Source organism: Streptobacillus canis, assembly GCF_009733925.1.
Lineage (GTDB): Bacteria > Fusobacteriota > Fusobacteriia > Fusobacteriales > Leptotrichiaceae > Streptobacillus > Streptobacillus canis.
Window position 1 is genome coordinate 1 of sequence record NZ_WOEI01000015.1, and the last position, 41,813, is coordinate 41,813.

Consider the following 41,813-nt stretch of genomic DNA (forward strand, 5'->3'; position numbering starts at 1 on the left):
TTTTTACTTCTTTGTTTTCTTATCTCAAAGTTATTGTCTTTACCTTAAATTGACTTCTTGTCTTTCTTGTTTGCTTTATTTATTCCTTTTCTTTCCATTGTCCTCGTCCTTATTGGACATTAATAATCTTACCATAATAAGACCATTTATGTCAAGAACTTTTTTTATTTTTTTATATACTACAATATATAGTTTACTCAACCTAATTTTACCACAATATTTCGTTAGTTATTTTACACTAAAACATTTTTAATCTCCATTCTCTACCTATATGTATAGGTATATTTTTATACTATATATGTTGTAATAACATATTAAAAATGGTATAATTGGTATATATTGATTTTAAGTAGGTGATTTTGTGATTTCAATTATTCTTGCTGCAGGTAAAGGTACAAGAATGAAGTCAAACATCTCTAAACTAATGCATAAAGTAAATGGAGAACCTATGATAGTTAAACTTGTTAGAACTCTAGATGAAGCTGGAATTAACAAGAACATATTAATATTAGGTTACTTAAAAGAACAAATACTTAAAGTACTTAATTTAGAACATGTTGTTCAAGAACAACAGTTAGGTACTGCTCATGCAGTTATGATCGCAAAAGATAAAATATTAGAAAATGATGATGATATTTTAATTTGTAATGGAGATGGACCTTTATTAACTGTAGAAACAATTAATAGAATGAAAGAAAAATTTGAAAAAGATTCATTAGATGGTCTAATTCTATCTTGTGTTGTAAATGATCCTTTTGGTTATGGTAGAATAATCAAAGAAAATGGAAGAGTTACTGACATAATAGAAGAGATAGATACAACTGTGGAACAAAAAAACATTAAAGAAATAAATGCAGGTGTCTACTTATTTAAGAGAACTCCTCTTCTATCTATACTAGATAAGTTTAGTAATGATAACAAAAAAGGTGAATACTATTTAACTGATGCTGTTAAATTATTAAACGCTGAAGGATTAAAGGTAGATAGTTTAGTTCTTGAAGATGAGAGAGAAATGTTAGGAGTTAATTCTAAGTCTCAACTTGCAATGGTTTCTAAAATATTAAGAGACAGAAAAAACGAAAAACTTATGGACGATGGGGTAATACTTATAGATCCTAATGCTACATATATAGAAGAAGATGTAGAAATAGGCCAAGACACAGTTATATACCCTAATGTATACATAGAAAAAGGGACAAGAATAGGAAATAACTGTACTATTTATTCTGGGTCAAGAATAAAAGGCTCAACTATAGGTAATAATGTAAGTATAGATAATAGTGTAATAGAACAATCTATAATAGAGGATAATGTAAGTGTAGGACCATTTGCACACATTAGACCTAATTCATTATTAAAAGAAAAATCAAAAGTAGGAAATTTTGTTGAAATTAAAAAATCTATATTACACCCTGGTGTAAAATGTGGACATCTAACATATATAGGTGATAGTGAAGTTGGAGAAAACACTAATATTGGTGCTGGAACTATTACATGTAATTATGATGGTGTTAAAAAGCACAAGACTAATATAGGTAAAGATTGCTTCATCGGAAGTAATAGTATATTAGTATCTCCAGTAAATATAGGAGATAACGTACTAACTGCAGCTGGTTCAGTAATAACTAAAGATGTTCCTGAAGATAGCATTGCATTTGGTAGAGCAAGACAAGTCAATAAAATTGGAATAAATAAAAAATAAGAGAAAGTGTGGGATTTCGAAATGTACAACAATCATGAGATTAAAGTTTACGCTGGAACTTCAAGTACAAAATTAGCTGCTAAAATAGCAGAAAAACTTGGAATTAAACTTGGAGATAGAACCATTATTAGATTCGCAGATGGAGAAACATTTGCTAAATCTAACGAAACTGTTAGAGGATGTAAGGTATTCGTAATACAATCTACATCTAAACCTGTTAACGAAAGTATCATGGAATTATTAATTTTCATCGATTCATTAAAGAGAGCATCTGCAACTGAAATTATAGCAGTTATTCCTTACTACGGTTATGCTAGACAAGATAGAAAAGCATACCCAAGAGAGCCAATTACATCTAAATTAGTGGCTAACTTATTAACTACTGCTGGAGCAACAAGAGTAGTTACTATGGATTTACACGCAAGACAAATTCAAGGATTCTTTGATATACCAGTTGATCATATGGAAGCTTTACCGTTATTTGCTAAATACTTCTTAGATAAAGGATTTAATTCAGATAACACAGTAATAGTATCTCCAGATGTTGGTGGAGTTAAAAGAGCTAGAGCATTAGCAAAATGGTTAAACGTACCTTTAGCTATAATAGATAAAAGACGTGAAAAAGCTAATGTATCAGAAGTTATGAACCTTATAGGAGAAGTTAAAGGTAAAAAAGCTATCTTAATAGATGATATTATAGATACAGCTGGAACAATATGTAACGCTGCTGCTGCACTTAAAAATGAAGGTGCATTAGAAATTTATGCATGTGCTGTTCACGCAGTATTCTCAGGTCCTGCAATAGAAAGATTAAAAAATTCAGAATTCAATAAAGTTATAGTTACAGATACTATAGAATTACCAGAAGAATCTAAATTTGAAAAATTATCTATAGTTTCTACAGCAAGTATGTTTGCTGAAACTATAAACAGAATCTTTATTGAAGAAGCAATAAGTGACTTATTTGAAATACCTAAAAACTTAGACGTGGAAGGGTAAAATGAATAATACTGTTATCCTTTTTCCAACTGATACAGTCTATGGATTAGGATGTCTTCCTCAAAAGGAAGCTTTAGATAGGATATTCAAGATAAAAAATAGAGATAAGAATAAGAAAATTATTGCACTAGTTTCGAAAAAAGAAACTATAAATAAGATTATAGAAACCAATCAATTAATTGATAAAATCACAGATAGGTTCTTTCCAGGACCTATCACTGTGATTGCAAAGTCAACTCCATTTATTAAAGAACTTCTAGGTTATGAAGATATAGGGATAAGAATGCCTAATAATGAATTAGCTTTAGAAATAATTGAAAAATATGGAGGTATTTTAATGACCACTTCTGCTAATATTAGCGGTAAAGATGCTCCAAAATTATCTTCAGAAATAGATGAAGAAATATTAAAAGCTGCTGATCATACATATATAGATGATAGTAATCTAAGCGGGATTTCTTCAAGTATATTTAAAATAAATGGCGAAGACATCACTATATTAAGAAAAGGAACTATTCCCTTAATAGAATTAGTAAAACTTAAGGAGGAACAATTTGAAAGGTAAATTAGTAAACCCTAATAACATCTCAGATATGGATGTTATGAACGCAAAAAGCCAAGCAACTATGGCTGCTTTACTTCAAAAAATAGGTAAAGGAAAAAGAAAAAAAGAAGTAACATTAAGTAAAGGTTCTCAAAAATATTTAGAGCAAATGATAGGTGAAATGAAAAAACAAATGGTTATGTATGAAAAACACTTACCAAATCTATTTTCATTCTTTAGCTATGTAGAAAAACAATTACATGTAGGTAAAAAAGAAAAAAGACCTAAAGAAAAAGTGTTAGCTCTATCTTTTGAAGAATATGATTTAATAGTTAAACAAATGAAAGATGTTATTAAAGGATTAGCTTTAGAAAAATCTAAATTAAAATGGTATAACATCATCAAAAAAACTATGTTTAATATGATGACTAAACAAACAGAAGAGTTATTAAAAGAAATGAAATAATAAACAGGGGTGTTAAATGGGGGATAATAACAAATATGAAGCAACTACCTCAAGTATAAGTTGCTTTTTATTTAATTTAGAAAATATTTTAGACTTAGCTATTTCAAAAAATGCTACAGATATACATATTAGAGAATATGATAATAGATGTAAGCTTGAATTTAGAATTAATGGTATTGTTAATAATATAGATAACGTTGATAAATTAAATGTTAGAGAGATAATTGCAAAGATAAAGATAATGTCTAAATTAAATGTAGCTGAAAAAAGACTTCCACAAGATGGTGCTTTTACTTATACATTTAATAATAGAAAGTATGATATGCGTGTTTCTACATTACCTAGTAACAAAGGAGAAAATGTAGTTTTACGTATTTTAAATTCTACTCTCAATGACATTAGCTTAGAAGCTTTAGGATTTGATAATTCTACAATAGAGATACTTAAAAACTCATGTACTAAATCACATGGATTAATATTAATTACAGGTCCAACTGGCAGTGGTAAATCTACTACTCTACTTTCATTAATACATATATTAATGAAAAGTAAAAGGAAAATAATTAGTATAGAAGATCCAATAGAAAACAAGCTTGAAGATATAGTACAAATACAAGTTAAAGAAGAAATAGGACTTAGTTTCGAAAAAATATTAAGAACTGTTTTAAGATCTGATCCTGATATCATAATAATAAGTGAAATTAGAGATGAAATTACGGCTCAAATTGCAATTAGATCTGCACTTACAGGGCATCTAGTCCTTGCAACATTACATACCAACGATAGTATTTCTACTATAAATAGATTAATAGATATGAATATACCTAAATATTTAATACTTGATTCACTACATTGCATATTATCACAAAGGCTAGTTTTCAATGGAACTAAAAGAGTTTGTGTATCTGAAATACTTGAAATAGATGATGAAATAAAGAAAATACTAAATATAAATACTGATAAGGTTAATATAGAAGAAATACTAAAAAATAGAGGGTTTGTAACTCTAAAAGAAAAACTAGAAAAGAGGTGTGAACTTGAAGGATATTATTGTTTATGATTTTGATAAAACTATTTATGGTGGTGAAACATCAACTGACTTTATGAAGTTTTTTCTTAAAAGAAATCCAAAATATCTTTTAAGAATATATAAGGCACTTCATTCTTTATTTTACTATAATTCGGATTTAAAGAGATCTAAAGAAATATTTTTTGAAATATTAAATGGAGCTCCTATTGAATTTCTAAAAAATGAAATAAATGAATTTTGGAAAATACATAAATCAAAAATATTTCCATGGATATATGAAGAAATTAGAAATAACAAGAAAGAAGCAGAAGAATTAATTTTAATTTCTGCTACTCCAGAACTTTTTTTAGAAGAAATATCTAAAGAATTAGGTTTTGATAAATTGATAGGTACTACTTTTACTAAACAAGATAAATTCTTTGTAAGTAAAATTGATGGAAAAAACTGTAAACATCAAGAAAAAGTAGTTAGATTAAAAGAATATTTGCCTGATTTTAATATACTAGCCTTCTACTCTGATAGTATGTCAGATAAACCTTTATTTGATCTAACAGATAGAAAGTATTTTATACATAAAGGGGTTAAAAAGGTAGGTCTTCCTAATGAATAATATCAAAATAGTTTATCAATATGATGGAAGTAATTTCTATGGTTCACAAAGACAAAAAGACAAAATTACTGTTCAAGGTACTATAGAAGAAATACTAAAAAATTCATTTAATGAAGAAGTTAATATGATAAGCTCTGGAAGAACAGATAAGTATGTGCATGCAAAAATGCAAATATCTAATTTTATACTTACCAAAGATATTAATTTAGATATCGTGAAAAAGAAAATAGAAAAATATTCTGATTATTCTATTAAAATTCTATCTATAGAAAAAGTTAATATTGAATACAATTCTAGATATGACAGTACTGAAAGAACCTATGAATATATTTTATCTAATCAAAAGAATATTACTCCTTTTGAAAGAAAATATATAGCTGGTATTAATTATGATATTGATATAGATAAAATAAATGATATTTTAAAACTATTTATAGGGACACACAATTTTTCTAGTTTTTCTAAAAAAGATAATAAAGCAGAGAAAAATCCAATAAGAGAAATATATGAATGTTACGCTATAAAAAAAAATAATAATATCCATATATATATTAAAGGTAATAGTTTTTTAAAAACTATGGTAAGAATAATAGTAGGAACAACTCTAGCTATTTATGAAGGAAAAATTGAAAAAGAATATATACAAAACAGATTTGATTTTCCTAATCCTGATGCTAAAAAATATATAGCGCCAGGAAATGGCCTTTATCTATACCACGTAAAATAAGGAGAAGAAATGAAAATAACTATACAACAATGTATATTTTTAATATCAAATTTAACAAAAAAACAAAACAGAATTTTATTAAACTTAAATTCTTATTCTAATATACCTTTAAAGGTAAATGGTAAAGATGTTTTTGATAAAACACAAGCTAAAGAAATGTTAGCTGTTTATGCTGAACTTGAAACAATTAATGAAGATTTAGCTACATTAAAAACAGCATTAAACAATGCTAATGCAACTAACAAAATAGATGGAAAACCACTATTTTTCCATTTAGAAGACGTTAAAAACAAGAGATCTTTAATTACTTTCTTAGAAAGAGTTTTATCTTCTAACACATCTACTGTAGAAAACGGAGTTGGAGTAGTAAACTATGGTGTATTAAATGAAAAGACTTTAAGAGAAGATTTAGAAAAATTAGAAAAAGAGGTTAACTCTATGTCAGAAAAAATAGATTTAGAAAATTCTAAACTAACAATAGAAGTTAACCTAAAAGGTAAATATTAATTTTATTTTGGTAGTAATTCTTTTTTATTTCAATAATAAGATTCGAACGGTATTTTTTACAATTTATTTTATTTTACGATTTATATTTCCGAACGATTAGACCTTATATTTAACAACCAAAAAAGAATTTACGATGGAGTTTACTCAAAAACTTTTTTAGGACAAGTTTTGCCTTTAGCGTCCTATATTAATTCAAACATTTCAAGCATTTTAACAAACCCATCATTATCTATACTATCTGTAACATATTTAGCATGAGATTTAACAAGATCAGTTGCATTACCCATAGCAACAGAATATTCTACTACTTTAAACATAGAGATATCATTATTTCCATCTCCTATAGCTATGGCTTCACTTGGATCTATATTTAATTCTTCCATAAATGCTTTTAAACCATTACCTTTACTTGCATTTTTATTAAGTATTTCTATGCTTATAGGGATAGTTCTTACGTGATAAAATCTTTCAAGGAACTTTTTATCATGATTTTTTTCAAATTCATCTAATTTTTCTTTAGGCCCCATGATATTTACTCTGGAAATTTCAATATTTTCATCTTCTTCAAATTTACCCATTTCTTGTAATAATACATCATTATCTTCTACTATTTCTGGGAATATTTTATCAACATAATATAGCTTTTCTGGTGTATATACACTTAAATCATAACCTTGTTCAATATTTTCCCTTATATATCTATAATCATCTAATGTTAAAGAAAAATGCTTAATTATTTCTCTAGTATCTATATGTTGTACTACAGCTCCTGTTGTAAGTATTGCATAATTACCTTTTCCAGATAACTTTAGTAAATCAAACATTTCATATAGACTATCAATACTTCTTCCAGTATTTACAACTAACATTATCCCACTATCTTCAAGTTTATGAAATGCTTTAATTACACCCTCGGATAGTTTTGAATTTTTAAGTATAGTTCCGTCTAAATCAAAAGATATTAATCTTATTTTACTCATCATTATCCTTTCTATAAAAGAAAAACACTTAAATACTAAGATAAAATCCATTCTTTAAGTGTTATATATTTTAATTTTTATTATCTTTTTTTAGAAGCTTCGAATTTTTCCCAAATTCCTGCTTTAGTTAAGATAGATTTTACAGTTTCTGTAGGTTGTGCTCCATTTGATAATAATTTTAAAATTTCTTCTTCTTTTAAAACTACTTGGTTTTCAGAAACTAATGGGTTGTATGTTCCAACATAAGCTACTGCTTTTCCATCTCTTTTTCCTAATGCTTCCATTGCTGCTATTCTATAGAAAGGTGCTTTTTTTCTACCTAATCTAGTTAATCTTAATTTTAACATTTATTATTCCTCCAATTATTTATTACAACACATTTTACAATATTAATTGAACATTGTCAAGTATTTTTTATTGACAAAACAAATTTTATTTTTCATCTTCTAAATACATATTACGTGCTGCATCAACAATCTCGTTATATGATAAATCTCCCGGTTTTATTTGTCCTAAAACTTTAACTCCTAATTTCTTAGGTTTAGGGAATTTGTCATATCTTGAATAAGCTTCAAAAGCTCCATCTATTTTCAAGCAAGTTACTGGTACATTAAGTTCTTTAGAAAGTATTGCAAATACCTTCTTGAATGGCCCAAGTTTACCATCTTTAGTTCTTGTTCCTTCAGGGAAAATAAATATATTTTTTCCTTGCTTTAAAGCTGATGCGACACTCTCAATAGTTCCTTTAATATTCTTATCTATATCAAGTAATAGTATATTACTATGTTTAGCAAAAAAATTCATAAAAGCATTTTTAAAATACCAATTTATAGCTAAAGTATATGTTTTTTCTGATATTTCTTTAGGTATTAACAAACTTAAAGCTAATCCATCAATGAAACTTTCATGATTTGCAATAAAAATTTGTTGTTCGTTTTTAATTTTATCTGAATTTTTAATATCTATTCTAAAGTATAGTTTGAATAATAAGAACACTAAAGGCTTTATTAATGATATTAACCAACCATCTTTAAAATCTGTTTTTGGGGCATTTTGAACAACTTCTTTCCATTGATCTGTAGTTTCAATAAATCCATTTGATTTTTCTGATATATATTTTGATAATCCTAATAAACTTAAATTATCTTTAAAATCATTTTCTGACATTTTTATTCCAAAGCTATTTTCTATAAATGTTAATAATTCAACTTGATCTAACGAATCTAATCCAAATTCTACTTCTAAATTTTTATCTACTTCAGGATAAGCTCCTTTCATTTTGTAGATATATTCTTTAAGTATTTTATATTCTTCACTATCAGGTTCATTTACTGGTGCTTTTTTCTCTACTTTAGCTTCTCCTGAATAAACATCTTTTAGCATAAATCTTCTTACTTTACCTATTCTTGTCTTAGGTAATTCTTCCTCAGTTACTTTATATTCTAATAATTTCTCATAGTTATGTACTAAACTATTATAAATTTCTACAGCATCTTTAATATGAGCATTAATATTTGAAACATTTAATCTCTTAGCTTCATTTCTATCTACTACAATTAATGCTGCTAACTTATCATTATGCCCTAAAATTCCAATCTCCTTAATTATTGGATTAGTTGAAGACATGAATTTAATTTCTAATGTTTCAGGGTCTACATTTTTACCATTAGATAATACTATCATTGCATTTTTACGTCCTACTATAGTAATATATCCTTCATCATCTACATCTACCATATCCCCTGTTTTAAACCATCCATCCTCAGTTAATACTTCAGCTGTTTTTTCAGGTTTATTATAATAGCCCATCATTACTATAGGCCCTCTTACCCATATTTCTCCATCTACTACTTTTATTTCTACATTATCTACGTGAAGACCCACTGTTCCTGCTTTATAACCATGATTAGGTGTATTTCCAGCAAAAACTGGTGACGTTTCTGTAAGTCCATAACCTTCACAGTAATCAAATCCTAAGACATTAAAAAAATTAATAATTTCAATATCAGATTTAGCTCCTCCCGCTATTAAACTTCTTAATTTCCCACCAAATTTATCATGTACTTTTTTAAATACAAATTTTGAAAATTGCTTATTTTTTAATTTCTTAGCTAATGAATATATTACTCTAGTTATCCATTTTGAATCTATAGTATCTTTTATTGATTTATAAAATAGTTTATACACTCTTGGAACCATAGAAAGCATTGTTACATCATTTGCAGCTAATGCTTTTAATATATCTTGACTAGATAATTTCTCTACTAATACAACTGAATATTGATGTTCATGATACATATAATAAATATTAGTTGCCATAAGAGGTAAGATATGATGAAAAGGTAAAACTGCTAAAGTTTGTTCATCATCCCATGTAATATTTAAGCCTCTTATTGCTTGTATTTCGTGATATAAGTTACCAAAAGATAACATTACTCCTTTAGGTGAGCCTGTGGTTCCTGAAGTATACAACATCACAGCTATTTCATCCATATTAGGATGATTTAATATTCTTTCATCTTTTTCTATATCTGAAAATAATACTTTATCTATTACTACATCATCAACATTAAATATTTGAACATCTCTACCTATTGATTCAACAGCTGCTTTCGCAACCTCTATAGTGTTATTAGAAACATATATACATGTCGCTTGTGAATCATTTAAGAAGTATTCCAATTCTTCTTTACTTGATAGTGCATCTACTGTAACAGGTACTAAATCTCTATCCCATAAAGAATAGAAGGCATAAAACCACTGAGTTCTATTTTCCATCATAATAATACTAAAACTCTTAGGTTCCCTATCTGTAATAACATATTTTGAATAATACTTTATAGTATTAACTAATTCTGTATGACTTATTCTTGTGCCATCAAAATCTACTATAGCCAATCTTTCTGATTTATTTAAAAACATTTTTTATCCTTTCTTCCTCTTAATTTTTAACCCCCAATATATATATAACTAGTTATACATATCTCTTGCTTTTCTTACTATCTCATCATAACTTAATTCTTTTGGATTTACCTCTCCTAAATAACTTACTGTTATTTTCTTAGGTTTAGGATATTTATCATATCTTGAATATGCTTCAAAGGCCCCATCAATCTTTAAACAAGTAACTTTTACATTCATTTCTTTAGCAATAATTGCAAAAGTTTTCTTAAACGGAGATAAATTTCCATCTTTAGTTCTTGTTCCTTCAGGGAAGATAAATACGTTCTTACCTTGTTTTAAAATAGAAGCAATTTGTTCTATCGATTCTTTAATATTTCCATCTATATCTAATAAAACAACATTTGTTTCTTTTGCAAATCTCTTCATTATCTTATTTTTAAAGTACCAATCTATGGCAAGTGAGTAAGTTTTATTTGCAACTTTTCTTGGAAGTAATAAATTAAGTGCTAATGCATCTATAAAGCTTGCATGATTTGCAATAAATATTTGAGTGTTTTCTTCATCTATTTTTTCTTTACCCTTAATACTTAATCTAAAGTAAAGTTTAAATATTATCCATCCTAATGGTCTTAAGATACTAAATCCATGACCTGTTTCAAGCTCCCTAATAGGTGCATTTTCTATAATTTCTTTCCATTGTTCTTTAGTTTCAACAAATTTTTCAGATTTGCTTTTAACTAATTCAGATAATTTAATTAAGTTTATATTATCTTTAAACTCTTCATCTGTTAATTTTAATCCAAAACTCCTTTCAATAAATGAAAGTAGTTCTACTTGATCTAGTGAATCTAAACCAAATTCTAATTCTAAATTCATATCCGGATCTGGATATTCATTTTTTAAATTATATATGTATTCTTTTAATACCTTGTATTCTAGTGTATCTGGTTCTTCAACCTTAGGTTTTTTCTCATCAGTTACATGTCCTAGATATATATCATTTAACATGAATCTTTTTACCTTACCTATTCTAGTTTTAGGTAGTTCATTTTCACTCATTTTAAATTCTAATATTTTTTCATAACCATGTGATGCTGCGTTATAGAAAGCAACAGTATCTTCTATATATGATTTAACATTAGATATATTCTTTTCTTTTACCTTCTTCATATCTACAACTATTAAAGCAGCAAGTTTATCTCCTTTTGCAAATATTCCAACTTCTTTAATTATATCGTATGAATGTTCTAATAATCTATTTTCAAGTTTCTCAGGATCTATATTTTTTCCATTAGACAATACTATCATAGTATTTTTTCTACCTTTAATATTAATATATCCTTCTTCATCCATTTCAGCTATATCTCCTGTTTTAAACCATCCATCTTCAGTTATTACTTTAGCTGTTTCTTCAGGTTTGTTATAGTAACCTTTCATAACTATAGGCCCTTTAACCCATAATTCTTCATCCACTATCTTAACTTCAATATTATCAACTTTTCTTCCAACTGTACCATTTTTCTTACCATGTTTAGTTGTTGAACATGCTATTACAGGTGAAGTTTCACTTAATCCATAACCTTCAAAATATTCTATTCCTATAGCATCAAAAAAGTCTGCGATTTCTTTGTCTGTTTTTGCACCACCTGATATTACTCTAGTAAGCTTACCTCCAAAAATCTCATGTATCTTTTTAAAGACTGCTTTTGAAAACTTAACATTATTTGCTCTTTGAACTAATTTAAATAAGTTTTTAGTGGTAATTTTTGAATCTATTTTACTCTTAATAGAGCTATAGAATAACTTATATACCCTTGGAACCATAGATAGTATTGTTACATCATTATCTTGCAATGCTTTTAAAATATCCTGACTTGATAATTTATCTATGAATACCATAGAAAATTGATTGCTATGGTGCATAAATAGTAAGTTTGTAGTCATTAATGGTAGTATGTGATGGAAAGGTAGTCCTGCTAATACTTGCTCATTTTCTTCTGTAATCATTAATGATTTAATAGATTCTATCTGAGCTTCTATATTGTTAAATGTAAGCATTACACCTTTAGGATTCCCTGTAGTTCCTGAAGTATATAGCATAACAGCTAATTCTTCTCCTTCAGGATGTGAAAGTATTCTTTCATCTTTTGAAAATTCTTCTAATTTTTCTCCATCTATTTCTATTTCATCTATATTTATTACTTTAATATCTTTTTCTAATTCTTCTATAGCTTTTTTAACTACTTCATAACTTCTATTTGAAACATATATACTCACCGCATCAGAATCTTTTAAGAAATACATTACTTCCTCTACTGTTGATTCTGCATCTATTACTAGTGGTATATTTTTCTTATCCCAAATTGCATAGAAAAGATATACCCATTCTTTTCTATTTTCAAACATTATAATATTAAATTTTTGCTTTTCTTCTGTTTCTGTTATTATATATTTTGAAAAGTATTTAACATTATCAACCAATTTACTATGACTTACTTTATTTCCTTTAGTATCGACCAAAGCCAATCTTTCTGATTTTTGTAAGAACATATATAACTCCTCCTGTATAGTATAAACTACACCTAATGGTGTAGCCTATCTTTTTCTTCCTATTTGTCCAAACCCAGGTATATTTCCTGAATTAAACATCTTCATCATTTGTTTCATTTGTTCAAATTGTTTTAATAATTTATTTACTTGAGTAACATCTACTCCTGATCCTTTAGCAATTCTAATTTTTCTGCTTCCAACTTTTAATAGGTTAGGATTTCTTCTTTCTTCTACTGTCATAGAATAGATTATTGCTTCAACTCTCTTCATTTCTTTTTCAGCACCAGTTAAATCTATATCTCCTATTGCACCCATACCCGGTAACATTTTAAGTATTCCTCCAAGAGAACCCATTCTCTTGATCATCTTAAATTGTTTTAGGAAATCTTCAAAATCAAATTGATTTTTTCTAAATTTAGCTTCCATTTCACGTGCTTCTTTTTCATCTATTGCATCTTTAGCTTTTTCAACTAATGATACAACGTCTCCCATTCCAAGTATTCTACTTGCAAGTCTTTCTGGATGGAAAACTGAAATATCATCTAATTTTTCACCTTCAGAAATATATTTAATAGGTTTACCTGAAATTTCTTTAATTGAAAGTGCTGCCCCTCCACGAGTGTCTCCATCAAGTTTTGTAACAACTACTCCTGTAATATCTAATGTATCATTAAACGTTTTTGCAACATTTACTGCATCTTGTCCTGTCATACCATCTACAACAAGTAAGATTTCTGTTGGATTTACACTATCTTTAACATCTTTTAATTCATTCATTAGATTTTCATCTATATGTAATCTTCCGGCAGTATCTATTAATACATAATCTGCCCCTTCTTTTTTTGCTTCAGCTAACCCATTATTAACTATTTCTAATACATTTTGACTTTCTTCTATAGTATAAAATGGAACTCCTATTTGGTTAGCTAATACCATTAATTGTTTCTTAGCAGCTGGTCTATATACGTCAGCTCCAATTAAGAATGGTTTTGCTTTTTCTTTCTTTAGAAGTTTTGAAAGTTTTCCTGAAAATGTAGTTTTCCCTGCCCCTTGTAACCCTACTAACATGATAATAGTTGGTTTTGAGCTAGCTTTATTTAATGCAGTATTTTGTCCTCCTAAGACTTCTACTAATTCATCATTTATTATTTTAATAAATTGTTGTCTTGGATTTACTCCTTTTATTACTTCTTGCCCTTGTGCTTTTTCTTTAATTCTTGCAACAAAATTTTTAACTACAGTGTAGTTAACGTCTGCTTCAAGTAGAGCAAGTCTTACTTCTCTTAATGCTTCAGTAATATTACTTTCAGTAATTTTACTTTGCCCAGATAACTTTTTAAAAGTTTCCTGTAATTTATCGCTTAAGCCTTTAAACATTAATTTACTCCCTCTTCATATTCCATGATTATTTTGTCTAGATTTTCTTCACTAAAATTATCTTTTAACCATTTTAAATTCATTATTATATTCTCTTCTCTTTCCATAATTCCAAGTGAACTTTCATACTTATCTAGCTGTTTACATCCTCTTTTAATGTTATCAAAGACAGCCTGTCTACTTACATTAAAAGCTTCTGCTATTTCTGTTAATGAATTATCCTCCTCTAAATACGCAGATAAATATTTTTTCTGTTTATCAGAAAATAGTTCCTTGTAATATATGAATAATATTGAGTATTTTATATATTCTTCTATTTCTTTCATATACATATTTTACACTATTTGCCCTATTTTTACAACTATTAAAAATGCTAGTATTATGGTATAATAGAATAAGATTATGAAAGGGAAGTGATATAGATGAAAAAAATATTATTAACTTTTGCATTACTTGCAAGTTTAACATCATATAGTGCATATATAGCAGGACCAAGAATAAAAGTTGAAGGTGGAGTTGGAATAGGTAAAGCTGACTTTGTGGTATTACCATTAAACGTAGCAGTATTGCCTGAATGGAGAACAGATATTAGACATGATATCAATGTTGCATTTGGACCAAAATTAACTGTAGTTGCAGGACCACAATTTAAATCTTCTACATTTAATGGTGCTAAAGTAAGAGCATTAATAGGTGCTGAAGCTCACGTTAACTTTAAAATTACTGATAAAATATCTGCATTTGTTGGTGCAGAAGCAGCAATAGGTGGAGGTTCTGATATTAAAGCAGATGCTACAAAAACTGCAGTATTTGATGGGTTAGGATTAATTTCTGGTGGAGTTAAAGTAAATGAAAGATACAACATAGGAGCTTATGTTGGATATGGAAAAGGAAATTTTGGAATACAAGCAGGATATACATTTTAAGTAAAAAAGTTCCTTCTCTTTTTAGTAAAGAACTTTAAATCTATTTAGGGCTTTGATCCTTTTATGTGTCCTAATTGCAGTATTAAGCTTGAAGTTTATGAACTTTTTGTTTCTTCTGCTATTGGCCGACCTATTCATAAATTCTATAACCCTAATGGCCTATTATTTAAATAGGTATTTTTGTATTACTCAAATTTACTTATTAATTTTTTTATAAACTGTGATTATTTTTTACATTAATCAATAAAATTATACACATCTTATTAGAATTCTAATTTCCTATATAATAAAAAACTGTAGATTTCTACAGTTTTATCCTAAAATTTATATAAAAGACCTAATTCTACACCATGAGTTCTATATTTTTTTTCAGTAAATTGATGTAATATATTTCCCCATAATGTTAAATTATCATTTATTTCTATTTCTTTTAGGCCCCATTTTATTTCCATTACATCTTTATTACCATCATAATAATATTTATCTTCTCCTAATTTTAATCCTACTAAATTAATTCCATAGCTCCAATTAAATTCTATAAAAGGTTTTAAATATTTATTTTTTGTATAAAATATTAAATTGGTTCCTAATTTTGATGTTAAATTGTGATTTCCTATATATTCTATTTCTTCTCCTTCTAATACTTTAATTTTCGGATTTGTTACATAACTATATGTTAATTGTAAATGATGATTTGCATGTAATCTACCTAAATTACCTATATTCATATCTCCATTAATTCCAAATTCTGTTGAAGTTCTTAATGAATGCAATCCATAATTTATAGGTGTTTCTATATTAATTCTATTTTGTAAATATGTATAATTTATCCATCCATCTACATAAAAATCTTTTTTCTTCCAAGTTCCATAAATTCCTGCACCTAAAATACCTGAAATTGATGATATTTCAGATTCCATTGATTTTGAGCTATTCACTCCAAGATTACCAAATATTCCTAATTTTTTTTCTTCATCATTTTTACTATTTTTTAATAAATCATATCCCATAATAGTTGTAGTTGTATTACTCTTAATTGGTATACTTATATCTTTCCTATTTGATAATTTATTATAGTTATTCATATTTGAAGTTTTTATCCAGAAATTATTATTTTTTTCTATTATATATTTACTATGCTCTAAAAAATTAAAATTAAAATGTTGTTGCCCTAAATACATTGAATTTATTATTAACCCAAAATCGTCTGTTGGACCAGCAAATTCCTGAATTAAATACCAATTTTTCTTATTTCCTTCCTCTTTAGAAAATAATTTATATATATAATTACTATGTTCTGGATTTAGTAATGTAAATGTATCATATTCCGATGTGTTTGTTTCTATTATTTTTACTTTTTCTTTCATTTTTTGTGCTAAAGTTGATCCTGGATTTGAAATTTCAATATTTGTATTTCCACTTGCATTTCCATTTATTATTAATTTATCAGTTAATTTTGGTGAATCTTCTACTTTTACACGTAATAATATTTTACCGTTTTCTCCACTATAATCCCCATTAATATTTAAAATCGAATAATTTATTGGATTATTTTCAAATATTATATTTCCTTTATTTATTAAATTTCCATTAATAGTTGTTTCTTTAGATACTTTTAAGTTTGAATCATTTTCATTATTTAATATAGTTGTAGATATTACTCCTCCATCTAACGTTAAATTTGAATTTTCAACTAACAATTCATTTTTAGCTTCTATATTTAAATCTTTAAACTTCCAATCTGCATCTTTTAAATGTATTTTTTCAAAACCTAAGAATTTTTCTGAATCTGATAATGTATCTTTTCCTAATAATATTAATGTTTCATTAAATCTATTCCTTGCATCAAATTTTTTCAGAAATATCTCTAACCTCATTTATACTAACAATTATTTCATTTCCTTTGTATTTACCGCCTGATATTGTTTCATCAAAATCAATATCAATTCCTCCATTTAATATACCATCTTCTAAATGTATTTCAAACGGTTTTATATCTATTACATTATTATCGATTTTTTCTTCAAATCTAATCGACCCATCTATTATATTTTCATTAACAAATCTTCCAAGATAATGTTTTATATTAATTTTACCTAATGATTTTTGATATCTACTCATTACTTCATCTTTTAAATCTTCTTTTTTTATTATTGCATCTTTAGAATAAAAAATTCTCCCTTTATTTACAAAATCTAATTCTGGTGAATCTATTTCAAAAGAAAATCTGCTATTTAAAAATTCCAAAAGACCATTTTCATTATTAATAAACTTAGTTTTTAATATTCTTTTTTTCCCATAACCATAATATGGTTGATACGTAAAATTATTTTTTGAAATTGATAAACGCCCTGTTATTTTACCACTATTTTCAAAATCAATAGATTCATTTGCGTGAAGAGATGTATTTTCTGTTATTTTACCTTCATTTTTTAATCTAATCTTTTCCTCAACAATTATACCTACTTTATCTATACTTCCATGTTTTCTATTAATTAAGTTATTCTCTTTCCCTAAAATTAATGTCCCCTTTATAATTTCTCCTGCATTATCAACAACTGAAAACTTAGATGCTTCTATATCCAATGGTTTATATATTTCCCCATACAATCTAGAACCTCTTTCCCCTTTATAATATACATATGGAGCATAAAGTGTTAAAGCATTTGCATTATTTGCTGTTCCATTTATAATCCCATTATTTGTAAAATGGATTAAATTCCTATAATCATGATTATGTCTACTTGTAAATACTTCAGCATAACTTTCTAATTTTCCATTATTTACTAATTTAATTGAATCTGGTTTTGAATTTGAAAAAATAACATAACTTCCTGCAGCATCATAATCTACATTATATACTACTGATACTTTCTCTCCATCTCCTACTGATATACTCTGAGCTTTATCATTAACAATCTCTCTATCATATACTACTTTTTTTTCAATTTCATTTATTTTCTCTAACCCCATATCTAATTTTTCATCTACAGACCCATTAGCTAATAGGTTCGCTGATAGCATAAAAAAAGATAATACTAACAATCTATTTTTTAACATTCTTCCTCCTCTTTAAAATGCTCTACATTTTATTTTACAAATTACAATAAAAGGTAAAAAAGTAATAAAATCGTATCATAAATAAAATTAAATTACTAGTCTTTTTTCAGATATTTTAAATTCCTAAATTAAAATAGTAACTGTCCAAAAGTTTAATTAAGCTAGATTTAATAGACACTCATAAACTTGATTAGATGTTAAAGCATTGAAAATTTTTCCATAAATTTAATCCTCATATTCATGCTATCGTTTCTCTTGGGGGATTAAACAAAAATTTTATCTTTAAAAAACTTAATTATTTTCATGTTAATTCTATTGCTAATCAATGGAGATATGTCGTATGTAGAGCCTTAAGTCAAGCTAATTATCCTAATGGCCTATTATTTAAATAGGTATTTTTGTATTACTCAAATTTACTTATTAATTTTATTTTCAGAATCTAAACACAATGGCTATAAAATAGATACGACTTTAGCTTATGATCAAGATTTCAACTTTAAGCCATATACTAAAGGATGGACAATTTCTATAGGATTTATGCCTGAGTGGAAACAAGAAATTAATACTACTCAAGATATAACTTTTGGTGTTAAAACTTCAGCAACTTTAGGACTTGCTGTAAAAAATTTTGGAAAAAGTGTTATAACTGAAGCCCTTTTTTGTGAAGAGGAAGAAAATGAAGAAAAAAGAAAAGAATATGAAATTAAAGAGAAAAAAATAATAGAGGAAGCAACTGCTAAAGCAAGTTCATATATTGAATATTACCCACATAGTTCTATTAATTTAACAGGTATTGTTGATTTTAATTATTTAATAAATGATAAAATGAAAGGTTATATAGGAATTGAAGCTGGAATAGGAATTAATTTTTTAAGTACTCAAGAAAGAACTCACATTCTAGAAGTATCTGCTTCTTTAAGTGAAGATAATGAAGACTCTGATGATTCTGGTTATGTTGGTCGTAGAGAAACTAAAATTCATACTGAAGTTGCTTTTGAGTTAGGACCTATAATAAAAGGTTCATTAGGTGTTAAAATAAATGATAAATATAACATAGGAATATTTGGTGGATACGGTAACAAAGGATTAGCTGGAATTGAAATGGGATATAAATTTTAAATAATTAAATACGAAATGATTCTAATTTTTTAGAGTCATTTTTTTATTGCATTTTTTAGATATTTTAAAGTATACTATAAATATAAAACTAAAAGAAAGGAGATGTATAATATATTATAAATAATAAAATATATTATACAAAAAAAATGAAGAAAAAATATTGGTTATTTTTATTTTTAATAAATACCTTTTTATTAAATGCAGCACAAAAACATGTAAGTACTCCAGAACAATTTATGGAAGCAGTTAAAAATTCAAATTCTAATGATGAAATTATTTTAGATAATGACATTAGAATTCTTACAGAAAATAGTGAAACTTCATATAAATTCAATGAATCTGTAGTTAATAGATATAGTTCATTATATTTTAATGGAAGTACAATAAATGGTAATAATCATACTTTAGAAGTTTTAGGGTGGAATTTTTCTTTAATAAATTCAACAACATTTAAAAATATAAATTTAGAATTAACTCCTGTTAATGCGACAACTCCAAGTATAGAAGCAAATGATTTAACAAAAAGTAGTATAATTTTTGCTAATGGGTATGATTTAACATTTGAAAATGTTTCTACAAATCATTCACCTTCAAATCCAGCATCTAAAAATAATAAACCAGTAATAATTATGGGGAATGCTAAAGTGTTAGAAAATATTAATCCAGATTCTGATGAATCAAATACATTAAATATAATTGGGGATAAAAAAATTGAATTTAAAACAATTATTGCAGGGTCTGAGTCTGGAGAAAAAAAAGGTAAAACAACATTAAATATATCTTCAAACACCAATATAACAAGTAATAAAGGTACTATTTTATTAAAAAATTTTGATAATACTGGAAAAATAGATATAGAATTAAATAATAAAGGTAATTCAAATATAAAAACATATGATATTAGCAATAATGATAATGGTAATGTAATAATAAATATTAATGATGCTAACTATAATGAAACTAATGGCGTTACAGAATTTAAAGGTAAAGTAGATGAATTAAATTTAAGTGGAAGTACTAAATTATTTATAGATAAATCTTTAGAAGTTGAAAATTTAAATTTAAAATCAGGAACACCTGCTCTTAAAATATTAAAATCAGATGGACTGGATGATGATTATATTATTGTACCTGCCAAAGAAGGTTCTTTATCAGCAACAACAATTAATTCTGAAAACCCAGAAGCTAAAATTGAAATTTCAGATAATAGAGTAAATAAATCTCCAGATGTAATAACAGCTAAAAATGTTACCGGAAAATTCATTTTTACAAATAATGGAAATAAAAATGCCTTTCCAAATTATACAAATGATAATAATCCTAGTAGTTCAAGTTCTACAGATACAACAACTAATAATGATTTAATAGAAGATAAAAATAGAATTAAAGAAGAACTAAAAACTAAGACTTCATTAACAAATGAACAAGTAGGTAAATTTAAAGAAAAAATAGATTCAGCTTTAAATCAAGAAGAATTAACAAGAATATCAAATGATATAAATAATTTAAATCAATTAATGCAAGAAGTATTAACTGATAAAGTTACAGTATTAGCAAATAAAGAAAATAAAAATTACAATCAAATATCTGAAAATTTAAAAACTAAATTAGAAGATTTAGTTATTAAAGTAAATGAAGCAATAACAGATACGAATATTGAAAAATTAGAAAATTTATCATCTGAAATGAAATATATAGATTCAAAGGTCAAAGAAGAAATTAAAAAAATTGAAGATAAAAAAATAGATGAAGAAGAAAAAGTTAATTTATCTCAATATACCGAAAATGCAAGAGCTTTTATATTTAATGATATTGATATTGCTAAATCTTTTGAGGAAAAATCATACTTTAATTTAGGTGTTGGAAAAGGTGTAACAAATAATTTAGGTTTAATAGCTAAAGTAAATGCAGGATTTAATATCGATGTTATAAAAGATATTAAAGTTGGTGGTTTCTTAGAATATAATAAGGATATAGCTCATCATTTTTCAATTGGAACTAACTTTAAACATAAAGATGGATTATCATTTATTAGATATAGATTAGCTATTTACAATAAAATGTTTAATCATAATATAGATATTTATGGAAAATATATGAAAGAAATTAATATTTTAAAAGACTTAACAGTAACACCTTCTATTGGACTATATTTATCATATTCTAACAAAGTAGAACTTGATAAAAAAGTTATGTTAAATCAAAGATTTATAGCTTTAGGAGATTTAGAAGCAAAATTAAATTATCATATATATGGAATTGATTTTTATATTTCTCCTTTATTAAAATTTGGATATAATGGAGCTATTCTTTTAGAGAAAGCAAATCAAAAAAATAAATTAAATATTGGAAGAGATTACTTTGTTTATGGTTTAAATGCAGGATTAAATAAATCATTTGATAATGGAGTTGTTTTGAAATTTAATTTAGGAGCAAATTCTAATGAAAAATTAGATGTTAAATTAAAATCAGATTTAGGTATAGCTTATAATTGGTAGAATAATAATTATGGATTTTTTGAGAGTATTGAAATAAGTCTGTAAATTCATTCAAATTTACTTTTATTCAAAGACTCTTATGATATTTAATTTGTAAATAACTCAATATATTATAACTGTATTTTACAGCGTGTCAATACAGAGGGTAAGGTTTTTTAGAACATGTACCTCCAAACTTTTCACATTTTTGTGTCTAGTTTATTGGTATATGTTCTTTTTTATTTATTTCAAGTTCCATATCAACATGTAATACATTTAGTATAGTATATTCTTCACTAATCTGTACAAATCCTAGTTTTTCATACATAGATTTAATATAGCTTTGAGAACTAATTTTTATCTTTTCATAACCTTTGTCTTCACAATATTTTATTGCTACTCTCATAATATCTGAACCTATACCACAACCTCTTTTTAGTGATATGACTCTACCTATTTTACAATTCTTTTCATCTATGGGTATTACTCTTAAATAAGCTATCATAATTCCATTTTCTCTATAATATATATGTGTAGATATCTTATCATAATTATCAGGATCTTCATAAACTATACCTTGTTCAACTATAAATACCCTTCCCCTAACAGCATATATTTCCCATAATTCTTCTAAATTTAAATCATTAAATTCCTTAATAACAACTTCCATATCTACGCCTCCTTTTTTTATATATTAACAAATTGAGTACATTAGTGTCAAATTTTATGGTATACTTAATATAGGAGTGAGAAAAATGATTAAAACTAATGCAATGAGAATAATAGAAAAAGAGAAAATACCATATACTATGCATACTTATCCTGTTACTGAAGACCATATTGAAGGATATGTAGTTGCATCTCATATAAATAAAGCTGTATATGAAGTATTTAAAACACTAGTAACTAAAGGTAGTCGTGACTACTTTGTATTCGTTGTTCCTATGGATGAAGTTTTAGATTTAAAAAAAGCAGCTAAATCTGTAGGAGAAAAAAGTATTGAAATGATAGCTGTAAAAGATATTAATAAAGTCACGGGATATATTAGAGGAGGATGTTCTCCTGTAGGTATGAAAAAGCTATATAAAACAGTGATACATGAAAGTGCTAAAGATTTAAAAACCTTAGTTGTAAGTGCAGGTAAAAGAGGATATCAAATAGAAATTAATCCTTTCGATCTTGCAAAAATAGTTAATGCTAATTTTGAAAATATAGTACAGAATGGGTGATATTTATGAATAATATGGATAAAGCTATAGACTGGATATTAAATGCAAAACGTCTTGTTTTCTTTGGAGGCGCTGGAGTATCAACTGCTTCTGGTATACCTGATTTTAGAAGTTCTGATGGTATTTTTAATATAAAGTATAAATATAGTCCTGAAGAAATATTATCAAGAACATTTTTTAATAGAAAACCTGAAGTTTTCTATGATTTCTATAAATCAAAAATGATATTTCCTCATATTTTACCAAATATAACTCACAAAGTATTGGTAAAACTTGAAGAAAAAGGAATATTAAGTTCTATAGTTACTCAAAATATTGATAATTTACATCAAAAAGCAGGATCTAAAAATGTAATAGAACTACATGGAAATTCATATCGAAATAAGTGTATGAAATGTAAAGAATCCTATGGTATAGAATATATTATAAATTCAGAAAGTATTCCTAAATGTCCAAATTGTGGAGGTATAATTAAGCCTGAAGTAATACTTTATGAAGAACCATTAAATCAAAATGTTATAGAAAATGCATTAGATGAAATATCTCATGCTGATGTAATAGTTGTTGCCGGTACATCACTTAAAGTATATCCTGCAGCATCTTTTCTAGGGTATTATAGAGGATCAAAGCTTATCATCATAAATGATAGTAAAACTGAAGGTGATGAATGGGCAGATATTAAGGTAGAAATGAGACTTGAAGAATTCTTTAAAAAGGTAGATGAACTATTATGATAGAAAAAATACGTGATTTAAGAAAAAAATTAAATGAAAATCCTGAAATTTCAAATAAAGAATATGTAACTCGTGAAATATTAAAAGACTTTCTTAAACAAAATTCTAATATTAACATTGTAGACATGAATACATATTTCTATGCTGAAAGAATAATAGATTCTAATTTAGAAACTATAGTTATTAGAGCTGATCATGATGCAATAACTAATTCTAAAGGTCAAGTTTATCATGGTTGTGGACATGATGGACATTCTTCTATACTTGCTGGAACTATACTTGCAACAGAAGGTATAAAATTAAATAAAAATGTAATTTTCCTATTCCAAGCTGCAGAAGAAAATGGTAGTGGAGCTAAACTTACAGACGAACTATTTAAAAAATATAAGATTGATAAAATCTATGGATTACATAACATGCCTATGTTAGAAAAAAATGTAGTTGGATACAAAAAAGGAACTATGATGTGTGCTTCTTGCGGATATACTTTTAAAATTACAGGAAAACAATCTCATGCTTCTCTTCCAGAAAATGCTAAAAATCCAGCATTTGTTATCTCTAAAGTTATTGAAATGTTAGAACCTCTATCTAAATTTAATGGTTTTAAAGCCATAACTTTTGAAAATCATGATTTTAAAGACTTAATTATGGCAACAATAATTAATGTTAAAATAGGTGAGAAAAACTTTGGAATTTCACCAGCTAATGGTGAAATATCTATGACACTAAGAAGTGCAAAAGAAGATGAATTAAACATATTATTTACTATGATATATAACAAAATTAAAGAACTTTGTGGTAGTGAATATATCTTCTCTTATGAAGAATTTGATGCATTCCCAGAAACAAATAACGATGATAAACTAACTGAAGAAACTATAAAAATATTTAAAGAAAAAGGGTTTAAAGTAATAGAAAACAAAGAACCTTTTAGAGCAAGTGAAGATTTTGGATACTATAAAAAATTTGCACCTAGTCTATTCTTTTTCTTAGGTAATGGAGATAGTGCTCCTCTTCATGATGATATGTACAAATTTAATGATGACATATTGGAAACTGGTATTGCTCTATTTAAAACAATAATAGAAAGTGAGAATAATTAATGGAATTACTTAAAGAAATGTATGAAAACACTTACGAATATCCTAAATACTGTACTAATTATGTTAAAAGAGAATTAGTAAGGCTAATAGAATTTTTTGAAAGTGGAGAAACTAGAAAAACATATATAGAAGAATATATAGAAGAAATGGTTTATGAACTAAATGACATACAAGAAATATTCTGGAATGGTGAAAGTGATATAGATGATTTCGCTAGTAAATGCATATTAAATGAAATAACTAATATTATACAAAAATATAGAGATGATATTAATATTGAACAAGTTTTAAGACACAGAAGATGGTAAAATATGATATAATAGAATTAAGAAAAATTAGAAAGGTTGGTAATTATGAAAATAAGTGAAATGATAAAATCAGAAAATATCTCTTTAGACTTACAAGGAAATACAAAAAAAGAAATTTTATCAGAATTAGCAACATTAGTAAAATCTGGTGGAATAATAAACGAAGAGGAATTTCTTAAAGATCTAATAAATAGAGAAAACGCAGGATCTACAGCACTAGAACATGGACTTGCTATACCACATGTTAGAACTAAAAATATAGAACATTTTGCTATAGCTTTAGGAATTAAAAAAGATGGTATAGACTTTGAATCAGTAGATGGTGAGAAAACAAAATTATTTGTTCTAATTGCAACTCCAGAAAAATATAACAACTGGCACTTAGAAGCTCTTGTTAAAATTTCAAAAATGTTCTATAACCCAATAAATGTTACTGTTTTAGCTAATGCTAAATCAAAAGAAGGAGTTAAAAAATTAATAGAACAATTAGAAGGGATGAATTAATGAGTAAACTAGATATATTAACTATGAATGAGTTTAAATACTTATCAAATATAAAATCAAATAAAAGCCAAGATAAATTTTTATACATCTTATCTAAACCTAATTTAGATAAAAATAACTATGATAAAGAAATATATATGTATGATGGAAATGAGCATACTTTCCTTGCTAAAGAAGAAAATTTTGACTTTTTAGAAGATAACTTAATATATTTCATTGCAAAAAGAAATGAAGAGGAGAAAAAAGAAGAAGTAAGTACTAATATCTATACTTTAAGATTAGATAAAGCTGGAGAAGCTAAAAAATTATTCTCTTTTGACTTTCCAGTAAATTCTATAGAAAAAATAACTGATGACCTATATATCCTTTCAGTTGGTTATTCTTTATACAATCCAGAATTCTACAAACTTCCTAAAGAAGAAAAAGAAAAATATTTAAAAGAAGTTAAAGATAAAAACTTTAGACAAGTTGTAGATGAAATACCTTTCTGGCATGATAATGGAACATATATAGATAAAAATCGTTCAGCTATATTTAAATATATTCCTTCAACTAATGAAATTAAACCTTTAACTAAACTTGATGGAAGTAATGCATATATAACTTCAGTTGATAGAGAAAACAAAAAAGTTTTATTCGTAGAAGAACTATTTATCAATAAATCTGGTAAATATAACATGTTAAAAGAAATAAATCTTGAAAACGATGAAATTACTACTTTAATTGAAGAAAATAAATATGGAATATCTACTGCTAAATATGCTAAAAACAACATATATTTACTAGCTAGTGATATGAAAGTTTTAGGCATAAATGAAAATAATAGAATGTTTAAAATAGATAGAAATACTAAAGAATTAACTATGTATTTAAGCGATGATATTAGTTATGGAAATGCTACTGGTAGTGATGCAAGACTTGGTGGAAATGAATACTTTAAAGTTGATTACGATACAGAAGAAATAACTTTCATTGCAACTACTGAATATATGGCAGAACTATTTAGAGTAAAAGATGGAAAATTAGAAACTTTATCAAATAAATTAGGATCAGTTGATGGATATACTATACTTAATAATGAACTATATGTTCTAGGGTATCTTGGTTCAAAATTATGTGAAATATATAGAGAAAGTGACTTAAAACAAATTACTGAATATAACGAAGAAGTAATGAAAGATAAATATGTTGCAGATCCAATAACTATAGAGTTTAACTCAAACGGTGATGACATAAAAGGATTTGTCCTTTTACCTGAAAACTTTGATGAAAACAAAAAATACCCTGCTATACTTGATATACATGGTGGTCCAAAAACTGTATATGGAACTATATACTATCATGAAATGCAAGTATGGGCTAACAGAGGATATGTAGTAATGTTTACTAACCCTCATGGTTCAAGTGGTAGAGGAGATGCATTCAGTGACATACGTGGAAAATATGGAAGTATAGATTATCAAGATTTAATGACTTTTGTTGATGTAGTATTAGAAAAATATACTAATATAGATAAAGAAAATCTTGCAGTTACAGGAGGATCTTATGGAGGATTCATGACTAACTGGATTACTAGCCATACTGATAGATTTAAAGTTGCTGCAACTCAAAGATCTATATCTAACTGGATATCTATGTATGGGGTAAGTGATATAGGATATTACTTCTCAGATGATCAAAATGCTGCAATATTACCAAATAAAGAAGGATTTGAAAAAATCTGGGATCATTCTCCATTAAAATATGTAGAAAATGTTGTTACTCCTACATTAATAATACATTCTGATGCAGATTATAGATGTCCTATAGATCAAGGATATCAATGGTTAACAGCTCTTAAAGATAGAGGAATAGATAGTAGAATGGTTGTATTTAAAGGAGAATCTCATGGACTTTCTAGAGGAGGAAAACCTAAAGCTAGAATAGAAAGATTAACTGAAATTACAGAATGGATAGAAAAATATACTAAATAAAAGAAAATCTGGATATTAATCCAGATTTTTTTTAGTTTTAACAAATATATTTAATAAGATATATACAATTAATGTCGGTATAGCCCATGAGAAATTAACATCATAGAATGGTAATTTCTCTAATAAAGCATTTAATACAGGTATCTTAAATATCATAGTATTAATAACTATTAAAGTGTTTAATATTAAAGCAAAGCACATAGTTCCTTGATATACTAACTTATCATTAGTTCTAAGCAATTCAAGGAATATTATTAATACCATAGGTGGATATGACATTAATAATACAGGTATAGAAATTTTTAATATACCATCTAAACTTAAACTTGCAAGTAATAATGAAAGTATTAAGAAAAATCTCATCCACTTTTTATACGCTATTTCAGGGAAGGCTTGATAATTAAATTCACTAGTAAAAGTAAGTATTGAAATACATACTGTTAAACATGCTACAAAGAATATTGATGTTAATATAAATATTCCAAAATTACCAAATAATAATTTTATTATCTCTCTTAATATTACCGCTCCATTAGTTGCTTCTAAATAATTTTTAGAAAGTCCCGCTCCTATTATTGCTAATATGAAGTATATTGAAAACATTAATAAACCTGCTACTGTAGATCCTACTTTACCATATTTAAGTAATTCTTGATTAGTTAAATTAGCATAATTTTTCTTAACTATATTTACCACTGTAATCCCTACTATTATACCTCCTAGAGTATCCATAGTATTGTATCCTTCAAAGAACCCTTTAAATATAGGGGCAGTTGCAAAACTTGCACTTGGTTCTAAAAAAGTAATTTCTTGTGTTAAAAAAGTATATACTGTAACTATAAATATTAATAATAATAACACTGGTGTTAAAAACTTACCTATAACACTTAATATAGAACTTTGGTTATATGAAAGATAATATACTAAACTAAAGAATAATACTATATATATTAATCTAAATATTGTTACCATTTTAAGATCTGTCACAATTTCTGAAATTATCATGTCAAATGGCATTATTGCCGCACGGGGTACTCCAACTACGGCTATGGTACAACATGAGGCTATAAACAGCAATTTTGTGAATTTAGCACCTAATTTAGAGTAAATCTTCTGCATAATATTTTCCTTAAATCCTATATACACACCTAACATAGTAGCTAGTGTACTAGTTACTCCAAATCCAAGCATAGCTGTAAATACTGAACTTCCTGCTTCCTTTCCTACAAATGGTGGGAATATTAAATTCCCTGCTCCAAAAAACATACCAAATATTAATAAACTAATATATATGTATTCTCTTTTTCTTTTCATAAATCACCTACTAAATTTTTTTTATCATTATACACTTTTTTAGAGTAAAATACAATAAAACATCCTATATATATTATTTATTTATCTATATTAAAAATATATGGAGTGAAAATTCACTCCATATATTTAACTTTCTATACTTGCTTTAAGTGTTTTTATGTCTTTTAATAATTGATTATTAGGATCTTCTGTTTCCATTAAACGTATTTTATCTATAGCTTTTACTACTGATGTATGATCTGAACCAAACATTTTACCAATTTCACCTAAAGTGATTTTTAGTATAAAGTTTAATAAGTATCTTGATGCATCTCTTGCTCTAACTATCTCAACTTTTCTACTCTTACCTAAAATTTCTTCCTTTTTAATATTGTAATAAGTTGAAACTGCATCTAATATCTTATCAGATGTAATAGCTTGCTTCTTCTTAAGTATTTTCTTATTTAATTCCTGAGTAACTAATTCTTTATTAGGTATTTCATTCATTAAGTTAACTCTTGCAACTATAGTTCTAACAAATCCTTCTAACTCTCTAATATTAGTTTCTAATTCATCAGCTATAAAATACATTACATCTTGATCCATCTTAACATTTTCTTTATCTAAAATTGTTTTGATTATCGTAATTCTTGATGTTTTATCTGGCATTTTTAATTCTACTAAAGCCCCAGATACTAGTCTTGATATTAATCTTTCTTCTACACTAATTAATTCTTCTGGATATTTATCAGATATTAATATTATTGGCTTATTAGCCATATGTAATGTATTGAAGGCATTATAGAATTCTTTTTGTGTTTTGTCATCTCCTTTACCAAAGATATTTTCAAAAAATTGTATATCATCTACTATTAACATATCTAAATCTCTATATTTATCTTTAAAAGATATAGTTGATCTTTCACTAAAACTTTTAATTAATTCATTTGAGAATTCAGTAGATGTAGTATATAGTACCTTACTTTCAGGATTTTTTTGTAACATTTCATTACCTATAGCTTGAGCTAAGTGAGTTTTACCTAATCCTGAATCTCCATATATCATTAAAGGACTATTTGATAGTTTTCCATCTAATATTGCCATCCCCAACTTGTATGCAAAAAGGTTGTTGTCTCCTACTATATAGTTATCAAAAGTAAATTTTTCATTTAAATTAGTTACAAACTTTTCTTTTTTAATAAAGTTACTTGAACTAGTAAAATCTCTAAAATTCTTTTGTAATTCTATAGTTATATCACCAAGTAAAGCTCCATATTGTTGGGTTGCTTTTTTTTCAATTTCACTTTTAATGTTATTTATCTCGTTATATGATTTGAAATCATCAATTTCTAAAACTAATACTGAATTCTTAAATTCTATAGCTCTTACACTGTCTTTAATGTAATCAGATAAAATGATTTGATTATCTTCAAGTGCTTTTTTTAAAGCTTCCCATATTTTACTTGGCTCTAACATATCTATACACCCTTTGGAACGAATCCATTCCTTTCTATTTTTTCTAATACATATTAGCACAAAAAACTCAGTATTTCAACTTTAAAAAATCTAGCAACTTTAACAGTTTTTCACATATGCACTAAGATAATCACGTACGTATTTACTAGCTTTTAAATAGTTTGGCACAAAAAAGTGCTGAATTGTGAATAACCTCTAACCCTCTATTTTACAATATCAAAATTTTTTATTCACAAGTTTATTTTCCTTAATTTTTTTCATTTTCTTTGTCTTTTATGCTTGTTTGTATGAGAAAATAAGTGGAAAGTAGCATAAAATAAAAGTTATACACTTTTTCACAAAGTTACGCACATTAAAGAAGCTTGTATTTAATAGCTCTTTGAGTTTTTTAATATAAATACTCACCTAAGGTACCAGTTAGTATTTTAAATAAAGTCACCAACTTACTCACAAAAAATAGTTAGTTCTGAATAACTAAAGAATAAGATGTGATAAAAATTTATTCACAAAACTCTCAAAATTAATCACTTAAAAAAATAGAATCAAATACGGATAAATAAAGACAATTCACAAATTCAATATACTAATAATAATAAGTAAATAAGAATATATATAAATATATATTAATATATTAAATATTTGATTTTCTAAATGAACTTTTACTTCTAGTAACTTCTCTTAAATATTTTAAATATGCTCTCTCAGCTAAATACATGTCAAATTCATCTTCCATCCTTTTATATATCATTTTTTTTAAAACTAGTTCTAATGATAAAGAATTATCTCTAGCATATTTAATCAAATTTTCCTTTTCTTTTTCACTTAATTTAACCATAATCTCCATAAAATCTCCTCCTAATACATTGTTACCTTGAAATTACTAAAAGTCAAATACAAAATGTAAAAATTTCTAAAAAATACATAGAAAAATATTAGAAAAAATGTTAAAATTAAGTAACAAATTAAAAAGAAAGAGGTATTACGTGAAATTAATAGTTGGATTAGGTAACCCAGGTAGTGAATACGAAAAAAATAGACACAATATTGGTTTTATCTTCTTAGACAAATACTTAAAATCTAACAACATTTTTAACTTAAAAGAAAGATACAAAAGCCTATATACTAAAGAAATTATTAAAGATGAAACAATTTTTTTTCAAAAACCTCAAACATATATGAATCTTAGTGGTGAAGCAATACAAGAATTAATATCTTTCTATAAAATAGATCCCAAAAAAGACTTATTAGTCATTTATGATGATATGGATTTAAAAATAGGAGAAATAAAAATAAAGAATAATGGAAGATCTGGTGGACATAATGGTATTAAATCAATAATATCTCATATTGAAGAAGAATTCATTAGACTTAAAGTTGGTATTGGTAAACCTAATAATAAGAGTGTGATTTCTCACGTTTTAGGTAATTTTACTGAAGAAGAAAGAAATATTTTAGATGATTTAGATAAACATGTATTTAAAATTATTAATGACTTTATTAGCAGTAATGATGTTGAAAAATTAATGTCTAAATATAATATAAAACAAAAAGAAAAGAAAAATAATAAATTTAAACTTAGAAAAGCAAAATATTCTGATATGGAACAAATACTTGAGATTAAAGATTTAGCTTTAGAATTCCAAAAAGAATTGGGATTAGAACAATGGTCTAATAATTATCCACTTGAATCGGATTTTAAAAATGACATAGATTTAGAAAGAGGCTATGTTTATGAAAAAGATGGGAAAATATATGCGTATGCTTCATTAAACTATGGTATAGATCCAATGTATGTCAAAACTTATGATGGATATATTAATAATGAAATTAATTATTCATCTATACATAGAGTAATTGTAGATAAAAAGGAAATGAAACAAGGTATAGGAAAAGAATTTTTAGAAAAATTAATCAGAATATCTATTAAAGATTCAAGATTTATAGTAAGAATAGATACACATAAAGACAATATAGCAATGATGAAATTGATTAACAAATTAAATTTTAAATATATAGCAAGAGTTCACGCAAGTGACGAGACTGATAGAGATGTATTCGAATATACTTTAGGAGGTAATTAATGACGGAAGTAATAAATTACAGAGAAATGTTATTTTCTTTTTTAGGAGGATTAGGACTATTCCTTTTCTGTATTAAATATATGGGAGAAGGATTACAATTAATGGCTGGAGAAAAGTTAAGATATATTTTAGATAAATATACTACTTCACCATTTTTAGGAGTTTTAGTAGGAATCTTTGTTACAGCACTTATACAATCAAGTTCTGGAACATCAGTAATAACTATAGGACTTGTTGGAGCTGGACTTCTTACTCTTAGACAAGCTATAGGAATAATAATGGGAGCAAATATTGGAACAACATTAACAACAGTAATTATAGGTTTTAATATTACTCACTATGCTATGCCTATCTTATTCATAGGAGTAGCTTTACTAACATTTACTAATAGAAAAAGTATAAATAACGTAGGTAGAATATTATTTGGATTTGGTGGAATATTCTTTGCATTAACATTAATGTCTAAAGCAATGTATCCATTAAGAACTTTACCTGAATTTAGAGAATTAACAATAAGTTTAAGTAATAATTCACTATTAGGTGTATTTATAGGAACAGGTATAACTATGCTAGTTCAAGCATCATCTGCAACAATAAGTATACTACAAAATATTTACCAAGATAATTTAATTACATTAAGAGCCGCATTACCAGTACTATTTGGAGATAATATAGGAACAACAATCACAGCTATTATAGCTGTAATAGGAGCAAGTTCTGCTGCAAAAAGAATTGCTCTTTCACACGTATTATTCAATGTAATAGGTACAGCAATATTTATGGTATTTTTAACACCATTTACATTATTAATAGAAAAAATGAGTTCATTCTTACACTTAACACCAAAATTAACTATAGCTTTTGCACATGGAACATTTAATATTTTAAATACAATAATATTATTCCCTTTCATAGGAACTTTAGCATTTATAGTTACTAAAATAATTAAAGAAGATAAAGAAGAAGGAGAATACACTGTTAAATACTTAGATAGAGCACTTATACAAACACCATCTATAGCTTTAGGACAAGTTAGACAAGAGATGATACTAATGACAGAAGTTGCTTTAGAAAATCTTAAAAAATCAGTTGAATTCTTCCATACTCATGATGAAAAACTTGCAGAAGAAATCAAAAAAAGAGAAGATGGAATTAATATATTAGATAGAGAAATTACTAAATATTTAGCAGACCTTTCTAGAGAAAATTTAAGTATTAAAGAAGGGGAAGAATTAGGAATATATCTAGATATGTGTAGAGACGTTGAAAGAATAGGAGATCACGCTGCTGGTATATTAACTGATGTTGAATATGAAATTAGAAAAAATCTAAAATTCTCTGAATATGCACATAATGAAATAAATAATATATTACAAATATCAGTAGAAATGATAGAGTGTTCATTAGATGCTATTAAAAATGGAGATAAAGAAAAAGTATTTGATGCACTAGATTTACATAATAAAGTTTATGTTTATGAGAAAAAAGTAAGAAAAAATCATATCAAGAGATTAAATGCAGGAGAATGTGAAATTCATGCTGGACTTTCATATATAGATTTAATTTCTCACTTTACAAGAGTATGTGATCATGCAAGAAACTTAGTAGAAAAAATATAGAAAGAGGATAGAAAATGAAATACAATGTAGGATTAGAAAATGTAAAAAATGGATTAGAAGCAGTACTAGTTTATGAAAATGAAAAAGTAGAAAATGCTGTTTTTAACAAAATGAATGAATTAGGACTTTTCTCAGGAAAAGAAGGAGAAGTTGTAATTTATAGAGACTTAGAAGATAAAGAAAAAGTTGCATTAGTAGGACTTGGAAAAAAAGAAAATATCTCTATAGAAAAAGTAAGAAGAATTTTTTATAAATTAGCAAAAGAAATGCAAGCTAAAAAAGAAGAAGAAATAAAGGTATATATTCCAAAATTAAATGATTTATGTACTAGAAGAACTTATGCTGCAGCTTTAGAAGGAATGACTCATGCAGAATATGTATTTGATAGATATAAATCAGAAAAAGTAAATAATAAAGAAATTACAGTAAACTTCTTTATAGATCCTGAAAAACAAGAAAGAGTAAGTGCATATATAGCTAAAATGGCTAATACTATGGAAGGTGTATTCTTTACTAGAGATTTAGTAAATATGCCATCTCAAGACCTATATCCTGAAACTTTAGCTAAATTTGCTAAAGAAAAATTAGAAACAGTAGGAGTTAAAGTTACTGTACTTGAAGAAGAAGAAATAGAAAAAATAGGAATGAAAGCATTCTTATCAGTTGCTAGAGGATCTGCAAATAGACCTAGATTTATAGTAATGGAATACTTAAATGATAGTGATAGTTCAGAAAAATTAGCTTTAGTTGGTAAAGGTGTTACATATGATACAGGAGGATACTCTATCAAACCAAGCGAAGGTATGAAAACTATGTTCTGTGACATGGGTGGAGCAGGAACTGTAATAGGAACTATGTATGCTTTAGCTAAAAACAACATTAAAACTAATGTTTATGGAGTTGTAGCAGCTTGTGAAAACTCTATAAGCGGAAATGCATATAAACCAGGAGATGTAATAGGATCTCTTGCTGGAAAATCAATAGAAGTAGATAACACAGATGCAGAAGGAAGATTAACTCTTGCTGATGCAGTTTACTACTCTTCAACTGTATTAAAAGTAGATAAAATAATAGATCTTGCTACACTTACTGGAGCATGTCTTGTAGCATTAAATGAATTCTATACAGGAAGTGTTACTAATAATCAAGAACTATTTAATGAAGTATTAGAAGCATCTAAAAAAGCTGGAGAACCAATATGGCAATTACCAACTTCAGATGAATTTAGAGCATTAAATAATTCAAGAGTTGCAGATATTAAAAACTCTGGTGGAAGATTAGGTGGAACTATCTCTGCAGGGTTATTCATAGAAGCATTCGTAAATAAAACTCCTTGGGTACATTTAGATATAGCAGGAACTGCATATCTTTCTAAAGCATACGGGTATTTACCATTAGGAGCAACAGGAGTTCATGTTAAAACTTTAGTTGAAATGTTAGATAAACCTTGTGGTTGTCAATTAAGATAATATATAGGGTCTCAAAAGAGACCCTTTTATACAAATAAATATAAAATAAGGAGATGAGCATGAACAAAACGATTATTACTGTTGTAGGACTTGATAAAATAGGGATTATTGCTAAAATTTGTAATGTTTTAGCAGAAGTAGATGTTAATATTTTAGATATATCTCAATCTATACTTGATGGATATTTTAATATGATAATGATAGTTGATGTAACTAAAGCTAGCGTAACACATAGCAAATTACAAGAAAGGCTAGATGTAATAGGAAAAGAATTAGGTATACAAATTAATGCTCAAAAAGAAGAAATTTTCCAATCTATGCATAGGGTGTAATTATGAATATATTTGAGATTAATGAAACTAATAAGATGATACAAAAAGAAAATCTAGATGTAAGAACTATTACATTAGGTATTAGTTTACTAGATTGTGTAAGTGATGATTTAGATGTATTTTGTGAAAAAATAAGTAACAAAATATATGGACTTGCAAAAGATTTAGTTAAAACAGGGGAAGATATAAGTAAAGAATTTGGTATACCTATAGTAAATAAAAGAGTATCTATTACTCCAATATCTTTAGTTGCTGCAGGATGTACTAAAACTATAGATGACTATGTTAAAATAGCAAAAACTTTAGATGCAGTTGCAGAAAAAATAGGAATAGACTTCTTAGGAGGATATTCAGCACTAGTATCTAAAGGTATGACACCTAATGAAGAACTATTTATTAGATCTATACCAAAAGCTTTAAAAGAAACAAGATTTGTATGTTCATCTATTAATTTAGGAAGTTCAAAAATAGGATTAAATATGGATGCAGTTAAACTTGTTGGAGAAATAATTAAAGAAACTGCAGAAATTACACCAAATTCTTTTGGTTGTGCTAAATTTGTAGTATTTTGTAATGCTCCAGATGATAATCCATTTATGGCAGGAGCCTTCCACGGAGTTAGTGAAATGGACGCTACAGTACATGTGGGAGTAAGTGGTCCAGGGGTAGTTGCAAGTGCTGTAAAAGAAGCTAAAGGTGAGAGTTTTGATGAACTTTGCGAAATAATTAAGAAAATATCATTTAAAATTACAAGAGTAGGTCAACTTGTTGCAAATGAAGCATCTCGTAGATTAAATATACCTTTTGGTATTATAGATCTATCACTTGCACCAACTCCAGCTATAGGAGATTCTATAGGAGAAGTATTAGAATTTATGGGTCTTGAAAGAGTAGGAGCACCAGGAACAACTTGTGCTTTAGCGCTTTTAAATGATTCTATTAAAAAAGGTGGAGTAATGGCAAGTTCTCATGTTGGAGGATTAAGTGGAGCATTTATTCCAGTAAGTGAAGATGCCAATATGATAGATGCAGCTAAAATGGGTGCATTAAGTCTAGAAAAATTAGAAGCTATGACTTGCGTATGTTCAGTAGGACTAGATATGGTTGCAGTACCAGGATCTACAACTGCTGCTACACTTTCAGGTATAATAGCAGATGAAATGGCTATAGGTATGATAAATCAAAAAACTACTGCAGTTAGAATAATACCTGTAACAAATATGGAAGAAGGAGATATGGTAGAATTTGGTGGATTATTAGGAAGAGCACCAATAATGAGAGTAAATCCATATAACTGTGAAGAATTCATAAATAGAGGCGGAAGAATACCAGCCCCTATACATAGTTTCAAAAACTAAAAAAAATAGGAGTTTAATACTCCTATTTTTTAAATATTACTGTAAATTTAGTAGCTACATTAGGATTACTTTCTACAGAAATTTCCCCATTATGTAATTTAACTATTTCTTGTACTAAAGATAATCCAAGTCCTGATCCTTGATTTTTACTTTTGTTTCTAGATTCATTTATTTGATAGAATCTATTAAATATATTAACAAGATTTTTTTCTTCTATTCCTTCACCATTATCATTAACTTCAAAATATACTTTACCATTTTTAGATGTAAGACTTACACCTATAGTGTTTCTAGTAAACTTAAGAGCGTTACTTATTAAGTTATCTATCATTCTCTCAAGCATAATCTTATCTCCACTTATTATAATATTCTTTTGTATATTTTTAGAAAGTTTAATTCCTTTATCCTCAAAGATTATCAAGTTATCTGCTAACATATTATCAATTAAATAAGATAAATTAATATCCATTAATTCTAAAGTAGTAGTATTTTCTATCTTAGATAACATCATAATTTGAGTAATAAGCTCTGACATTTTTTTAGATTGTCTCTTTATTACTTCAAAAGATTCTTTAGCTTCTTCAATATTATCAGCATGTTCTAGAGAATAAGAGCTTTCTGCAAGTATAACACTTATGGGAGTTTTTAATTCATGAGAAACATTTGAGTTAAATTGTTTTTCTCTTAAATATGAACTTTCAAGTGATTCTAACATGGTGTTAAATGTATCAGCCATTTTATGTATTTCATCACTTCCCTCTTCAAGTTCTATACGTTTAGAAAAATCCTGACTTTCGGTAATATCTAAAGCTGTATCTGAAATTACTTTAACAGGCATAAACCCTCTTTTTAGTATTTTATTTCCACCTAATATTACTAAAGATAAAAATATAGGGGCAAAAACTAATATTATTGATAACATTCTATCTCTATCTTTTGCTAAGTGATTTATAGGGTAAACTCCTCTTATCCAATAATTACTATTTTTTATCTTACTATCGTAATAATAAAATTGATAATCTTTCTTTTCGTATACTCTAACTTTATCTTCTTCTAACTTTAACTTAAGATTAAATCCTAATGGATATTTACCTGCAAGTATTTCTCCCGAATGATCATAGTTGATATAGAAAATACCTGAATCAAAACTTTCAAATTTTTCAGGAGATTTTGCAACTTCATTAACAGCATTCTTTAATTGTCTTTGAGAAACACTCATACCTAATGTTGATGAAAGTATTAAGGCTAGAGTAACACTTGAAACCATAAGTAAAAGTATAAAAGTACTATACCAAAGATTAACTTTTAAAGTGATAGGAAGATTTCTAAATTTAGTTTTCATCTTCTTTAACCACATATCCTAATCCCTTCTTAGTATAAATAATTTGTTTTGAACCTTCTAAATCTATTTTTTTTCTAATATTTTTTATTAATACATCTATAACATTAGAACTACCTTCATAATAAAAATCCCAAACATGATTTTTTATTTGATCTCTACTTACTATTCTATCCTTACTTTGCATTAAATACTCAAGTACTTCATATTCTTTACCAGTAAGATCAATATTAATACCATTTCTAGTAACAGTTTTTTTAGTTGTATCTAAAATTAAGTCATGTATTTTTAACTCTGATGATACATTATCGTATTTTCTTCTAATTATTGCTCTAACTCTTGCATTTAATTCTTCAAAGTCAAAAGGCTTGGCTAAATAATCATCAGCACCTAAATCTAGACCTTTAACTTTATCATCTATACTTACTCTTGCTGTAAGCATTAACACAGGAGTCTTATTATTCTTACTTCTCATTCTTTCAAGCACTTCAAATCCATTTAATTTAGGTAACATAACATCTAATATTACTAAATCATATGTAGCTTCACTTAAATGAAATAAGGCCTCTTCACCATCAAAAACAGAATCAACAGTATATCCATTTTTCTTTAAATATTTATTTACTATATTATTTAAATCTATTTCATCTTCAACTAAAAGTATCTTCATATATCATCCTTTCAAATCTTTTCTTAATTTTAACATAAATACAAAAAAAAGATAAGATTAACTTATCTTTTTCTAACATTATATATATTTCTCCAAACTCCTTTTCTCAATTCCCCGACCTAACCAATTTAAATTTCAAAATATATACAAGTTTACAAAAATGAATGAACAAATATTTAGAAGTGTGTGTGTAAAACTTGTATATGTATAAGCTACCACCCTTATTTTTTGAAATCTACTAACTCTCCTTTTTAAAACCTAAGTCTTATCATACTCTTATTATATACACCTAAAATGAATAAAAAATGAACGAACTAATCTTTTTCAATTTCTAATATTTCTCCTGTGTGTGCGTCTATAACAAATGAAATTTCAACGTTTCCGTCTATTACTTCTATATCATAAACTTTTCTACCATATTCTTTGTCTAATGAAATTTCAGTGTATTTAGGATTTTTTGTATGTTTTGCAACAATTTTTTTAATCTCATTTACACTTAAAATATCAGCTTCAGAATCTAATACTTTTTTTTCATAATCCACTTTAGTTGAAAGTACTTTACCTGTAATAGCATCAATTTTGTATTCTCTCTTAGTATTACCATCTATAATTTCAACATCCCAAACTGGATTATTTTTAACATAATCAAGTTCAATAGAGCTTAATGATCCTTTTCTACTGTATGAAATAGCTTTATTTATAGCTTCATCTTTAGAAAATTCGACTTCTTTTTTTACATTACTAAAACTAATTAAACTAAATATTGTACAGAAAATTAATATACCTTTTTTCACGTCTGCCTCCTTAACTATTTCATTCTTGATAAAACAAGTATACAATTTTAAAATGAACAGAAAATGAATAGAAAGAAAATTATTTAAAATTCATTATTTTAGCTATTAATATAGGGTATAGAAAAATATATATAATAACTAAAAGTTAAAAAAGTAAAAAAATACTTGAATTACATGACATTTTATGTTAAAATTTATTTACCCTGCTTTGTGGAAAATCCACTAGGGCAAAATCCAAAGGGAAGGAGAGAAAAAGAAATGACAAATTACGAAATTATGTTTATTCTTTCAACTCAATTAACAGAAGAAGAAAAAAAAGCGAATGTTGAGAAAGTAGAAGCTGTATTAACACACGCTGGAGCAACTGAAGTTAAGACTGAGATTATGGGAGATAGAAAATTAGCTTATCCAATCAAGAAAAAAGAAAATGGATACTATGTATTAACTAAGTTTGCTATGGAAGGAACTCAATTAACTGAAGTAGAAAACAAATTAAACATATCTGAGTTCTTAATGAAATACATGATAGTAAAATTATAAGGTTAAAATAAAATTATTAGGGGGAATATTATGAATTACGTATCATTATTAGGAAGACTTACAAGAGACCCAGAAGTTCAATACACAGGAACAGGTAAAGCATATTTAAGATTTTCTGTTGCAGTTCAAAGAGAAGGTAATAGAGATGAAGTTGACTTTATTAACTGTGTTGCTTGGGAAAAAAGAGCAGAAACTATAGGGCAGTATTTTAAAAAAGGAAGTAGAATACTAGTTACAGGAAGATTATCAGTAAGTAGCTATGAAACAAAAGAAGGAGAAAAAAGAACATCAACAGATGTTGTTATCAATAGCTTTGAATTCATAGATTCTAAATCAGATTCTAACGGAGGCAGCAGAGAATTTACACCAAGTAGATCAGTAGAAGCTCCAAGAGAAGAAATTCTTGTTGACGAAGAAGACGACTTCCCATTCTAAGAAATAGGAGGAAGACATGAAACCAGTTGCTGAATTCAAAAAAAGAAAAAGAAGACCAAAAGTTAAATTCAAAATTGAAGATATAGATTATAAAAACGTGGATTTATTAAAAAACTTTATGAACGATAAAGGTAAAATATCTCCATCAAGAGTAACAGGGTTAGATGCTAAAATTCAAAGAAAAATTGCAAGAGCAATTAAAAGAGCAAGACAAATAGCATTATTACCATACACAAAAATTGAAAAATAAGAAAATTAGTTAAAGGGGCTGTTCTGAAATAGCTCAAAAAATAATGGAGAATTCTAGAATTTTTTAGAATTCTCCAATTTTTTTTTGAAATAATACATTTTCTTATTAAAATTCATATTTTTATACAACACTAAATTGAGGGTTATACCTTCATATCAAAAAAGTTAAATTTGGGATTACGCAATAACTTCTTTAAGTTTATATAAATTTATATTTTCTCTATTTTTTCTAATATCATTTATATATTTTCTTAAATTAAACCCTAAAGCATACATTGCAAATTCTAGCTTAGTTCTTTCTAAACCTTTTTTTCTAAATCTATCATAAT

40 protein-coding genes and 1 pseudogene are annotated in these 41,813 nt (G+C 26.5%); 26 read left to right on the plus strand and 15 right to left on the minus strand.

The window, feature by feature from the left end:
* The first annotated feature begins 361 nt into the window (after window positions 1-361).
* From glmU to GM111_RS04805, 8 genes are read left to right on the plus strand one after another with little or no spacing between them, the layout of a single operon-like run.
* Entirely contained in the window at window positions 362-1,702 is a 1,341-nt protein-coding gene (gene glmU, locus GM111_RS04770; RefSeq protein ID WP_156299729.1) for a bifunctional UDP-N-acetylglucosamine diphosphorylase/glucosamine-1-phosphate N-acetyltransferase GlmU, read from the plus strand.
* Window positions 1,703-1,723: 21 nt separating this feature from the next.
* Window positions 1,724-2,701, plus strand: coding sequence for a ribose-phosphate diphosphokinase (locus GM111_RS04775; protein ID WP_156299730.1), 978 nt, complete (start codon window positions 1,724-1,726; stop codon window positions 2,699-2,701).
* A gap of 1 nt (window position 2,702) precedes the next feature.
* Window positions 2,703-3,266, plus strand: coding sequence for an L-threonylcarbamoyladenylate synthase (locus tag GM111_RS04780; RefSeq protein ID WP_156299731.1), 564 nt, complete (start codon window positions 2,703-2,705; stop codon window positions 3,264-3,266).
* A complete protein-coding gene (locus GM111_RS04785; protein ID WP_156299732.1) occupies window positions 3,256-3,711 on the plus strand; it encodes a viral A-type inclusion protein in 456 nt (151 codons plus the stop codon). Before GM111_RS04780 ends, GM111_RS04785 begins: the two co-directional genes overlap by 11 nt.
* A 16-nt stretch (window positions 3,712-3,727) precedes the next feature.
* A complete protein-coding gene (locus GM111_RS04790) occupies window positions 3,728-4,771 on the plus strand; it encodes a GspE/PulE family protein (protein ID WP_156299733.1) in 1,044 nt (347 codons plus the stop codon).
* Window positions 4,749-5,351 carry an HAD family hydrolase gene (locus GM111_RS04795; protein ID WP_197034490.1) on the plus strand — a complete coding sequence of 201 codons (603 nt, stop codon included), beginning with the start codon at window positions 4,749-4,751 and terminating at the stop codon, window positions 5,349-5,351. Before GM111_RS04790 ends, GM111_RS04795 begins: the two co-directional genes overlap by 23 nt.
* Window positions 5,344-6,078: a tRNA pseudouridine(38-40) synthase TruA gene (gene truA, locus GM111_RS04800; protein ID WP_156299735.1), complete on the plus strand. Its 735-nt coding sequence runs from the start codon at window positions 5,344-5,346 to the stop codon at window positions 6,076-6,078. Before GM111_RS04795 ends, truA begins: the two co-directional genes overlap by 8 nt.
* Before the next feature lie 9 nt (window positions 6,079-6,087).
* Complete coding sequence (locus GM111_RS04805; protein WP_156299736.1) at window positions 6,088-6,585, plus strand: hypothetical protein; 498 nt, start codon at window positions 6,088-6,090, stop codon at window positions 6,583-6,585.
* Between the two features lie 182 nt (window positions 6,586-6,767).
* Here GM111_RS04805 and GM111_RS04810 read toward each other — a convergent pair whose 3' ends face one another.
* The 6 genes from GM111_RS04810 to ylxM all read right to left on the minus strand — a co-directional run bounded on the left by GM111_RS04810 (window position 6,768) and on the right by ylxM (window position 14,722).
* Window positions 6,768-7,565 carry a Cof-type HAD-IIB family hydrolase gene (locus GM111_RS04810; protein WP_197034491.1) on the minus strand — a complete coding sequence of 266 codons (798 nt, stop codon included), beginning with the start codon at window positions 7,563-7,565 and terminating at the stop codon, window positions 6,768-6,770.
* A gap of 80 nt (window positions 7,566-7,645) precedes the next feature.
* Entirely contained in the window at window positions 7,646-7,912 is a 267-nt protein-coding gene (rpsP, locus tag GM111_RS04815) for a 30S ribosomal protein S16 (protein ID WP_156299738.1), read from the minus strand.
* Between the two features lie 85 nt (window positions 7,913-7,997).
* A complete protein-coding gene (locus GM111_RS04820) occupies window positions 7,998-10,487 on the minus strand; it encodes an AMP-binding protein (RefSeq protein ID WP_156299739.1) in 2,490 nt (829 codons plus the stop codon).
* Window positions 10,488-10,535: 48 nt separating this feature from the next.
* Window positions 10,536-13,019 carry an AMP-binding protein gene (locus tag GM111_RS04825; RefSeq protein WP_156299740.1) on the minus strand — a complete coding sequence of 828 codons (2,484 nt, stop codon included), beginning with the start codon at window positions 13,017-13,019 and terminating at the stop codon, window positions 10,536-10,538.
* Between the two features lie 45 nt (window positions 13,020-13,064).
* Window positions 13,065-14,396 carry a signal recognition particle protein gene (ffh, locus tag GM111_RS04830; RefSeq protein ID WP_156299741.1) on the minus strand — a complete coding sequence of 444 codons (1,332 nt, stop codon included), beginning with the start codon at window positions 14,394-14,396 and terminating at the stop codon, window positions 13,065-13,067.
* Window positions 14,396-14,722 carry a YlxM family DNA-binding protein gene (ylxM, locus tag GM111_RS04835; RefSeq protein WP_156299766.1) on the minus strand — a complete coding sequence of 109 codons (327 nt, stop codon included), beginning with the start codon at window positions 14,720-14,722 and terminating at the stop codon, window positions 14,396-14,398. The genes ffh and ylxM overlap by 1 nt, the downstream gene beginning before the upstream one ends.
* Window positions 14,723-14,818: 96 nt before the next feature.
* Between ylxM and GM111_RS04840 the strand changes: the two genes are divergently transcribed.
* Complete coding sequence (locus tag GM111_RS04840; RefSeq protein WP_156299742.1) at window positions 14,819-15,322, plus strand: hypothetical protein; 504 nt, start codon at window positions 14,819-14,821, stop codon at window positions 15,320-15,322.
* Window positions 15,323-15,639: 317 nt separating this feature from the next.
* On the opposite strand, the gene GM111_RS04845 is transcribed toward GM111_RS04840, so the two are convergent.
* Window positions 15,640-17,199, minus strand: coding sequence for an autotransporter outer membrane beta-barrel domain-containing protein (locus tag GM111_RS04845; RefSeq protein ID WP_156299743.1), 1,560 nt, complete (start codon window positions 17,197-17,199; stop codon window positions 15,640-15,642).
* Window positions 17,168-18,382, minus strand: coding sequence for a hypothetical protein (locus GM111_RS04850; RefSeq protein ID WP_156299744.1), 1,215 nt, complete (start codon window positions 18,380-18,382; stop codon window positions 17,168-17,170). The genes GM111_RS04845 and GM111_RS04850 overlap by 32 nt, the downstream gene beginning before the upstream one ends.
* A gap of 372 nt (window positions 18,383-18,754) precedes the next feature.
* Between GM111_RS04850 and GM111_RS04860 the strand changes: the two genes are divergently transcribed.
* Together GM111_RS04860 and GM111_RS04865 are read left to right on the plus strand one after the other, a co-directional pair.
* Window positions 18,755-19,501, plus strand: coding sequence for a hypothetical protein (locus GM111_RS04860; RefSeq protein WP_156299745.1), 747 nt, complete (start codon window positions 18,755-18,757; stop codon window positions 19,499-19,501).
* Window positions 19,502-19,647: 146 nt separating this feature from the next.
* Window positions 19,648-21,999, plus strand: a complete 2,352-nt coding sequence (locus GM111_RS04865; RefSeq protein ID WP_156299746.1) for a hypothetical protein — start codon at window positions 19,648-19,650, stop codon at window positions 21,997-21,999.
* A 193-nt stretch (window positions 22,000-22,192) separates the two neighbouring features.
* Here GM111_RS04865 and GM111_RS04870 read toward each other — a convergent pair whose 3' ends face one another.
* A complete protein-coding gene (locus tag GM111_RS04870) occupies window positions 22,193-22,648 on the minus strand; it encodes a GNAT family N-acetyltransferase (protein WP_156299747.1) in 456 nt (151 codons plus the stop codon).
* A gap of 85 nt (window positions 22,649-22,733) precedes the next feature.
* Between GM111_RS04870 and ybaK the strand changes: the two genes are divergently transcribed.
* The 6 genes from ybaK to GM111_RS04900 are packed head-to-tail and all read left to right on the plus strand — an operon-like array spanning window position 22,734 to window position 27,829.
* The gene (gene ybaK, locus GM111_RS04875; protein WP_156299748.1) at window positions 22,734-23,207 is read left to right on the plus strand and encodes a Cys-tRNA(Pro) deacylase; all 474 of its coding nucleotides are present in this window, start codon (window positions 22,734-22,736) and stop codon (window positions 23,205-23,207) included.
* Window positions 23,208-23,212: 5 nt separating this feature from the next.
* Complete coding sequence (locus GM111_RS04880; protein ID WP_156299749.1) at window positions 23,213-23,941, plus strand: NAD-dependent protein deacylase; 729 nt, start codon at window positions 23,213-23,215, stop codon at window positions 23,939-23,941.
* The gene (locus GM111_RS04885; RefSeq protein WP_156299750.1) at window positions 23,938-25,044 is read left to right on the plus strand and encodes a M20 metallopeptidase family protein; all 1,107 of its coding nucleotides are present in this window, start codon (window positions 23,938-23,940) and stop codon (window positions 25,042-25,044) included. Before GM111_RS04880 ends, GM111_RS04885 begins: the two co-directional genes overlap by 4 nt.
* The gene (locus tag GM111_RS04890) at window positions 25,044-25,352 is read left to right on the plus strand and encodes a DUF5713 family protein (RefSeq protein WP_156299751.1); all 309 of its coding nucleotides are present in this window, start codon (window positions 25,044-25,046) and stop codon (window positions 25,350-25,352) included. Before GM111_RS04885 ends, GM111_RS04890 begins: the two co-directional genes overlap by 1 nt.
* 45 nt (window positions 25,353-25,397) lie before the next feature.
* Entirely contained in the window at window positions 25,398-25,856 is a 459-nt protein-coding gene (locus GM111_RS04895) for a PTS sugar transporter subunit IIA (RefSeq protein ID WP_156299752.1), read from the plus strand.
* Entirely contained in the window at window positions 25,856-27,829 is a 1,974-nt protein-coding gene (locus GM111_RS04900; RefSeq protein WP_156299753.1) for an alpha/beta hydrolase family protein, read from the plus strand. Before GM111_RS04895 ends, GM111_RS04900 begins: the two co-directional genes overlap by 1 nt.
* A 15-nt stretch (window positions 27,830-27,844) precedes the next feature.
* Here the strand turns inward: GM111_RS04900 and brnQ are convergent, their stop codons facing one another.
* From brnQ to GM111_RS04915, 3 genes are all read right to left on the minus strand, one after another.
* A complete protein-coding gene (gene brnQ, locus GM111_RS04905) occupies window positions 27,845-29,143 on the minus strand; it encodes a branched-chain amino acid transport system II carrier protein (protein WP_156299754.1) in 1,299 nt (432 codons plus the stop codon).
* Between the two features lie 126 nt (window positions 29,144-29,269).
* Window positions 29,270-30,598 (minus strand): chromosomal replication initiator protein DnaA, encoded by a 1,329-nt coding sequence (gene dnaA / locus GM111_RS04910; protein WP_156299755.1) that lies wholly within the window; start codon window positions 30,596-30,598, stop codon window positions 29,270-29,272.
* A 631-nt stretch (window positions 30,599-31,229) separates the two neighbouring features.
* On the minus strand, window positions 31,230-31,442 hold the full coding sequence (locus GM111_RS04915) for a DUF6290 family protein (protein WP_156299756.1): 213 nt from the start codon (window positions 31,440-31,442) through the stop codon (window positions 31,230-31,232).
* Between the two features lie 139 nt (window positions 31,443-31,581).
* Between GM111_RS04915 and pth the strand changes: the two are divergent.
* From pth to GM111_RS04940, 6 genes and pseudogenes are all read left to right on the plus strand, one after another.
* Window positions 31,582-32,142: pseudogene (gene pth / locus GM111_RS08585) on the plus strand (aminoacyl-tRNA hydrolase); the annotation flags it as partial.
* A 54-nt stretch (window positions 32,143-32,196) separates the two neighbouring features.
* Window positions 32,197-32,679 (plus strand): GNAT family N-acetyltransferase, encoded by a 483-nt coding sequence (locus GM111_RS08590; protein ID WP_231479772.1) that lies wholly within the window; start codon window positions 32,197-32,199, stop codon window positions 32,677-32,679.
* Window positions 32,679-34,298 carry a Na/Pi cotransporter family protein gene (locus GM111_RS04925; protein WP_156299757.1) on the plus strand — a complete coding sequence of 540 codons (1,620 nt, stop codon included), beginning with the start codon at window positions 32,679-32,681 and terminating at the stop codon, window positions 34,296-34,298. The genes GM111_RS08590 and GM111_RS04925 overlap by 1 nt, the downstream gene beginning before the upstream one ends.
* Window positions 34,299-34,312: 14 nt before the next feature.
* Complete coding sequence (locus GM111_RS04930; RefSeq protein WP_156299758.1) at window positions 34,313-35,767, plus strand: leucyl aminopeptidase; 1,455 nt, start codon at window positions 34,313-34,315, stop codon at window positions 35,765-35,767.
* 59 nt (window positions 35,768-35,826) lie between these two features.
* Window positions 35,827-36,099: an ACT domain-containing protein gene (locus GM111_RS04935; RefSeq protein WP_156299759.1), complete on the plus strand. Its 273-nt coding sequence runs from the start codon at window positions 35,827-35,829 to the stop codon at window positions 36,097-36,099.
* Window positions 36,100-36,101: 2 nt separating this feature from the next.
* The gene (locus GM111_RS04940) at window positions 36,102-37,457 is read left to right on the plus strand and encodes a PFL family protein (RefSeq protein ID WP_197034493.1); all 1,356 of its coding nucleotides are present in this window, start codon (window positions 36,102-36,104) and stop codon (window positions 37,455-37,457) included.
* 22 nt (window positions 37,458-37,479) lie between these two features.
* Here the strand turns inward: GM111_RS04940 and GM111_RS04945 are convergent, their stop codons facing one another.
* The 3 genes from GM111_RS04945 to GM111_RS04955 form a co-directional block, all read right to left on the minus strand.
* Entirely contained in the window at window positions 37,480-38,799 is a 1,320-nt protein-coding gene (locus GM111_RS04945; protein ID WP_156299768.1) for a HAMP domain-containing sensor histidine kinase, read from the minus strand.
* Window positions 38,789-39,466 (minus strand): response regulator transcription factor, encoded by a 678-nt coding sequence (locus GM111_RS04950; protein WP_156299761.1) that lies wholly within the window; start codon window positions 39,464-39,466, stop codon window positions 38,789-38,791. The genes GM111_RS04945 and GM111_RS04950 overlap by 11 nt, the downstream gene beginning before the upstream one ends.
* Before the next feature lie 314 nt (window positions 39,467-39,780).
* A complete protein-coding gene (locus GM111_RS04955; protein WP_156299762.1) occupies window positions 39,781-40,260 on the minus strand; it encodes a PepSY domain-containing protein in 480 nt (159 codons plus the stop codon).
* A 258-nt stretch (window positions 40,261-40,518) separates the two neighbouring features.
* Between GM111_RS04955 and rpsF the strand changes: the two genes are divergently transcribed.
* The 3 genes from rpsF to rpsR are packed head-to-tail and all read left to right on the plus strand — an operon-like array spanning window position 40,519 to window position 41,485.
* Window positions 40,519-40,800, plus strand: coding sequence for a 30S ribosomal protein S6 (gene rpsF / locus GM111_RS04960; protein ID WP_156299763.1), 282 nt, complete (start codon window positions 40,519-40,521; stop codon window positions 40,798-40,800).
* 30 nt (window positions 40,801-40,830) lie between these two features.
* A complete protein-coding gene (locus GM111_RS04965) occupies window positions 40,831-41,235 on the plus strand; it encodes a single-stranded DNA-binding protein (protein WP_156299764.1) in 405 nt (134 codons plus the stop codon).
* Between the two features lie 16 nt (window positions 41,236-41,251).
* The gene (gene rpsR / locus GM111_RS04970) at window positions 41,252-41,485 is read left to right on the plus strand and encodes a 30S ribosomal protein S18 (protein ID WP_156299765.1); all 234 of its coding nucleotides are present in this window, start codon (window positions 41,252-41,254) and stop codon (window positions 41,483-41,485) included.
* Window positions 41,486-41,813: the final 328 nt, after the last annotated feature.

What these genes read in the sequence shown, in the direction of transcription:
- GM111_RS04775 (WP_156299730.1), top strand. Translation starts at nt 1,724, where the DNA reads ATGTACAACAATCATGAGATTAAAGTTTACGCTGGAACTTCAAGTACA.
- GM111_RS04780 (WP_156299731.1), top strand. Translation starts at nt 2,703, where the DNA reads ATGAATAATACTGTTATCCTTTTTCCAACTGATACAGTCTATGGATTA.
- GM111_RS04790 (WP_156299733.1), top strand. Translation starts at nt 3,728, where the DNA reads ATGGGGGATAATAACAAATATGAAGCAACTACCTCAAGTATAAGTTGC.
- truA (WP_156299735.1), top strand. Translation starts at nt 5,344, where the DNA reads ATGAATAATATCAAAATAGTTTATCAATATGATGGAAGTAATTTCTAT.
- GM111_RS04805 (WP_156299736.1), top strand. Translation starts at nt 6,088, where the DNA reads ATGAAAATAACTATACAACAATGTATATTTTTAATATCAAATTTAACA.
- GM111_RS04810 (WP_197034491.1), bottom strand. Translation starts at nt 7,565, where the DNA reads ATGAGTAAAATAAGATTAATATCTTTTGATTTAGACGGAACTATACTT.
- rpsP (WP_156299738.1), bottom strand. Translation starts at nt 7,912, where the DNA reads ATGTTAAAATTAAGATTAACTAGATTAGGTAGAAAAAAAGCACCTTTC.
- GM111_RS04820 (WP_156299739.1), bottom strand. Translation starts at nt 10,487, where the DNA reads ATGTTTTTAAATAAATCAGAAAGATTGGCTATAGTAGATTTTGATGGC.
- GM111_RS04825 (WP_156299740.1), bottom strand. Translation starts at nt 13,019, where the DNA reads ATGTTCTTACAAAAATCAGAAAGATTGGCTTTGGTCGATACTAAAGGA.
- ffh (WP_156299741.1), bottom strand. Translation starts at nt 14,396, where the DNA reads ATGTTTAAAGGCTTAAGCGATAAATTACAGGAAACTTTTAAAAAGTTA.
- ylxM (WP_156299766.1), bottom strand. Translation starts at nt 14,722, where the DNA reads ATGAAAGAAATAGAAGAATATATAAAATACTCAATATTATTCATATAT.
- GM111_RS04840 (WP_156299742.1), top strand. Translation starts at nt 14,819, where the DNA reads ATGAAAAAAATATTATTAACTTTTGCATTACTTGCAAGTTTAACATCA.
- GM111_RS04845 (WP_156299743.1), bottom strand. Translation starts at nt 17,199, where the DNA reads ATGAGGTTAGAGATATTTCTGAAAAAATTTGATGCAAGGAATAGATTT.
- GM111_RS04850 (WP_156299744.1), bottom strand. Translation starts at nt 18,382, where the DNA reads ATGTTAAAAAATAGATTGTTAGTATTATCTTTTTTTATGCTATCAGCG.
- GM111_RS04860 (WP_156299745.1), top strand. Translation starts at nt 18,755, where the DNA reads ATGGCCTATTATTTAAATAGGTATTTTTGTATTACTCAAATTTACTTA.
- GM111_RS04865 (WP_156299746.1), top strand. Translation starts at nt 19,648, where the DNA reads ATGAAGAAAAAATATTGGTTATTTTTATTTTTAATAAATACCTTTTTA.
- GM111_RS04870 (WP_156299747.1), bottom strand. Translation starts at nt 22,648, where the DNA reads ATGGAAGTTGTTATTAAGGAATTTAATGATTTAAATTTAGAAGAATTA.
- ybaK (WP_156299748.1), top strand. Translation starts at nt 22,734, where the DNA reads ATGATTAAAACTAATGCAATGAGAATAATAGAAAAAGAGAAAATACCA.
- GM111_RS04880 (WP_156299749.1), top strand. Translation starts at nt 23,213, where the DNA reads ATGAATAATATGGATAAAGCTATAGACTGGATATTAAATGCAAAACGT.
- GM111_RS04885 (WP_156299750.1), top strand. Translation starts at nt 23,938, where the DNA reads ATGATAGAAAAAATACGTGATTTAAGAAAAAAATTAAATGAAAATCCT.
- GM111_RS04890 (WP_156299751.1), top strand. Translation starts at nt 25,044, where the DNA reads ATGGAATTACTTAAAGAAATGTATGAAAACACTTACGAATATCCTAAA.
- GM111_RS04895 (WP_156299752.1), top strand. Translation starts at nt 25,398, where the DNA reads ATGAAAATAAGTGAAATGATAAAATCAGAAAATATCTCTTTAGACTTA.
- GM111_RS04900 (WP_156299753.1), top strand. Translation starts at nt 25,856, where the DNA reads ATGAGTAAACTAGATATATTAACTATGAATGAGTTTAAATACTTATCA.
- brnQ (WP_156299754.1), bottom strand. Translation starts at nt 29,143, where the DNA reads ATGAAAAGAAAAAGAGAATACATATATATTAGTTTATTAATATTTGGT.
- dnaA (WP_156299755.1), bottom strand. Translation starts at nt 30,598, where the DNA reads ATGTTAGAGCCAAGTAAAATATGGGAAGCTTTAAAAAAAGCACTTGAA.
- GM111_RS04915 (WP_156299756.1), bottom strand. Translation starts at nt 31,442, where the DNA reads ATGGAGATTATGGTTAAATTAAGTGAAAAAGAAAAGGAAAATTTGATT.
- GM111_RS08590 (WP_231479772.1), top strand. Translation starts at nt 32,197, where the DNA reads ATGGAACAAATACTTGAGATTAAAGATTTAGCTTTAGAATTCCAAAAA.
- GM111_RS04925 (WP_156299757.1), top strand. Translation starts at nt 32,679, where the DNA reads ATGACGGAAGTAATAAATTACAGAGAAATGTTATTTTCTTTTTTAGGA.
- GM111_RS04930 (WP_156299758.1), top strand. Translation starts at nt 34,313, where the DNA reads ATGAAATACAATGTAGGATTAGAAAATGTAAAAAATGGATTAGAAGCA.
- GM111_RS04935 (WP_156299759.1), top strand. Translation starts at nt 35,827, where the DNA reads ATGAACAAAACGATTATTACTGTTGTAGGACTTGATAAAATAGGGATT.
- GM111_RS04940 (WP_197034493.1), top strand. Translation starts at nt 36,102, where the DNA reads ATGAATATATTTGAGATTAATGAAACTAATAAGATGATACAAAAAGAA.
- GM111_RS04945 (WP_156299768.1), bottom strand. Translation starts at nt 38,799, where the DNA reads ATGAAAACTAAATTTAGAAATCTTCCTATCACTTTAAAAGTTAATCTT.
- GM111_RS04950 (WP_156299761.1), bottom strand. Translation starts at nt 39,466, where the DNA reads ATGAAGATACTTTTAGTTGAAGATGAAATAGATTTAAATAATATAGTA.
- rpsF (WP_156299763.1), top strand. Translation starts at nt 40,519, where the DNA reads ATGACAAATTACGAAATTATGTTTATTCTTTCAACTCAATTAACAGAA.
- GM111_RS04965 (WP_156299764.1), top strand. Translation starts at nt 40,831, where the DNA reads ATGAATTACGTATCATTATTAGGAAGACTTACAAGAGACCCAGAAGTT.
- rpsR (WP_156299765.1), top strand. Translation starts at nt 41,252, where the DNA reads ATGAAACCAGTTGCTGAATTCAAAAAAAGAAAAAGAAGACCAAAAGTT.